The 57,671-nt window shown below is 62.8% G+C and carries 46 protein-coding genes, 1 tRNA gene and 4 pseudogenes (1 of these 51 running past the window's edge); 27 read left to right on the forward strand and 24 right to left on the reverse strand.

From position 1 onward, the window contains the following. Nucleotides 1-734: 734 nt before the first annotated feature. From QRN52_RS18840 to QRN52_RS18855, 4 genes and pseudogenes are all read left to right on the forward strand, one after another. Entirely contained in the window at nt 735-1,229 is a 495-nt protein-coding gene (locus QRN52_RS18840; protein WP_284754954.1) for an SRPBCC family protein, read from the forward strand. A 73-nt stretch (nt 1,230-1,302) separates the two neighbouring features. Then, nucleotides 1,303-1,668 (forward strand): annotated as a pseudogene (locus QRN52_RS18845) (GNAT family N-acetyltransferase); the annotation flags it as partial. A gap of 54 nt (nt 1,669-1,722) precedes the next feature. After that, nucleotides 1,723-3,141 carry an FAD-binding oxidoreductase gene (locus QRN52_RS18850; RefSeq protein ID WP_284755019.1) on the forward strand — a complete coding sequence of 473 codons (1,419 nt, stop codon included), beginning with the start codon at nt 1,723-1,725 and terminating at the stop codon, nt 3,139-3,141. 132 nt (nt 3,142-3,273) lie between these two features. Further along, on the forward strand, nt 3,274-4,584 hold the full coding sequence (locus QRN52_RS18855; protein ID WP_284754955.1) for an MFS transporter: 1,311 nt from the start codon (nt 3,274-3,276) through the stop codon (nt 4,582-4,584). 58 nt (nt 4,585-4,642) lie between these two features. Here QRN52_RS18855 and QRN52_RS18860 read toward each other — a convergent pair whose 3' ends face one another. From QRN52_RS18860 to QRN52_RS18885, 6 genes are all read right to left on the reverse strand, one after another. Then, entirely contained in the window at nt 4,643-5,872 is a 1,230-nt protein-coding gene (locus QRN52_RS18860; protein WP_284754956.1) for an amidohydrolase family protein, read from the reverse strand. Nucleotides 5,873-5,896: 24 nt separating this feature from the next. Beyond that, nucleotides 5,897-6,919, reverse strand: a complete 1,023-nt coding sequence (locus QRN52_RS18865) for an ABC transporter ATP-binding protein (protein ID WP_284754958.1) — start codon at nt 6,917-6,919, stop codon at nt 5,897-5,899. An 8-nt stretch (nt 6,920-6,927) separates the two neighbouring features. Then, nucleotides 6,928-7,995 (reverse strand): ABC transporter ATP-binding protein, encoded by a 1,068-nt coding sequence (locus QRN52_RS18870; RefSeq protein ID WP_284754961.1) that lies wholly within the window; start codon nt 7,993-7,995, stop codon nt 6,928-6,930. Continuing rightward, nucleotides 7,992-8,993 carry an ABC transporter permease gene (locus QRN52_RS18875; protein ID WP_284754963.1) on the reverse strand — a complete coding sequence of 334 codons (1,002 nt, stop codon included), beginning with the start codon at nt 8,991-8,993 and terminating at the stop codon, nt 7,992-7,994. The genes QRN52_RS18870 and QRN52_RS18875 overlap by 4 nt, the downstream gene beginning before the upstream one ends. Nucleotides 8,994-9,092: 99 nt before the next feature. Next, nucleotides 9,093-10,817 (reverse strand): ABC transporter substrate-binding protein, encoded by a 1,725-nt coding sequence (locus tag QRN52_RS18880; RefSeq protein ID WP_284754965.1) that lies wholly within the window; start codon nt 10,815-10,817, stop codon nt 9,093-9,095. A gap of 42 nt (nt 10,818-10,859) precedes the next feature. Further along, a complete protein-coding gene (locus QRN52_RS18885; protein WP_284754966.1) occupies nt 10,860-11,903 on the reverse strand; it encodes an ABC transporter permease in 1,044 nt (347 codons plus the stop codon). 173 nt (nt 11,904-12,076) lie between these two features. Between QRN52_RS18885 and QRN52_RS18890 the strand changes: the two genes are divergently transcribed. Beyond that, entirely contained in the window at nt 12,077-12,748 is a 672-nt protein-coding gene (locus tag QRN52_RS18890) for a GntR family transcriptional regulator (RefSeq protein WP_284754968.1), read from the forward strand. A gap of 9 nt (nt 12,749-12,757) precedes the next feature. On the opposite strand, the gene QRN52_RS18895 is transcribed toward QRN52_RS18890, so the two are convergent. From QRN52_RS18895 to QRN52_RS18910, 4 genes are all read right to left on the reverse strand, one after another. Then, complete coding sequence (locus tag QRN52_RS18895) at nt 12,758-14,167, reverse strand: DUF4032 domain-containing protein (protein WP_284754969.1); 1,410 nt, start codon at nt 14,165-14,167, stop codon at nt 12,758-12,760. Between the two features lie 208 nt (nt 14,168-14,375). Then, entirely contained in the window at nt 14,376-15,458 is a 1,083-nt protein-coding gene (locus tag QRN52_RS18900) for an ABC transporter ATP-binding protein (protein ID WP_059388327.1), read from the reverse strand. A 194-nt stretch (nt 15,459-15,652) separates the two neighbouring features. Beyond that, nucleotides 15,653-16,477, reverse strand: coding sequence for a trehalose-phosphatase (otsB, locus tag QRN52_RS18905; protein ID WP_284754970.1), 825 nt, complete (start codon nt 16,475-16,477; stop codon nt 15,653-15,655). Beyond that, nucleotides 16,467-17,957 carry an alpha,alpha-trehalose-phosphate synthase (UDP-forming) gene (locus tag QRN52_RS18910; protein WP_284754972.1) on the reverse strand — a complete coding sequence of 497 codons (1,491 nt, stop codon included), beginning with the start codon at nt 17,955-17,957 and terminating at the stop codon, nt 16,467-16,469. Before QRN52_RS18910 ends, otsB begins: the two co-directional genes overlap by 11 nt. A 180-nt stretch (nt 17,958-18,137) precedes the next feature. On the opposite strand from QRN52_RS18910, the gene QRN52_RS18915 reads away from it, so the two are divergent. The 3 genes and pseudogenes from QRN52_RS18915 to QRN52_RS18925 all read left to right on the forward strand — a co-directional run. After that, a complete protein-coding gene (locus QRN52_RS18915) occupies nt 18,138-19,016 on the forward strand; it encodes a DsbA family protein (protein WP_284754974.1) in 879 nt (292 codons plus the stop codon). Nucleotides 19,017-19,121: 105 nt separating this feature from the next. Continuing rightward, nucleotides 19,122-19,198: transfer RNA gene (locus QRN52_RS18920), tRNA-Thr, on the forward strand. Between the two features lie 372 nt (nt 19,199-19,570). Next, nucleotides 19,571-19,792: pseudogene (locus QRN52_RS18925) on the forward strand (IS3-like element ISAar46 family transposase); the annotation flags it as partial. A 242-nt stretch (nt 19,793-20,034) separates the two neighbouring features. Here QRN52_RS18925 and QRN52_RS18930 read toward each other — a convergent pair. After that, nucleotides 20,035-20,970: a LysR family transcriptional regulator gene (locus tag QRN52_RS18930; protein ID WP_284754975.1), complete on the reverse strand. Its 936-nt coding sequence runs from the start codon at nt 20,968-20,970 to the stop codon at nt 20,035-20,037. 127 nt (nt 20,971-21,097) lie between these two features. On the opposite strand from QRN52_RS18930, the gene QRN52_RS18935 reads away from it, so the two are divergent. The 3 genes from QRN52_RS18935 to QRN52_RS18945 all read left to right on the forward strand — a co-directional run bounded on the left by QRN52_RS18935 (nt 21,098) and on the right by QRN52_RS18945 (nt 24,167). Further along, complete coding sequence (locus QRN52_RS18935) at nt 21,098-22,237, forward strand: PrpF domain-containing protein (protein WP_284754977.1); 1,140 nt, start codon at nt 21,098-21,100, stop codon at nt 22,235-22,237. Between the two features lie 60 nt (nt 22,238-22,297). Further along, nucleotides 22,298-23,608 (forward strand): C4-dicarboxylate transporter DctA, encoded by a 1,311-nt coding sequence (gene dctA / locus QRN52_RS18940; protein ID WP_284754979.1) that lies wholly within the window; start codon nt 22,298-22,300, stop codon nt 23,606-23,608. A 247-nt stretch (nt 23,609-23,855) separates the two neighbouring features. Continuing rightward, nucleotides 23,856-24,167: a hypothetical protein gene (locus QRN52_RS18945; RefSeq protein ID WP_284754980.1), complete on the forward strand. Its 312-nt coding sequence runs from the start codon at nt 23,856-23,858 to the stop codon at nt 24,165-24,167. A gap of 371 nt (nt 24,168-24,538) precedes the next feature. Here QRN52_RS18945 and QRN52_RS18955 read toward each other — a convergent pair. From QRN52_RS18955 to QRN52_RS18990, 8 genes and pseudogenes are all read right to left on the reverse strand, one after another. Next, nucleotides 24,539-26,031, reverse strand: a pseudogene (locus QRN52_RS18955) (glycoside hydrolase family 32 protein). 204 nt (nt 26,032-26,235) lie between these two features. Continuing rightward, the gene (locus tag QRN52_RS18960) at nt 26,236-27,795 is read right to left on the reverse strand and encodes a glycoside hydrolase family 32 protein (protein ID WP_284754981.1); all 1,560 of its coding nucleotides are present in this window, start codon (nt 27,793-27,795) and stop codon (nt 26,236-26,238) included. Further along, nucleotides 27,792-28,862: an ATP-binding cassette domain-containing protein gene (locus tag QRN52_RS18965; RefSeq protein WP_284754982.1), complete on the reverse strand. Its 1,071-nt coding sequence runs from the start codon at nt 28,860-28,862 to the stop codon at nt 27,792-27,794. Before QRN52_RS18965 ends, QRN52_RS18960 begins: the two co-directional genes overlap by 4 nt. Continuing rightward, complete coding sequence (locus QRN52_RS18970) at nt 28,859-29,812, reverse strand: ABC transporter ATP-binding protein (RefSeq protein ID WP_265980144.1); 954 nt, start codon at nt 29,810-29,812, stop codon at nt 28,859-28,861. Before QRN52_RS18970 ends, QRN52_RS18965 begins: the two co-directional genes overlap by 4 nt. Then, on the reverse strand, nt 29,809-30,735 hold the full coding sequence (locus QRN52_RS18975; RefSeq protein ID WP_284754984.1) for an ABC transporter permease: 927 nt from the start codon (nt 30,733-30,735) through the stop codon (nt 29,809-29,811). The genes QRN52_RS18970 and QRN52_RS18975 overlap by 4 nt, the downstream gene beginning before the upstream one ends. 10 nt (nt 30,736-30,745) lie before the next feature. Continuing rightward, on the reverse strand, nt 30,746-31,723 hold the full coding sequence (locus QRN52_RS18980; protein WP_284754985.1) for an ABC transporter permease: 978 nt from the start codon (nt 31,721-31,723) through the stop codon (nt 30,746-30,748). 127 nt (nt 31,724-31,850) lie between these two features. Continuing rightward, nucleotides 31,851-33,527, reverse strand: coding sequence for an ABC transporter substrate-binding protein (locus tag QRN52_RS18985; protein WP_284754986.1), 1,677 nt, complete (start codon nt 33,525-33,527; stop codon nt 31,851-31,853). 79 nt (nt 33,528-33,606) lie between these two features. Then, nucleotides 33,607-34,677, reverse strand: a complete 1,071-nt coding sequence (locus QRN52_RS18990) for a LacI family DNA-binding transcriptional regulator (protein WP_059389026.1) — start codon at nt 34,675-34,677, stop codon at nt 33,607-33,609. Between the two features lie 460 nt (nt 34,678-35,137). Here QRN52_RS18990 and QRN52_RS18995 point away from each other — a divergent pair, with 460 nt between their 5' ends. Next, nucleotides 35,138-37,660, forward strand: coding sequence for a GH32 C-terminal domain-containing protein (locus tag QRN52_RS18995; RefSeq protein WP_284754989.1), 2,523 nt, complete (start codon nt 35,138-35,140; stop codon nt 37,658-37,660). A gap of 197 nt (nt 37,661-37,857) precedes the next feature. On the opposite strand, the gene QRN52_RS19000 is transcribed toward QRN52_RS18995, so the two are convergent. Next, nucleotides 37,858-38,151, reverse strand: a complete 294-nt coding sequence (locus QRN52_RS19000; RefSeq protein WP_284754990.1) for a putative quinol monooxygenase — start codon at nt 38,149-38,151, stop codon at nt 37,858-37,860. A 47-nt stretch (nt 38,152-38,198) separates the two neighbouring features. Continuing rightward, complete coding sequence (locus QRN52_RS19005) at nt 38,199-39,197, reverse strand: LacI family DNA-binding transcriptional regulator (protein WP_284754991.1); 999 nt, start codon at nt 39,195-39,197, stop codon at nt 38,199-38,201. Nucleotides 39,198-39,363: 166 nt separating this feature from the next. Between QRN52_RS19005 and QRN52_RS19010 the strand changes: the two genes are divergently transcribed. The 4 genes from QRN52_RS19010 to QRN52_RS19025 all read left to right on the forward strand — a co-directional run bounded on the left by QRN52_RS19010 (nt 39,364) and on the right by QRN52_RS19025 (nt 43,490). Further along, a complete protein-coding gene (locus QRN52_RS19010) occupies nt 39,364-40,479 on the forward strand; it encodes a substrate-binding domain-containing protein (protein ID WP_284754992.1) in 1,116 nt (371 codons plus the stop codon). Between the two features lie 96 nt (nt 40,480-40,575). After that, nucleotides 40,576-41,622: an ABC transporter permease gene (locus QRN52_RS19015; RefSeq protein WP_234750546.1), complete on the forward strand. Its 1,047-nt coding sequence runs from the start codon at nt 40,576-40,578 to the stop codon at nt 41,620-41,622. Then, complete coding sequence (locus tag QRN52_RS19020) at nt 41,619-42,413, forward strand: ATP-binding cassette domain-containing protein (protein WP_284754994.1); 795 nt, start codon at nt 41,619-41,621, stop codon at nt 42,411-42,413. The genes QRN52_RS19015 and QRN52_RS19020 overlap by 4 nt, the downstream gene beginning before the upstream one ends. A gap of 123 nt (nt 42,414-42,536) precedes the next feature. After that, nucleotides 42,537-43,490, forward strand: a complete 954-nt coding sequence (locus QRN52_RS19025) for a carbohydrate kinase family protein (protein WP_284754995.1) — start codon at nt 42,537-42,539, stop codon at nt 43,488-43,490. A gap of 528 nt (nt 43,491-44,018) precedes the next feature. Here QRN52_RS19025 and QRN52_RS19030 read toward each other — a convergent pair. Both QRN52_RS19030 and QRN52_RS24030 read right to left on the reverse strand, forming a co-directional pair. Next, nucleotides 44,019-44,201 (reverse strand): annotated as a pseudogene (locus tag QRN52_RS19030) (phenylacetaldoxime dehydratase family protein); the annotation flags it as partial. A gap of 309 nt (nt 44,202-44,510) precedes the next feature. Further along, nucleotides 44,511-44,663 (reverse strand): hypothetical protein, encoded by a 153-nt coding sequence (locus QRN52_RS24030; RefSeq protein ID WP_502869732.1) that lies wholly within the window; start codon nt 44,661-44,663, stop codon nt 44,511-44,513. 72 nt (nt 44,664-44,735) lie between these two features. On the opposite strand from QRN52_RS24030, the gene QRN52_RS19040 reads away from it, so the two are divergent. From QRN52_RS19040 to QRN52_RS19050, 3 genes are all read left to right on the forward strand, one after another. Next, nucleotides 44,736-45,803, forward strand: a complete 1,068-nt coding sequence (locus QRN52_RS19040; protein ID WP_284754997.1) for a LacI family DNA-binding transcriptional regulator — start codon at nt 44,736-44,738, stop codon at nt 45,801-45,803. 11 nt (nt 45,804-45,814) lie between these two features. Continuing rightward, nucleotides 45,815-46,810 carry an aldo/keto reductase family protein gene (locus QRN52_RS19045; protein ID WP_284754999.1) on the forward strand — a complete coding sequence of 332 codons (996 nt, stop codon included), beginning with the start codon at nt 45,815-45,817 and terminating at the stop codon, nt 46,808-46,810. A 431-nt stretch (nt 46,811-47,241) separates the two neighbouring features. Then, on the forward strand, nt 47,242-47,871 hold the full coding sequence (locus tag QRN52_RS19050; protein ID WP_284755021.1) for a glycoside hydrolase family protein: 630 nt from the start codon (nt 47,242-47,244) through the stop codon (nt 47,869-47,871). On the opposite strand, the gene QRN52_RS19055 is transcribed toward QRN52_RS19050, so the two are convergent. Beyond that, the gene (locus QRN52_RS19055) at nt 47,835-48,260 is read right to left on the reverse strand and encodes an RbsD/FucU family protein (RefSeq protein ID WP_284755001.1); all 426 of its coding nucleotides are present in this window, start codon (nt 48,258-48,260) and stop codon (nt 47,835-47,837) included. The two genes, QRN52_RS19050 and QRN52_RS19055, sit on opposite strands and share 37 nt — an antisense overlap. A 363-nt stretch (nt 48,261-48,623) precedes the next feature. Between QRN52_RS19055 and QRN52_RS19060 the strand changes: the two genes are divergently transcribed. The 8 genes from QRN52_RS19060 to QRN52_RS19095 all read left to right on the forward strand — a co-directional run. Further along, nucleotides 48,624-49,061 (forward strand): GlcG/HbpS family heme-binding protein, encoded by a 438-nt coding sequence (locus QRN52_RS19060; RefSeq protein ID WP_284755002.1) that lies wholly within the window; start codon nt 48,624-48,626, stop codon nt 49,059-49,061. 92 nt (nt 49,062-49,153) lie between these two features. Then, complete coding sequence (locus tag QRN52_RS19065; RefSeq protein WP_284755004.1) at nt 49,154-49,999, forward strand: aldo/keto reductase; 846 nt, start codon at nt 49,154-49,156, stop codon at nt 49,997-49,999. Nucleotides 50,000-50,367: 368 nt separating this feature from the next. Continuing rightward, entirely contained in the window at nt 50,368-51,315 is a 948-nt protein-coding gene (locus QRN52_RS19070) for a sugar ABC transporter substrate-binding protein (protein WP_284755006.1), read from the forward strand. A gap of 59 nt (nt 51,316-51,374) precedes the next feature. Next, nucleotides 51,375-52,970, forward strand: coding sequence for a sugar ABC transporter ATP-binding protein (locus QRN52_RS19075; protein WP_284755007.1), 1,596 nt, complete (start codon nt 51,375-51,377; stop codon nt 52,968-52,970). Between the two features lie 44 nt (nt 52,971-53,014). Continuing rightward, nucleotides 53,015-54,076, forward strand: a complete 1,062-nt coding sequence (locus QRN52_RS19080; protein WP_284755008.1) for an ABC transporter permease — start codon at nt 53,015-53,017, stop codon at nt 54,074-54,076. 72 nt (nt 54,077-54,148) lie between these two features. After that, nucleotides 54,149-55,801: a GMC family oxidoreductase gene (locus tag QRN52_RS19085; protein ID WP_284755010.1), complete on the forward strand. Its 1,653-nt coding sequence runs from the start codon at nt 54,149-54,151 to the stop codon at nt 55,799-55,801. Between the two features lie 44 nt (nt 55,802-55,845). Continuing rightward, on the forward strand, nt 55,846-56,571 hold the full coding sequence (locus tag QRN52_RS19090; protein ID WP_284755011.1) for a gluconate 2-dehydrogenase subunit 3 family protein: 726 nt from the start codon (nt 55,846-55,848) through the stop codon (nt 56,569-56,571). Between the two features lie 223 nt (nt 56,572-56,794). Further along, nucleotides 56,795-57,671, forward strand: the 5' portion of a protein-coding gene (locus tag QRN52_RS19095) for a nucleoside hydrolase (RefSeq protein WP_284755012.1). The gene runs 155 nt beyond the window's last position; only the first 877 of its 1,032 coding nucleotides appear in the window; the start codon lies at nt 56,795-56,797; its stop codon lies off the right edge, out of view.

A 57,671-nucleotide genomic window follows, 5' to 3' on the forward strand; every position in this document is an offset into this window, starting at 1 on the left:
ACGTTCAGGCCCCGACACACGTCGGGGCCTGAACCATTTAAACCCACCCGCACAGTGAGCCGGCGTCCCGAAACCCCCGCTCACGTATGGCCCGGTTTCCGACAAACCCCCGCTCACATATCAACGGTCGTGACCAAACCCCCGCTCACGTATGGCCCGGTTTCGATAAACCCCCGCTCACATATGGCCCGGTTTCCGGCAAACCCCCGCTCACATATGGCCCGGTTTCCGGCAAACCCCCGCTCACGTATGGCCCGGTTTCCGGCAAACCCCCGCTCAGATATGTGGGTTCCACGACCGACGCTCGCGGGCATGATGTGAGCGGGCGTCCCGCCGGGACCCGGCATACGTGAGCGAGCGTCCGGCCGGGACCCGGTATAAGTGAGCGAGCGTTTTGGTCACCCAACCCCCGCTCACATATCAACGGTCATGACCAGACCCCCGCTCACGTATGGCCCGGTTTCCGGCAAACCCCCGCTCACCCACGCGCCGCACCGGCGCGCAGCCACACCCGCAGCGTCCGGCAGCAGCCTTGAGCGAGCGTCCCGCCGGGAACCCCCCATAGGTGAGCGGGCGTCGGGCCGGGACCCGGTATAAGTGAGCGGGCGTCCGGCCGGGAGCCGGCATACGTGAGCGGGCGTCCGGCCGGGAGCCGGTATACGTGAGCGGGCGTTTGAGGGGGAGCGGGTTGGGTCCGGAGTAGGGGGCATCGCTGGGCGGTAAAGTTGGTGCACATGGAGAGCCTCTTTAGTCACCTCACGCCGGACTCCGAACCCCAGCCAGAGCAAGCCGGTGAGCTGGACCCAGTAGTGTGCACCGTCGTCGTACCTTCGCCGGTGGCGCATGCCTTCATGGGCTTCACCGATCACCCGCATCTCTGGTGGCCGATGGAGGACCACAGCGTCTACGGGGCGGGCTCGCACGTTGAGTTCGAGGAGAACTTGATCCTGGAGACGGCGGACGACGGACGTACCTCGATATGGGGGACCATCGACGATTGGCAGCCGCCCTTGTCCTTCCACGCGAGCTGGTATCCGGGCAGCACCGCAATGTGGTCCACTGAACTCCGACTGGCCTTCCGGGCTGTAGACGGGGGCACGGAGGTTCGCTTGGTGCACGACGGCTGGGAGGGTGCCGAACACCCCGCGCAGACCCGTGCGGACTACGCGGCTGACTGGCCTGGAGTTCTTGAGCGCTATGTCCGATTCATGGGTGGCGCAAGTGAATAGAATCCGTCGGCTCCAAGCGGCTGACTGGCGTTTGCTTCGCGACGTCCGCTTGGAGATGTTGTCGGACACACCGATGGCCTACGTGGAGAGCCTCGCGGCCGCTCGTCGCCAGACTGACACCCAATGGCAAGAGCGCGCAGCCACGATGTCGGGCGACTCGAGCATCACCCTGGTAGCGGATGACGGTACGGACGGCAGCCGGATCAGTGGGCTCATGCGCGTGGTCATCAAGCAGCCACAGGATTCTTCCCAGGCTCTACAAGCCATGCTGATCAGCGTCTACGTTGCACCCGAACACCGGGGCTTGGGCCTGGCTGACCAGTTGCTCGATGAGGCTTGTGCCGTAGCAGGCGCCGAGCTCGGTGCCGGACTGATCGAACTGGGTGTCCACGAGGAGAACGCCCGCGCCAAGGCGTTCTACACCCGGCACGGATTTGAATACACCGGTGCCAGCCGGCCGTATCCGCAGGACAGAACCAAGTTGGAGATCGTCATGGCCCGCCGGATTCCACTCGCAGCTCCGACTCGGCAAAGCAAAAGCCCCGGCGGGTTCATCGATGAGCTGGCCGCCGGCCTCTCTTCGGGGCAAGTCGCCGTCGACGAACAGACACGCACCGCCTATGCGGCAGACCTGGGACCAGTCCTGGACTTGCAGTTGCCCGTGGCAGTCGTGTTCGCCGAATCCGTTGAAGACGTGCAGCACGTGGTGCGCAGTTGCGCCAAGCACGGAGTTCCGATCGTCGCCCGCGGCGCCGGTACCGGGGTTTCCGGTGGCGCCCATGCCAGCCCTGGATGCATAGTGCTCAGCCTTGAACGCATGAACCGTATCCTGCAGTTCAACGCGGACGACGAGACCGCCGTCGTCGAACCGGGCGTGGTGAACGCTGACCTGAACGCCGCGGCGGCTGAACACGGCCTGATGTATGCGCCGGACCCCGCGAGCTACAAAATGTCCACGATCGGCGGCAACGTGGCCACGAACGCCGGCGGCTTGCGCTGTGCCAAGTATGGCGTGACCAGGGACTCGGTGCTGGCGCTCGACGTCGTCCTGGCGGACGGCTCGCTCATCCACACAGGCCACCAGACCTTCAAAGGCGTGGCCGGATACGATCTCACGGCACTGTTCGTGGGCTCCGAGGGCACCCTGGGGATCGTGGTGGGCGTGACGGTGCGCCTGCGCTACCTGCCCCGCGAGGTACAGACAGTTGCGGCCTTCTATCCGGATTTCCGCGGTGCCGCCGCGGGCGTCCTGGCGGTCGGAAAGGCACGCGTCCAGCCAGCCATCATGGAAATGCTCGACGCCGGAACGCTGGCCCAGCTCGACGAACTGTACGGCTCGGACCTCGGAGAACGCGGAAAGGCGCTCCTGCTGATCCAGACAGACGGTTTCGGAGCTGCTGCCGAGGCAGCGTTGGTGCGGGAAGTGCTTGCGGCCGGCGGCGCCACTGTGACGGCGGAATCGACTGCGGAAGCCGAGCGCCTCATCGACATGCGGCGCTCGAGTCGAGGCGACGAAGTGGATAACGAATACCGGGTAGGCGAGGACGTCGCCGTTCCGAGGTCGCGGCTTGTGGACTATGTGGCCGCGCTTGAGGCCATGGCCGTCACCCACGATGTCCAGCTCAAGGTGGTGGCCCATGCCGGCGACGGCAACTTGCACCCCACCTTCTGGGTGGACCGCGTGGACATGGAAGTGGACGCGGATGCCATGGCCCGCCTCAACAAGGCCTTGGACGACTCCATTGATGCCGCGCTCGAGATGGGCGGAACCATCACCGGCGAGCATGGGGTGGGGCAGTACAAGCTGCGCTGGCTCGGCCTTGAGCAGCCCAGGCCCATCCGCGAGTTGCAGCACCGCATCAAAGAGCTTTTCGACCCCACCGTAATCTTCAATCCCGGCAAAGCTATCTAGGGCCTTTGGTATTCCATATCTGATCGCAAAGATCTCACGTCACACTCATCCGCTATTTTTCTGCCGGTTTACTTTGCCCCCCGATGCGCCTAATCTAGTTTGGTATACCAAATTGGATTAGGGAGGCAATCAATGGGGCAAGCACGTCCGCCGCGCCGCGGTACGTCCGCGTATGCCGCTCGGAGGACCGCCTGGGTACTCGTCGCACTGGCGCTTGTCTCCATCAACCTCCGTCCGGCCATTACGACGATCGCCGGCACCATGGGGCAGCTGCAGGCAGGTTTCGGACTATCCCCGCATTTGCTGCCGCTGCTTGGCGCCCTCCCTGTACTAGCCTTTGGCGTCTCGGCCCCTTGCGGTCCTTGGCTGGCCCGTCGCCTGGGCACTGGACGGGCAGTGGCGGCGGCGCTTCTGGCACTTGCCGCCGCGCTGCTCGTCCGCGTACTCGTGCCGGGACTGTTGCTGCCCGGAACGCTCCTGGCAGGAGCATCCATCATGACCGCCAGCGTGCTCGTGCCACAGATCGTCAGAGCCAACCGCGGTACCGGGTGGTGGACGGGGCTGTGCACCATGGGCTTCGGACTGGGCGCGGCGCTCGGCGCGGGACTCGTCCAGCCGCTGCAGCAAGCGTTCGGCGGGAGCCTCGCTTGGGCACTGGCCGTCTGGGCCGTTCCCGCCTTGATAGGGGCCGCCTTGATCGACCGGACCGGCCAAACGGCCGGGCGCCCCGATGGAACCGATAGAACCGGCGGACCGGCGTCGGGCGCTGGCTTACAGGAGACGACGACGGCGGATGGCGCAACGGGGGAAACCGGCACCATTCCGCTGCGGAAGCAGCGGACGGCCTGGGCCGTGACTGCCTTCTTCGGGCTGCAAGCCATGCTGTATTTCGCGATCACTTCGTGGCTCGCGGTGTTCCTGGTGTCGAAGGGCCAGACCGTGGCGGAGGCGGCCGGGCTTTTGGCCTGGTTCAGCGTCGCAGGGCTGCCCGCGAGCCTGCTGGCCCCCGTTCTCGCGGGGCGTCGAGTGGTCCTGAAGTTTATGGCTCCGGGCTTGGGACTGCTTGTCGCGGCGGCTTTGATAGGAGTCTTGGCGGCGCCCGTTGCTTTGCAGTTCCTCATGGTCGGCCTGTTGGGGATCGTCCAGAGTGCCGGCTTCGGGCTGGGAATGGCGTTGGTTGTCATCCGCTCAACCGGACCACAGAGCGCCGGCAGCCTGTCCGCCATGAGCCAGGGCCTGGGCTTTGCGCTGGCCTCCTTGGGACCCTTGGGAGCGGGATTCCTGCATGAGTGGTCCGGCGGCTGGGACGTTCCCTTCTGGGCCCTGGCTGCCGAAGCGGTGCTGCTCGCGGTTGCGGGTTTCCTCGCCGTGCGCGGGCGCGCCGTGTCCGTGGAAGCCGTCGAGGCGGAGCACCTTGGCGAGCCCGCCGCCGTCGGGCGCTAAGTCCTAACGAAAGTGGCCGGTCTCTCAATGAGGGACCGGCCACTTTTTTTGTGCGGAATCAGACCAGCTCAAGCTGCTCTGCCACGACCTTGCCGCGGTGGATCACTGTGCGGTCGGTGCTGCGGTCCATGACTGCGGAGGCGACCGTTTCGCCGTCGAGCAGCAGGAGTTCCGCGGGATCGCCGACCTCGACGCCGGGGCGGTGTGCCGTGCCCTTCAGGCGGGTGGCGGACGGGTCAAGGATGCTGGCGCCGCCTACGGTGGCGATCGCGAGGCAGTGCTCGATGAGCTCGTCCTTGCGGAAGCCGTGGGTGAAAGCGAGCTGCCAGGTACGGTCGAGCATGTCCGTGTTGCCGTAAGGGGACCAGTAGTCGCGCTGACCGTCCTCTCCCAAGCCCATGCGGACGCCGGCTTCGGCGAGCAGCGGGATGGGCAGCTGGCCCGCCACGCCGGCGGATCCCGGCGCCACCGACGCCATGGAGATGTCCAGCTCGGCGAATTCGTCGATGAGGCGGCGCGTGGTGGCCTCGGAGACGCTGCCCAGCTGGTACGCGTGGGACATGGTGACCTTGCCCTGCATGCCCAAGGCGCGGGTGCGCTCGATCACCAGGTCCGTGCTGAAGACGCCGAGCTCGCCGGGTTCGTGGAGGTGGATATCAATGGGGACCTGGTACTTTTCGGCCAGCCCGAAGACGATGTCCAGATGCCGGGCGGGGTCGCGGTCCAGGCTGCACGGGTCGATGCCGCCCATGACATTTGCGCCGGCCTTGAGTGCCTGGTCCATGAGGGGGACAGTGCCGTCCTCGAGGAGGAGGCCCGCCTGCGGGAACGCGATGATGTCGACGTCGGCCTGCCCTTTGAACTGCTCCTTGGCGGCCATCACGGCGTCGAAACGCTCAAGCCGGCAGTCGACGTCGATCTGGGCATAGGAGCGGACACGCGTGGTGCCGCGCGCGATCATCCGGCCTAGGGTGTTGTTGACCCGTTCCTGAAGCGGAACCTCCGCGTTGCGCCAGTTCTGCCGATCGTTCATCATCATGGTCCACACGCCGGGGCCGCCTGTGTGTTCGCGGAACGGCAGGCCGATGCGGGTGGAGTCCAGGTGCACATGGACGTCCGAGAACGACGGCACGAGCAGGCGGCCGCGGCCCTCGACGACGGTGGTGTCGCCGGTCGCCGCAGCGCGCGTCGGGTCATGGGGTTCGACGCCGGTGATCTTGCCGTCCGTGATGAGGACGTCGCTCAATGCTTGTCCCCAGGGGCGGACGGCACGAATCAGGGTGTTCAATGTATTGCTCCTTTGATGTTGGATCTATTGCACACCAGCGGGGGCTGCTGATTCCAGACCTGCGTGGTGGCAGGCGGGGGCAGCCGCGCTGGCTGGTCGGGGGATTTCGCTGATGCAGCGTTGCTGCAGTTCCGCGCCCAAGGTGCCGAACAACGGACACCGGGTGCGGAAGACGCAGCCGCTGGGTGGGTTTGCCGGCGACGGGAGATCTCCCCGGAGCCGGATCTTTTGTTGCTGGCGGGCTGCCCGGGGATCCGGCAGGGGCACGGCGGACAAGAGAGCTTGCGTATAGGGATGCCGGGGCTCCCGGAACAATTCCTCCCGGGTTCCTTGCTCGACGACTTTGCCGAGGTACATCACCGCCACCTCGTGCGAGATATGCCGGACCACGGAAAGATCGTGCGCGATGAAGATGTATGCCACTCCGGTGTCCCGCTGGATCTCCTGCAGCAAGTTGACCACTTGCGCCTGCACCGAGACATCGAGGGCGGATACGGGTTCGTCGCACACAATCACGGAGGGGTTCAGAGAGATGGCGCGCGCGATTCCCACGCGCTGGCGCTGGCCGCCGGAGAACTCGTGCGGGAAACGGTTGTAGTGCTCGGGTTTGAGGCCCACTTGTTCGAGGAGTTCCTTGACCCGGTTCTTGAGGCCGCCGGCCGGGTTGATCTTTTGCGCCAGCATCGGCGCCGCGATGGCCGTGCCCACGGTTTGCCGTGGATTGAGCGAGGCGAAGGGGTCCTGGAAGATCATTTGGACTTTGCGGCGGAAGTTGTACAGATCGCGGCCGCCCAGCTGGCTGATGTCCACCCCGTCGATCAGGATCCTCCCACCGGTCGGATCCATGAGCCGCGCGATCATGCGTCCAGTGGTCGACTTGCCGCAACCGGACTCACCCACGAGCCCCAAAGTCTGGCCGCGCGCGAGACTGAAGGAGACGCCGTCGACCGCTTTGACTATCTTGGATCCCTTGGGGGAGAACAGCCCGCCTTTGATGGGGAAGTGTTTCTGGAGGTTCTCCACCTGGAGAATTGCCTGCGTGTCCATGACGGGTCCTAACGCGTATTCCGAATAGTGACGATCTGGGGGCCGCTCAGGTGGCAGCGCTTGCCGTGGCCGTCCTCGACCACGAGCTCCGGGCGCTGGCCCGCGCACACGCCGTCGCCGGCGAGGGCCGCGTACTCGCACCGGGCGCTGAAAATGCAGCCTTTCGGAAGGTCAAGGAGCGACGGCGGCTGGCCCGGAATGGGGTTGAGCCTGCCCGAGGAACTGCTCAGCGTGGGCATCGATTTGAGCAGGCCCAGGGTGTAGGGATGCTGCGTGTCGTAGAAGATCTCGTCCACCGGTCCCGATTCGACGCATTGCCCGCCGTACATGACCAGCACGGAATCGCACACTTCGGCCACCACTCCAAGATCATGGGTGATGAGGATCAGGGCCGAGTTGGTTTCCTGCTGGAGCTCGGACATGAGGTCAAGGATCTGTGCCTGCACGGTGACGTCCAGCGCGGTGGTTGGTTCGTCCGCGATGAGCAGCTCCGGCTCGCAGATCAATGCCATGGCGATCATGGCGCGTTGGCGCATGCCTCCGGAGAAATGGTGCGGGTATTCGTCGTAGCGCTGCTCTGGGCTGGGAATGCCCACCCTTCCGAGCATGTCGACGGCGGCTGCGCGGGCTTGCTTCTTGCTCGCCTTGTTGTGGACGAGGTAGGCCTCGGCAATTTGATGACCCACGGTGAAGAAGGGGTGCAGGGCCGAGAGCGGATCCTGGAAGATCATGCCGATGTTCCGGCCGCGAAGCTGCCGCATGCCGGACTCGGGCAGCGTCACAAGGTCCTTGCCCTGGAACAACGCCTGGCCGGTGACCCGGGCTGAGGTCCCCTTGAGGAGTCCCATGAGCGCCTGGCTGGTGACCGACTTGCCGGACCCGGACTCTCCTACGATGCCGAGGGTCTGCCCGCGCTCCAAGGAGAAATCCATCCCGTTGACGGCCGAAACAAGGCCGTCGTCGGTAGGGAACTTCACCGAAAGGTTGCGGACGTCCAGGAACGCGGCGGTTCCCGCGGCCTGATGCGCGGTTCGTGTGGCCGGTTGACCGCCCGGACTGGGCTGGAGCTGGGTCATTGGAGCCTCACTCGGGGATCGATGGCAGCGTAGGCGAGGTCGACAACGACATTCGCGACGATAACGAAGAAGGCGGCCAGCATGGTGATGGCCATGGTGACGGGGAGGTCGCCGGAAATGGCAGCCCGGACTGCCGTGAAACCGAGCCCCGGGACGGAGAAGATCTGCTCCGTGAGGACCGCGCCGCCGAGGAGGAGCCCGATGTCCATTCCGAGCATGGTCACGACCGGAGTGATGCCGGCCCGGACGCCGTGCTTGAACGTCACTGTTCGGGGCGCCAGGCCCTTGGCGCGGGCCGTGCGGATGAAGTCCTCGCTGAAGGTCTCGATCATGTTGGTCCGGGTGACCCGGATGTAGGCCGCGCTGAAAAGCACGGCGAGGGCCACCCAAGGCAGGAAGTAGTTGAGCACCCAGGCCCCCGGACCCTGCGGACCGAAGGGACTGTTGATCTCGTTCGTCGTGAAGGGCAGGAGGTGCAACTGGTTGACGAAAACCAGCAACAGGAACAGGCCGGTGACGGGGATGGGCAGCGAGACTCCAACGGACGCTGCGCCGACGATGAACTTGTCCGTGGCGGATCCCTTGCGAAGGGCGGCGAGCAAACCGAGCCCGACGCCGGAAACGGTCCAGAGCACGAGCGCGCCGACCGCCATTGAGAGCGTGTAGGGCAGGGAGCGGGCAATGATGTCCGAGACGTTTTCATTGGTTTGGAACGATTTGCCGAGGCATGGCCACTGGCAGATCGATTCGGCTCCGGGAGCACCGATCATCCGCGGCGAGACCAGCCCGCGCATGTAGTCGATGTACTGGATCAGGAAAGGGTGGTCCATGCCAAGGGCCACGCGGGCTTCCGCGATGCGTTCGGGAGTGCACTCCTGGCCGCAAGCGGCAGACGCTGGATCGGCAGGTCCGAGCTGGAAAAGCGTGAAGGTGATGAAGCTGACGGCTACGAGAAGCAGGATCAAGGAGCCTGTCCGGCGAAAGATGAATCTGATCATTGTGCTGGTTGCGGGCCGCCCGGTATTAACCGGACGGCCCGCCTCCCTTCTGGGCTGGCCTGATTGGTGGGAACAGGCCCGGTTGTGTATTTGGCCTGGTTAGTGCTCGACGCCGACGATCGAGAGGTCGATGCCGCCGAAGAAGTAGCCCACTTGGGCGTTGCGGATGTTGGAGCCCACCACACTGTTGGTGTGGCTGCGGACGAGCGGGATGATCGGGTAGGTCTTCAGTGCCTTGCCGAACTCCTCAGACCATTTCTTGCCGAGTTCCTCCGAGGTCCCGGCCGTGTTCCGAAGATCGAACATGGCCTTCGAAATCTGCGGATCGAAGTAGCGCGACGTGTTGGAGAAGCCGTAGCTCGTACCGTCGTTGTTCGGTCCGAGGATGGGATCGGCTGACGTACGCACTGACGCCGGGTCGGCGCCGCCACACCAGCCTGACCGTGCAATGTCCGGCAGTTGGTCGCTGGCCAGCACGGAGTAGTAGTTCGGGGCCGGGATCGGCACGAGCTGGACGTCGATGCCCAGGGCCTTGAGGTTCTGCTGGATCACGGTGCCCGTGTTCTTGTAGGCGTCCCGGTTGTTGGCATACCCATAGGTGAGGCTCTTGGGGTAGTTCTTGCCTTCGAGGAGCTTCTTGGCTTCCTCCAGCTTGGGCTTGCCGGTGGGGTCGATCTCCAGGTCCTGGGCTACGTAGCCGCGCATCTTGGCGTTGAGCGGGGTCTGGGTGAGTTCTCCGAAGCGACGTCCGCCGTACTGGACCAGGATGGACTGGCGGTCCAGGGCCAGGGCGATTGCCTTGCGGACATCGGGATCGGAGATCTTCTCGGTGTTGAGGCTGAGGACGTCGTTGCAGCCGAGTAGTCCCGAAGCAACACGGTCTTTGACCTGGGCATCAGCGAGCTTGGCGGAATCCGAGGTCTGCAGTGCGCCGTTGGAGTCCAAAGTGAGGGCATTGGGATCCGAGTTGGCAAGCAACTGCTGGCTGATGGTGGCTTGCGAAGTGGAGAGCGAGAAGCTGAACGTGTCCGGAAGTGCCGAGCGGTTGGGGTCGGTGGCCGGATCCCAGTTGGGGTTGCGCACCAGTTTGAGCGACTTTCCGCGGCTGTACGAATCGACCATGTACGGGCCCGAAGACACCGGGTGGTTGGTGTAGTCCAGCTTGGTGTCCTTGTCCTTCGGGACAGGGGAGGTGTTGGAACGGGAGGCCAGAGCCGGGAATTCGGCGAACGGCTTCTTCAAGTGAAAGACGATGGTGCGTTCGTCGGGCGTTTCAACAGCCTTGAGGTCAGCGGAAGGATCCTTGTATGGCCCTTTGTAGCCACCGGCGTCGAGCGCTGCGTTGAGCTCTTGCGGGGCCTGGGTGTAAACGTCCTGGGCGAAGGTGCGTTCGATGCCGTACTTGACGTCTGCCGAGGTGATGGGGCGGCCGTCCTCGAACTTGAGGCCCTTCTGGAGGGTGAACGTCCAGGTGAGTCCGTCTTTGGATACCTGGCCCGTGTCCGTGGCGAGGTCGGGAACGATGGTGGGCGGCTGGCCGGCCGTCTCCTTCGCCATGGTGAGGTTCCTGTAGTACAGCTGGCCGACGTTGGCCGTCTGGACGTAGTTGCTGTTGCCCGGGTCCAGGGTTTGGAAGTCCGAGGACATCAGGACGTTGATGTTGCCGCCCTTGGTGGTGAAACCGGGCTTGACCACTTCGGGAGCCTGCTCGGTGCTCGAAGCGCCGGAGACGGCAGTTCCGGGCTGGTTCTGTCCCGCCGCGCAGCCTGTGGCAGCGGTGGCGATCAGCACGGCAAGGGCCAGCGCTCTGGTGGGGGTGTTCATTGTGCTCCTCATAGGGGTGGGTGGAATGGATACGAAGGGGGATTAGTGGCGTGATGCCTTGGGATCCAGGGCATCGCGCACGGCGTCACCGAGGAGGTTGAACGCCAGGACGGTGACGATGAGCATGGCGCCGGGGACTGCCAGGAACCAGGGATCGCTGAGGTACCAGTTGCCGGATTGGGCGGCGTTGAGCATCTGGCCCCAGGACGGCGTGGGGTCCTTGACGCCGACGCCGAGGAAGGAAAGTGCTGCTTCCGCGGAGATATTCGTGGGGATGAGCATGGTGGCGTAGACCAGTACGACGCCCATCACGTTGGGAATGATCTGCCGGAACAACACGCTCAAATGCGATGCACCGAACGATCGCGCGGCCTCGACGAACTCGCGCTCGCGGAGGCTGAGCACTTGGCCGCGGACGATTCGGGCGAGGTATGCCCAGCCGAAGAAGCCCAGGATGATCACGAGCGAAGCCATGGGGAGGAAGCTTCCTTGACCCAGCGGGGTGTCCCGCAGCCGTGACTGCAGGATCGGCGTCAGCGAAAGGACCAGCAAGAGGTGCGGAAAGGCGAGGAAGAGATCCATGATCCGGCTGATGATCGCGTCCGTCTTGCCGCCGAAGTAGCCCGCGGCCGCACCGATCACGGTTCCCAGGACCACCGAGACCGCAGTGGACAGCAGGGCAATGGTGAGGGATACCTGGCCACCATAGGCGAGGCGGGCAAACAGGTCACGGCCCAGTCCGGGTTCCACGCCCAGCCAGTGGCTGGCCGAGGGGTACATGTATCCGGGGAGCGGCAACCCGGGAGTCTGGAGGTCGTCCAGGACATCGGGGCTGGTGTTGGACGTGAAGGGATCGTTTCCAGACACGGCACTGAGCAGCGGGCCGAGGATGGCGAACAACATGATCGCCACCACCACGCAGAGGCTCAACAAGGCAATCTTGCTCCGGCGGATCCGCAACCAGGCCGTGGCCAGAAGCGACCGCGCCTCGGCGGTGGATCTATTCGGGGACGGACTGGGGGATGGACTCGCAGCAGTTGGTTCGACGGTGGACTGTAGCTGGGTCAACGGGGGTGCTCGATTCATGATCCAAGGAGTAGGCTCCGGACTTTTTGTATACCAAAAATAGACTAGAGCAGGTTCGATGGGATGTAAATCACAAATATCGCACTATCTGGAATACCAAACAGCTGAGTTTCCGCCCGTGTATGCTCGGGTGGAACGCAAGACGATGGGGAAGGGAAGGGTGGCCGAAGCCGATGCCCGAAACGTTGACAGGCCGCGACGACGAAGCCCGGGCCGAACAGGTCTACCAGCTGGTCCTTGAGGGAATCGTGGCGGGGAGATACGAGCAGGGCGCGCGGCTGCGCGAGCGGGAGCTCTCCGAGCTCTACAACGTTTCACGAATCCCCGTGCGGGAGGCCATCCAACGCCTTGAGCAGGACGGCTTCGTTGAAACCTTCCCCCGCCGGGGCGCCGTGGTGCGCCAATTGACGCTCACCGACGTCAACGAACTCTTCGACGTGCGGCTTTGCCTGGAAACGTTCGCGGCCCGCATGGCGGCCGTCCGCGTCGCGGCGGGAGAGCCCGGCCTCCGTTTGAAGGAACTCCTCGACGACACGAGGCAAGCGATCGACGACGACCGCACCGACGACGTCGTACGCCTCAGTGCGGCGTTCCACGCCGAAATCGTGCGGCTGTCCGGCAACCGGCTGCTCATCGAGTCGGTCAAGCCGTTGTTTGGACGCATGCGCTGGATCTTCGGGCTCGCCCACAACCGCAGCAACGAACTCCAGCGCGACGAGCACATGGAACTGTGCAACGCCATCCTGGGCGGCAAGGCCGAGCTCGCCTACACCCTGGCGTACTCCCACATCGAGCTCGGGCGCGAACCCGTGCTTAAGGGACTCGCGGAGACGCTGGAGCCCTGAACCCCCGCGTTAGTCGTCAGAATCCGGGTATTCGTCCTCGTCGTACCGGGATTCCTCGGTTTCAGCTTCCAGGATCTTGAGCATCGCAGTGTCCGGGTTGAGCATGATGGCAGCCTCGTCACGCCGGTGGCGCAGGATGGTGTCCAGGTAGGACTGCACGGCTTCCGCCAAGGGGATGTGGCTGTCCTGCTTCTGGCTCATGTACCAGCGGTGTTCGAGGACTTCGTGGACCACTTCCGCCGGCTCAAGCTTGCCTGCGAGGTCGCGCGGGATGGATCGGACGATGGGCTCGAAGATCTGGCTGACCCAGGTATGGGCACTGATTTCTTCGTCCATGTCCGGGTTGTTGTCCGCCCGGAATGAATCCATGTCATTGAGCAGCCGGCGGGCCTGGTTCTCCTGGGCATCCAGGCCCGTGAGGCGAAGCAACCGCCGCTGGTGGTGGCCGGCGTCGACCACCTTGGGCTGAAGCTGGATAGTGGATCCGTCCGCGGTGGTCTTGATGGCGTATTCCTCGACGTCGAAGCCGAGTTCGTTGAGGCGGCGGATGCGCGCGCCCACGCGCCAGCGTTCGCCGAGCTCGAACGATTCCTTTTCAGTGAGTTCGGCCCATAGCCGGCGGTACGAGTCCATGATGAGCTCCGACGTCGCCACCGGGTCCACCTTTTCCTCGATCAGGCCGCCTTCGAGCAGGTCCATGAGCTCACCGGCGATGTTGACGCGGGCAATCTCCAGATCGTACTCGCGCTGGCCCACCGACAGATCGGGGTACAGCTCGCCGGTTTCCGCGTCCACGAGGTACGCGGCGAACGCGCCGGCGTCACGCCGGAACAAGGTGTTGGACAAGGAAACGTCGCCCCAATAGAAGCCGATCAGGTGCAGGCGCACCAGCAGCAGCGCTTGGGCATCGATAAGCCTTGTGAGGGTGTCCCTGCGCAGCATTTGGGAGAAGAGCGCACGGTACGGCATGGAGAACTTGAGGTGCCGGGTGACCAGGACGGGGTTCAGCGGCTTGCCGTCAACGGTGGTGCGGCCGGTGATGACTGCAACCGGCTCGACGCACGGCACATCCATCCGTGCCAGCTTGCGGAGCATGTGGTACTCGTGCCGGGCAACGTGTTCGGACGTTTCCTTGATGGCGATGACGGAGCCGCCCAGGTGCGCGAAACGCACGATGTGCCGGGAAATGCCGCGGGGCAGGGCGGCCAGGTTCGCCGCAGGCCAGTCCTCGAGAGCGATGTGCCACGGCAGGTCCAGGAGCTCGGGATCCGCTGATGCGGCAGTGATGTTGAGGGATCCGATGACCCCCGCCGGAGGTGCCGTGTCATTGGCGCTGGCAGCCTCGGTGCGCGGGAGTTTGCCGATCTGCGCGTAGTCGGTGGGTTCGTCATGCCACTTGGCACCGCTTTGCTCGGTCATGGGGTCAATTCTTCCGTATGGAGGCTGCTGTTAACGACGACGGCGGCCCGTCCACTCGGAAGGGCCGCCGTCGGTAATGCGGTAGTGCTCGGCCCACGCCGGCAGGGTTCCCTGACCGAAGCGGAGCGAGGTTAGGGGGCTGGTGAGTGGGCCCACGCCGGCAGGGTTCCCTGACCGAAGCGGAGCGAGGTTAGGGTGCCGGTGGGGACTAGTCGCCCAGGCGCAGGCCCGACTTGGTGTCGAACAAGTGCACGTGGCCCGACTGCGGACGAACGAAGATGGACTCGCCCTTCATCGGGGGGCGGCGGCCGTCGACGCGGGCCACGATGTCGTGGCTCTTGCCGTCAAGCGTGGTGTGGCCGTAGACGTAGGCGTCAGCGCCGAGTTCTTCGACGACGTCAACCTCAACTTCGAGACCTTCACCGGCGCCGACGGTTTCGAGGTCTTCCGGACGGGAACCGAGCGTCACGGTCTTGCCGTGTGCCTCTTCGAGGACATCGTGCGGTACCGGGTAAACCGTGCCACCGAACTGGACACCGCCGTCGACGACCGGCAGTTCGAGCAGGTTCATGGCGGGGGAGCCGATGAAGCCGGCAACGAAGACGTTCTTCGGGCGGTCGTAAAGGTTGCGCGGGGTGTCTACCTGCTGCAGCAGGCCATCCTTGAGAACGGCAACGCGGTCACCCATGGTCATGGCCTCGACCTGGTCGTGGGTCACGTAGACCGTGGTGACGCCGAGGCGCCGGGTCAGGGACGCGATTTGCGTACGCGTCTGGACACGGAGCTTGGCGTCCAAGTTGGAAAGGGGCTCATCCATGAGGAAGACCTGCGGGTTGCGGACGATTGCGCGGCCCATGGCAACGCGCTGACGCTGGCCACCGGAGAGTGCCTTCGGCTTGCGGTCCAGGTACTGCTCGAGGTCAAGAAGCTTGGCTGCTTCGCGGACACGCTCGGCGCGCTCTTCCTTGGAGACGCCGGCGATCTTGAGTGCGAAGCCCATGTTGTCCGCAACCGTCATGTGCGGGTACAGGGCGTAGTTCTGGAAGACCATTGCGATGTCGCGGTCCTTCGGCGGGACGTCCGTGACGTCGCGGTCGCCGATCAGAATGCGGCCGGAGTTCACATCCTCGAGGCCCGCGAGCATGCGCAGGGAGGTGGACTTACCGCAACCGGAGGGTCCAACGAGGACCAGGAATTCGCCATCGGCGATGTCGATGTTGAGCTTATCGACGGCGGGCTTATCTGTGCCCGGGTACAGACGCGTAGCGTTATCAAAAGTAACTGTTGCCACAGTTATCAATCCCTTCACCGGCAGGTACGTGCCGGACGATCCGTTGTGAATGGTTCATGTTTATTCAGTTGGACTCCCTGCCCCGGGCTGGGCCCGGGCAAGGGAGACTGAGTGACACCGCACGGTTGTTGTGCGTCACATCACAACCAAGAGTATGGCAGCAGCCCGGGTTATTCGCCCAAATGTTACGAACGTCACATGTGAGATGAGTCTCCCGAGACTTCGCGGCGGCGTTCGCGAAGGACCGCCTCCAGGAGTTCGGCGACGTGGACAGGGGCTTCGACCCGGAACTCGGCCTGGGTGAAATCCAGTCCAACCTTCACGCCGACGTCCCCGGTCCCAAGCCTGGCGATGGCGTCCTCGTCCGTCACGTCGTCGCCGGCAAAAAGGATCCCGGTAGCCGAGGTGGCCTGGCGCAGGAACTCGACGGCCTCGCCCTTGGAGGAATGCACCACCGAGGTCTCGAGGACCCGTTTGCCGTTCTTGAGGAACACTCCCGGCCGGCCTTCAAGGACCGTCCGGGCGGCCGCGACGGCGTCCTCCGCCACGTCATCGGCGGCACGCCGGGTGTGGAGTACGACGCCGGCGGGCTTGTCTTCGAGGACTGTCCCTGGAGCTTCCTGCGAGATTGCGGCCAACACCTCGCGGACTTCGGCAAGGAGGTCCCTTTGGGCGTTGTCGAGCTGGAGTTCCGCCGAACCGGGGCCCATCCAGGCCTCTGCGCCATGGCTGCCAATCAGCAGCGTGGCCTCGGGAGGCGAGGCGACCGCCCGCAGGCTGGCCAATGCCCGCCCGGAGATGAGCGCCGTCGTCGTCCTCGGAAGTTTGGCGAGTTCAGCGAAGGCCGCGGCTGAGCGCTCGAGCGGGCGCGCGGCGTCGGCGTGGTCCACGATCGGGGAAATGGTGCCGTCAAAGTCCATCGCCACCAAAAGGTGCTCGGTGCCCGCGATTCTGCGGACGGCGTCGAGCAGTTCGGGCGGCAGGCTCAGCGGGGGAGTGGCTGCTGTCTCAGGAGTCATCGCGCACCACGATTTCTGCCAGGGCCGAGAGGAATTCGGCTGACCAATGATCGACGTCGTGGTCGAGGATTTGCTTGCGCATGGACTTCATCCGGCGGCGGGATTCGTTCGAAGGCAGGTTCACGGCCCTCATGATGGTGTTCTTGAGCCCGTCGATGTCGTGCGGATTCATGAGGAGTGCTTGCTTGAGTTGATCGGCCGCGCCCGTGAATTCACTCAGGACCAAGGCGCCTGTGTTGTTGGTCCGGGCTGTGACATATTCCTTGGCCACGAGGTTCATACCGTCACGCAATGCTGTCACCAGCATGACGTCGGCCGCGAGGTACAAAGCCACCATTTCCTCGACCGGGTAGCTGTGGTGGAGGTAGCGAACGGCGGTGTTCTGCATGGTGTCGTAGCTGCCGTTGATGTGGCCGACGGTGCCCTCAATTTCCTCACGCAGGAGCCGGTACTGCCGCACGCGTTCGCGGCTGGGGCTCGCCACCTGGATCAGTGTGGCGTCCTCCACGGTGAGCCGGCCTTCCTTGAGGAGTTCTTCGAAGGCCTTCAAACGGTGGGGGATGCCCTTGGTGTAGTCGAGGCGGTCTACGCCCAGGAGGATGGTTTTGGGGTTTCCGAGGTCCTGGCGGATCTGCCGGGCACGTTCGATGATGTCCGGGCGCTCCGCGAGTTCGCTGATCTGGTCTACGGCAATGGAGATCGGGAAGGCCTGTGCGCGGGCAATATGGGTGATCTGCCCGTCCGGTCCCTTGACGTGGACCTGCTGCTGTTTGACGCTGGCGCCAATGAATCGGCGTGCCGAGCGCATGAAGTTCGCCGCGTCGCTGGGGCGCTGGAAACCCACCAGATCGGCGCCGAGCAGGCCTTCGATGATGGCCTGGCGCCACGGCAATTGGGCGAAGATCTCCGGCGGCGGGAACGGGATGTGGTTGAAGAAACCGATGCGCAGGTCCGGGCGCGCCTGCCGGAGCATGCTCGGCACGAGCTGGAGTTGGTAATCCTGCACCCAGACGGTGGCTCCGTCGTCTGCGTATTGGATGACGGCGTCGGCGAAGCGCCGGTTGACCCGGCGGTAGCTGTCCCACCAAGTTCGGTGGAACTCCGGTGGGGCAATGACGTCGTGGTAAAGCGGCCAGAGAGTGGCGTTGGAGAACCCTTCGTAATAGAGCTCAACATCGTGCGTGCTGAGTTCCACGGGAATCAGGTCCATCCCGCCGTGGCTGAAGGGTTCCAACGCTTCGTCCGGGGCGCCGTGCCAGCCCACCCAGGCGCCGTCGCTCTTGGTCATCATCGGCGCGAGGGCAGTCACTAGGCCCCCAGGAGAGCGGCGCCAACCTTCCTCGCCGCTTTCCCCGTCATCGCTCGGGTAACGGTCAACCGGAAGGCGGTTGGAGACCACCATGAAGTCGTGTTTCCGGGCCTTTGGAGCCTGATTGCCTTCGGGTGCGCTGTCGATTTTTTCGCTTGCCGTTTCTTGCATTGCTGCCCCCTGGGGTTGCTTGTGACTCATCTCCCACCCTACCGGCGGGAATCATCAAGGACACTTGCTCGTTCCTCAGACTGGAGTCGATGACCCCAGCAAAGCTGCCACTCTTCTCCCGTAAACTGGCCCCGTTGCCAAAGCTAAAAACTAACGCCGTCGATCAATCACGAGGAACTGATGAGCCCCGCAAACGAACCACGCCTGTCCAAGGCAGAGCGCACCGCCCAGGCCCGCGAAAAGGCCCGCGAGATCCGCGAAGCTCAGCTGAAGAAAGACAAGCGCAATAAGTTGCTCATCGGATGGGGCATCGTGGTTGCCGTCGTGGCGATCCTCGCGGTCATTGCCCTCGTGGTCACCCAGAACATTGCGAACAACGCCCCGATCGCCGACCAGGGTCCGACGCCGGCGAACGCCAACGTGCACGGCGGCGTGACGCTGCTGAAGGGCACCGACGTGACGAAGGTGGCCGCCGGAACTGTTAACCTGGCGGACCTGCCGGCAGCTCCGGCCACCAAGCCAGCCACGGTGACCGCTCCGGGTGCCGAGGCTGAAGCTGGCAAGCCGGTCAAGGTTGTGGCTTACATCGACTTCATCTGCCCCATCTGCAAGAACTTCGAGAGCACGTACAACCAGCAGCTGACCCAGTTGCGCGACGACGGCAAGATCACCCTGGAGTACCGTCCCTTCGGCTTCCTGGACGCCAGCTCCAGCACCAACTACTCCTCTCGCGCCGCCAACGCCGCCGCGTGCGTGGCGAACACCTCACCGGACAAGTACTCGGCACTCGTGGATCTGCTGTACGCACAGCAGCCTGCCGAGGGCAGTGCGGGCATTTCGGACAACGACCTCAAGAAGTTGGCCACCCAAGCGGGATCGGCCAACATTGACTCCTGCATTGACAACAAGACCTACCGCCCGTTCATCAAGGTGGTCACCCAGGAGGCCAAGAATATCGGGATCTCCGGCACGCCCACGGTCTTCGTCGACGGCCAGCAGTGGGACAACAAGACGGACTTCATGACCGTCCTGAATGCGGCTATCGCAGCGAAGAAGTAGTTCTCCCCGCCTAGGCCTTCCGTCCGCTGCAATTTCCGTGGGCGGGAGGTCTTGGGCTACCCTTATCTAGCGCTCGCGCGCACCAGCTCCGGTCCGCCGGGGCGCGCCTCCTTAGCTCAGTTGGCCAGAGCACCGCTCTTGTAAAGCGGGGGTCGTCGGTTCGAATCCGACAGGGGGCTCCAGTTTTGGGTTTGAGCTGCGGGTTTGTTTTCGATGACTGGCGGCCGGGGATGTATTCCTGCCGGTTTCCTCGGTCCGGATCCAACAGTATCGGCCCTGACCTGCGGGTTTAGTGACCAAAACGGCGGGCCGTGGGGGCTGTGGCTGGCCGGCGTTCTTCGGTTCAAATTCAACGGTGGTTTCAATGTGGCCCCGACCTGCGGCTTTGGTCGCGCGGTTACCTGTTTCTTGAATTTTCATGTGCCGGACTCACCTTTATCTCACCTAATGGGCTCCAAACGTGTCTTACCGGAGGCAGTCCCGAGCTCGGAGCTTCACGGTTGAGATGGGCAAGATGCTCAAGGGCACGAGCCAAGTTATCCGCAACCGATACGCTGGACCAGGGAATCTACCGGGGGTCCTTGTCCAGCGTTTATCGGGTGCTGGAGGAAAACAAACAGGTCAAGGAACGCCGCCGCCCAGCCAAGCACCCGTCCCGGGCCGTTCCTGAACTGGTCGCCACGGCCCCGGGGCAGGTGTTCACGTGGGATATCACCAAGCTTGCCGGCATGGTCATGGGCAAGTATTTCGACTGCTACGTGATGGTCGACAAATACGGTCCGGAATTCCCCGAACGCTTCACCACCACCAGAGACCCCAAATTCTCGCGCTCCCAGGACCCGCGTGGATCAACCAGCCCAGGGAAAACACCGAACAGCTAGCCGCCTAACTCCCCTTGGTACCGTTCAGCTTGATAAATTCCGCGGAGACGTTGCCCGGCAGTGAGGCATCAAGGCAGCACACTGCGGCCATTTCGCGCTGGGGAAAGACGGCCATAATCCGCTGCGATTCATAGGACTCAGGAACTGGGGTTGCTTGCGGCGAGTGTTGGGGTTTGCAAATGCTTCGCCGTTGACAGGAATACGGACGCGGCCTGTTGTCCGGCCGGGCTGAGCCTGCGGTTTGCAAGGTGGGCGAGGAGGATCCTCCTCGTCGGGGAGCCGGTGAGCGGAACGGCGATGATGTCGGGGCGGAGGGCACTCAGGGCGAGCTGCGGGGCGAGGGCGATGCCGATGCCCGCGGCGACCATGCCTTGGGTTTCCTGGTAGTCGTTGGCGGCGAAGGCGATGCGCGGTTCGAAGCCGGCATCGCGGCAGACCCGCCGGAGGACGTCGGCCACGGGGTGTTCGTCCCGGACGATCCATTCCTGGTCGCTGAGCGCGTCGATCCGAACCGAGCGGCGTGCGGCGACGGGGTGGTCCCTTGGTACGAGCAGCATGGTGGGGTCATTCATGAGCGGGACGAGGTTCAGGTCCTCGTCCTCGATGCGCTCCCACGGGTAGTCCCAGAGCAGCGTTAGCTCGATGTCCCTGCGCCGCAGCCGTTCGAGGAGACCGTCGCGGCGTGCGCTGACCACCGTGACCGCGACGTCAGGGTGGCGGGCTCGGAAGGCGAGCACGACGTCGGGCATCAGGGAGGCTCCGACGGTGGGGAACGTCCCCATGCGCAGTTGGCCTCGCCGTAGGCCGGCGAACTCGCCCATCTCGGCCCGGGCGGCCTCGATTGTCCGGTCGATGTCTTCCGCGTAGCGCAGGAGTGCCTGACCGGCATCGGTGAGCACGACGCCCCGCGGATGCCGGTCGATCAGGGCGACGCCCACTTCGTGTTCCAGCTTGGCGATCTGCTGGGAGACGGCCGATGTCGTGAAGGACAGGGCCGCCGCGGCCGAGGTCAGGGAGCCGAAACGGCTGACTTCCCGGAGTAGGTGGAGGCGGTGCAGATCGAGGTCGGCCATGATCTGAGTTTAGCAAAAGTAGAGGCCAGTGGAGAATCCTGTGATTGTGCTCAACTCGCGATGCGTGGATCGTAGAAGGAGCAGGCGCCGTGAGGCGCGACACAACAACACGTGAAGGAAGAAGACCATGCAACTCCGCGGTCACTGGTACCGGGGCGGCACGAGCAAGTGTTGGCTCTTCGACGCCGAAGACATGGCCCAGCATGCGACCGGCCGCGAGGAGATCCGCAGCCTGCTGGCCGACGCCTTCGGTGCCGCAGATGCCCGCCAGCTCGACGGCGTCGGCGGCGGCACTTCGACGACGTCGAAGGCTGCCGTCGTCCGGGCCACTCCCGACGGCCCGGCCGACCTCGACTACCTCTTCGCCCAGGTCGGGATCGGGGACGCCACGGTGGAACTCGGCTCCAATTGCGGCAACTGCGCCACCGCGATCGCACTGTATGCCGTCCAGTCAGGTGTCGTTCCTCCAAAGGAGGGCACGACGCGGGTCAGCATGCGCAACCTCAACACCGGAGCCGTGCTGAGCGGCACGATCGCGACGCCGGGCGGCAATGTCCCGGCGTCGGGCCTGGCCCGGGTTCCCGGCAGCAGCGCACTCGGTGTTCCCGTCAGCTTGTCGTTCCACGCTCCGTGGGGGCAGACCACGGGTGCGGTTCTGCCGACGGGGAGCGTCGCTGACCAGATCGCGGCCGCCGGGACCACACTTACGGCGACTCTGGTTGACGCCGGTGCGCCGGCGGTGCTGATTCCGGCGGACGAGGCAGGCATCGACCTGTCGTCGATGACCGGCAACCTCTCCGAGCAGCTGCCCCTGCTCGTGGCGGCCCGGGCGTCGGCCGGTCTGATGATGGGGCTGCGAAAGCCCGAAGATCCTCCGCAGAATGCCGTGCCGAAGGTCGGCGTCGTCGCGGGGCCGGGCGACTATGTCGCGGCCGACGGAACGAGGATCGCGGCGGACACCCATGATCTGCGGGTGCGGATGCTCTCGATGCTCGCACCCCACCCGGCCATCGGGCTGACCTCGGCCGTTGCAGTCTCCCTCGCAGCCGCCTTGCCGGGATCGGTGGTGGCGAAGGTGCTGCCTCCGGCGGACAGCGCTCACCGAGGATCCCGGCTTCTGCGCATCGGCACACCTGCCGGTGTCATCAGCACCGAGGTCGTCACGGACGAGTTCGGCAACGTCATCGAGGTCGCCCTCCACCGGGCGGCCCGCCATCTCGCCGTCGCCGACATTGACGTCGCGCAGCCTGTGGCACTGACGGCCTAGCCCCTTTATTCCGCCCCTGCCATCATGGATGGAACGGGCACTCACCCAGGAAGTTGTTCAATGAAGATCAAATCCATCCTCGGACACTTGTATGTCCAGGTACTCATCGGCGTCGGGCTCGGCATCCTCGTCGGCGCGCTGTGGCCGGACCTCGGGTCCTCACTCAAACCGCTGGGCGACGGCTTCGTGAAGCTCGTGAAATTCATGATCGCGCCGATCGTCTTCTGCACCATTGTCAGCGGCATCACCTCACTGACCGACACCAAGAAGGTCGGCCCGACCCTGCTGCGGTCGCTGGGCTTGTTCTACGTGCTCACAGGGGCGGCACTGACCATCGGCCTGGGTGCGGTCATGCTCTTCCAGCCGGGTGCAGGCATGCACATCAACCCAGCCCACCTCGATACCTCTGTCGCATCGAAGTACACAAGCCAGCTGCCCAGCAGCAACCCCGTGGACTTCGTCATGAGCATCATCCCCACCAGCTTCATCGGGGCCTTCGCCGACGGCGAAGTCCTGCCCGTGCTCGTGATCGCGCTGCTTTGCGGCTTCGCCTTCAGCAAGCTCGGCACACCCGGCCAGCTGGCCCTCAACATGGTCAACAGCTTCAACAAGCTGCTGTTCGTCGTGTTCGGCTTCCTCATGAAAGTCGCACCCATCGGGGCGTTCGGCGCCATGGCGTTCACGGTCGGTAAGTACGGAGCCCATTCGATCGGCAACCTCGGGATGCTGATCCTCGCCTTCTACGCCGCGTGCATCGTCTTCGTGGTCCTCGTCCTCGGAATCCTGGCGAAGCTCACCGGTTTCAGTCTCTGGCGGATCCTGCGCTACTTCCGCGACGAGTTCCTCATCGTCCTCGCCACATCCTCAAGCGAACCCGTCCTTCCGCGCCTGCTCTCCAAGCTCGAACGCATCGGCTGCGACCGCGGAGTCGTCGGCCTCGTCGTCCCGACGGGCTACTCCTTCAACCTCACCGGCACCGCGGTCTACCTGACGCTCTCCTCGATGTTCATAGCCCAGGCCTGCGACATCCACCTGGGCTGGGACCAGATCCTCCTCATGCTCGGAATGATGCTCCTGACCTCCAAGGGCGCCGCGGGCGTGACAGGCAGCGGCTTCGTCGCCCTCGTCGCGACCCTGACAGTCATGCCCACGCTGCCCGTTGCCGGAGTGGCACTCATCGTCGGCATCGACCGCTTCATGAGCGAAGCCCGCGCCCTTACCAGCACCGTCTGTAACATCGTCTCCTGCGTCGCCATCGCCAAGTGGCAGCGTGCGCTCGACACCGAGAAACTCCAATCCGAGCTCAAGACGGGCTACGTGCCCACCGAAGCCGAAAAGCTCCAGCTCACTGAACCGGCACTGGCACACTGACGGTGCCCTTCACGAGTCAGGCTCCAGCCCTCGGCAATAACCTGACCCGCCCACCCGGCGACCTCCGCCGGGTCCACACAAGGCTGCATCGGACACCCGGCCCTGCATATCCATCGCAACAGGTAACCCGACAGTCGGGCGCAGGAACCGGGTCCGGTGCCAACGTGGCGGGAAGCAGACACGCTGCTCCCCGCCACGTCCCCACCCGGACCGGATCAAACGGAACCAAAAACAAACCAGGGAACCCATGACACCCCCCTTGCAGCAGACCACTCCGGACGAACTCACACAGGCACCGAGCGGCGCTCCGACGACAGAAATGGAGCGCATACCGGACTGGAACAAACTCACCCGCGCAGACGAAGTCGCAATCCGCCGCCACGATGGATCACTTTCCTCGGGACGGATCGACATGCTCTCCATGGACCGAAAGGTCTTCTGGATCATCCAGAATAACGGCAAAGGGCGCACGATGATCGAGAAGGACGAAGACACCACCGTATTCCGTCGCACATCGGGCCGCCGTAACGAAGGGCACACAGGGTCTTACCGGATATGAAGATTCATCAGTTCAGCTTGGCACGATGCAGCAGCAGTATCTCGTGCGGCATAACCCAAGCTGCCCGGTGCGGCAGCACCTAGCTCCTGGAGATGACTTTCAGACCGTCCGGGCGCATCTTCCTCGTGGGTGAGACATGCCGATACAAGGTCTGGCGTATGATGCCGAGTTCTTTGCAGAGCTCGCTGATTTTGGTGCCTGGCTACCCATGGACGCTGCGGCAACCCGCCCTCGGCCTTGAGCCGAACCCACGCGCGCCAGGGGACTCTCTATTTCAGGCGCGTCCCCTGGCAGGCAAGCTGGGTCGCAGTCGTCCACCCGTTGCGTTGATTGGGTGGGTCTGAAACCATCCGGCGGTTGGGTAGCCATGGTCAGGCGAGGGTGGTGAGCCTGAGCGAAGCGACCTTTGCGGTTCCGCCGGTGGTGTACAGCGACACGCCGGTGCTGGAGGGGTCTGGGAAGACCAGTTCGGTGAGGGTGACTTCTCCGTCTTGGGCGAAGATCTCCACAGAACAGTGATCAACGAAAATGCGCAGGTTATACGCTCCATCCACGGCACGCAGGGGCGCGGTGTCGATCGATGCAAAGGCGCTGTGGAACGCCGTGTTGCCCGAGACCGTTCGATCCACGAGCAGTCTGCCGTCACCCGGACAGATGCCGATCCTTATACCTTCGTTGCCGTTGCCGCGGATCACGAGGCCAAATTCATCTGCGGAACCGGGCACAAACGTTACCTCGATGAGTTGCACGGCGCCCCCGCCTGCCACGGAACGGATGCCATCGACGTCGAGCTCTGTGTAGGCAACTGTGCGGGTAAGCGCTGCGGGGTCAATCACTGCCTGCTGGGTGGGTGCGGTGCCCCTTCAGAAGTTACCAGCGAGACCTCGCGTACAAGCGACATGGGGCTTCGCCACGGGGAGGTTGGAATGTCGTTGCCGTACTGCCAGTTGTTCATCCAGGCCATCATGAGCCGGCGACCGTCCGGAACGTTGCTGAAGGACACAGCCGCGTAGTAGTCCCGGCCCCAGTCGAGCCAAAGATACTCGGCCATGTGCGCCGGATCCTGGTCGCCTTCAGTGACCGTGGTTTCGGACCTGAACGTCACGCCGTCGAAGTCTCCCACGAAGTACTGTCCCGCAGATCCTCCGTTCGGCCCGCCGGGATTGAGGTTAACCGTCAGCACCCATCTGATCAGGTCCTCGTTCCCGTCAAGTGGCAGAGGAAACAGGTCAGGACATTCCCAGACTCCGCCAGTAGCGTTGGCGGGCCCGAAACTGCTGAGGTAGTCCCAGCTCTTCAGGTCATCGGAACGGTACATCACGACCGTGAAATCCAGTGCCTCGACAGCGACCATTACCCAATAGGCGCCGGCCGGGCCGTTGTAGCGGAACACCTTCGGGTCGCGGAAGTTCGCGGAATTGCGGTTCAGGACCGGGTTTCCGTGGTACTTGGACCAGGTGTAGCCGCCGTCCGTGCTCCAAGCGAGTGACTGGGCCTGGATCCCAGCGTGCTGTGAGTTCTCCTTGTAGGCACTTGTGTAGATGGCGACCAGGGGTGCAGCAGTTCCGTCGCCGAGTCCGCTGGTGTTGTGCTGGTCGTAAACGACGCTGCCGGAGAAGATGTCCTCGTATTCGTCGCAGGCAATAGCGACGGGTTGCTCTGTCCACGTGATGAGGTTCGTGGAGGTGGCGTGCCCCCACGACATGTTTCCCCAGACATTCCCAAAGGGGTTGTTCTGGTAGTAGAGGTGGTAATTACCCTCGTAGTAGATGAGGCCGTTGGGGTCATTGAGCCAGGTGTCTTTGCTGGCGTAATGCATCGCCGGCCGGAAAGCCTCACGTGTGGGCGCGGTTACCGCGGTCATGAATCAAAGTCTCATTTCATTTCGTCTTCCTGAGGAAGGGTGGGTGCGGCCATCCAGCCGGCGAACGGCGCTGGGCGCTGTTCGGCCGCTGGTCGGATGCTGGTGTTAGCAGTTGCTCTTGTATAGGTCGTACGTCCGCTTCGCGGCGGGATGCCCCGGCCATGAGCTGGATGACTCCAAAGGCGGGAGAGCTCGGATCCTGAGTTAGGGGAAGAGGTTCCGAGCTCCTCCAAAGATCTCAGCCATGGTCCAGGCATCGAAGGAGAGCAGACTCACGGTACCCTCGGCGGCCAGGCTCACGTGCTCGCCGGCCAGGGTCGGGTAAACGCGGGCGGTGAGCGGCTTACCGTTGGCGAAAATTTCGACGGCGGATCGGTCCACCAGGACGCGCAGGTGCACCCGGCCGTCGGGCATCGGGAGCGGTCCGGACTTGTCGTCGACATCAACGGTTGGATCGAGGCTGCTCTGAGTCCGGTCGAGGCGGAGTGTGCCTTGGCCGTCGCCTTCAGTGGTCCGGCACAGCTCGATCACTGTTTCCTCCTTGGATTTACCGGAGACGCCACCGTCAGCCGATCCCAGCAAGCCCAGTCGCAGCACAGCACCAGGCTCGAGCTGCACATCCAGTTCGAGGTCCAGTTGGTTGCCGGACACACCGGTAGCCACAGGTGCCCCGGTACCCACCAGCTCCTGTCCGGGCAGGCCCACATGGTCCCGGCGCAGCTTCTCGATTTCAGGCACGGGCGCGAACACCAGGGTTCCGTCGTCGGCCACGGTTGTGACGCGCGGCAAACTCATGACGCCCGACCACCCGGCCTCGATCATCGCGGCGTCGCTGCGGCCCTCCTGAAGCCAACCAAACATGATGCGTCGGCCGGACTCATCCTGGAATGACTGCGGCGCATAGAAGAACCGTCCACCGTAGTCGAGCCGATGCAGCCCGGTGGGCTCGAAGGAGTTTTCCGAATAGCGGCCGGTCCAGTACAGCGGGTGGCGGGTGTCGCCGTTGTCCCATGCGGAAAAGACCAGCACGTCGGGCGCGTCGCCAGAAGTAGGAACCGTGCCCAACGAGGCCCCGCTTGCCCGGAACAGGTCCACGCATTCCCACATGGTCCCGGTCCAGTCGGTATCGGCAGGATCGCCCTGGGAGGCGTCACCGATGAACAGCGGCCCCACGTATTCCCAGGAGCGCAGATCCTCCGACTCGTACAGGAACGCCGTGCCGCCGCGCCCACGAATGCCCGAACCTACCAGTTGCCGCCACTTTTTGCCCTCGCGCCAGACGCAGTGATCGCGATACGCCGTGATCTCCACCCCGGCCGGCGGGGCTGCGATCACCGGGTTCTGAGGAATTTTGCTCCAGCTCAGGAGGTCTGCGGATCCGACGGCAACGCAGGGCAACTCGTGCTCGCCCAGCCGTCCCGAGTACACCAAGGTGGGTGTTCCGCCGTCGTTCACCAACACCCCCGACCAGCAGCCGTCGGCGTCCGGACCTGCGGAAGGTTCCAGCGCCACCGGCTGGTCCGTCCAGTGGACGAGGTCGGTGCTGGTCGCATGGCCCCACTGGATGCGGTGGTGGAAGGCGCCTTCGGGGTTGTACTGGTAGAAGAGGTGATAGGTGCCGTTCCATTGGCTCACGCCGTTGGGGTCGTTCAGCCAACCGGCCGGGGACACGAAATGGAAGCGCGGCCGAAGGGGGTCCGCATCGGCGCGGGCAATCAGTTCGTCCTGGGGGACGGTGCCGAGCGGGTGCGTCGATTCTGTCATGCGGAAGCCTTGTTGTCGGTAGGTTCAGTTGCCAGCGCGTGGCCGCCGGCTCCAGCCTGCGGGCGGTAGAGGTGGCAGCGCACCCAGTGGCGGTTTTCGGGGTCGCCCACACCGTGGCGAACGGGTTCCTCGGCCGAGCAGGCCTGGTTTGGGTCGCTGTCGAAAGCGCAGCTGGTCGAAGCCATCACAGCCTGCCGCAGCTCGGCCCGGCGGACGGGATCGTAGGAGCCCGCCCTGGCGGGATCCGGGACGGCTGAGACCAGCAGTTGCGTATACGGGTGGGCCGGGCTGGCCAGGAGGTCCAAGGACTCGCCCTCTTCAACGAGCTCACCGGCGAACATGACCGCCGTCCGGTCCGCGAGGTATCGGGCCGAAGCGAGGTCGTGTGTGATGTAGAGCATGGAGATTCCCTGCTCATCGCGGAGTTTGCGCATCAGGTTCAGCACGCCGATCCGGACCGAAACATCCAGCATGGAGGTGGGTTCGTCGGCGAGGATGACCCGTGGTTCCACGGCAAGGGCCCGGGCGATCGCGACTCGCTGGCGCTGCCCGCCGGAGAGCTCGTGAGGGTAGGAGTTCAACATGTCGGCCTGCAGGCCCACGGTGGTCATAAGCTCCTCGAGTCGCTGCTGTGTCTCTGTCTCGGAGCTGCCGCCCTTCCGGTGGATCACTAGCGACCTCCGCAGGAAATGCTCCACTCTGTGGGCAGGATTCAGCGAGCCGAAGGGATCCTGGAAGACCATCTGCAGTTGGGAGCGGAAGGCGCGCGATGCCTGGAAGCGGTCACGCTTGAGGACGTCGACGCCGTCAAGCAGGATCTCGCCGGAGCTCGGACGTTCCAGCCGGGCAACGCAGCGGGCCAGGGTGCTCTTACCCGACCCAGACTCTCCCACGAGGGCCACGATTTCTCCGCGGCCAATGGTCAGGTCTACGCCGTGCAGGGCCCGGACGGACTCCCGGGAGAACAAGCCACCTATAGCGAAAGACTTTCCTAGTCCGCGGACCTCGAGGGCCGTAGCTTCTGTGTCGGCGGAGGGGCGCTGGGATGACAGCACAGCGTGGCTCATCGTGCGGCTCCTTCCAGGACGGCTGCTTCAGCGTCGGCACCAAACGGAGCCACGAAATGGCCGGGTGCTGCTTCGGTGAGGTCGGGGATGTTCCGGAACTTCACGCCGTCGGGCAGTCCGGTCAGCGGAACCCGCGGACCGGTCAGCGGCGGGAACGCACCCATCAGCGCCTGCGTGTAGGGGTGGCGAGGGTTGGCGTAGACGTCCTGGGCTTTCGCGGTCTCCACGATCCGGCCTCCGTACATCACGGCCATGCGGTGCGACAGCTCCACCATGAGGGACATGTCGTGGGTGATGAAGAGGACGGAGAATCCCAGTTCGCGTTGGAGTTCCTTGATTTGGGCCATGATTTCCTGCTGCACCACCACGTCCAGGGCGGTGGTGGGTTCGTCGAGGATCAAGAGGGACGGCTTGAGCGCCACGGCCATCGCGATCACCGCACGCTGGCGCATGCCGCCCGAAAGCTGGTGCGGGTAGGACTTGAGGCGAGCGGGGTCGATCCTGACAAGTTCCAGCAGCTGGCCCGCGCGTCGGAGGGATTCCTTGCGGGAGTAGCCGGCGTGTGTGGTGAAGATGTCCACGATCTGCTCGCCGATGGTGAGCACCGGATTCAGCGAGTTCATGGCCGATTGGAAGACCATAGCCACATCCTGCCAGCGGAAACGCCGCAGTTCCTCAGGGCTCATGGCCAGGACGTCCTTGCCGCCGAAGGAGATGCTGCCGGCGGCGATTTTTGCGGGGTCCTTGAGCAGCCGCATGATCGAGTTGGCGATGGTCGACTTGCCGCAGCCGGACTCGCCCGCCAGCCCGAAGACCTCACCGGTGCCGATGCTGAAGGAAACACGGTCGACGGCGGTGGTGGAGCGGGTGTCGCCGATGTACTTGACGGTGAGGTTCTTGACGTCGAGAACGGGCTCGTGGGAGCCGAAGGAAACTTGGGAGACTGTCACTTGGCGGCGCTCCTTTCGGTATTTTTTGGGGTTTTGATCTTCCGCAGCCGCGGATTAGTGACCTCGTCCACGGCGTAGTTGATGAGCGCCAGTGCGAACGCGACCAGCGCGATGCAGACACCCGAGGGAACAAAGACCCACCAGCTGCCGGTCAGTAGGGCGCCCTCGTTGCCGGCCCAGAAGAGGTTGTTGCCCCAGGAAACGGTGCTCACGTCACCCAGGCCAAGGAACTCCAGGCCTGCCTGGGCGCCGATGCCGTAAATCACGCAGGCAAGTAGCGTGCTCATCACGTTCGATGCCATGTTGGGCAGGATTTCGCGGAACATGATCCGGCCGGCCCGTTCGCCGGACACCACGGCCGCGGCCACAAAATCTTTTGAACGGATGGACAACGCCTGGGATCGCAATACACGTGCCGACCCAGCCCAGCCGGTGACCACGAGCACCAGGATCACGGTTCCCAAACCCGGCGGCAGGAAAGCTGCCAGGATGACAAGGAGCGGGAGTCCAGGCAGGAGCAGGAAGACGTTGGTCACCAGGGACAGTGCTTCGTCAATGAACTTGCCAAAGTACGCCGATGCCAGGCCCACCAAAATGCCGATGAAGGTGGATGCGAAGCCCACAGTCAACCCGACGAACAGGGAACTGCGGGAACCATGGACAGTCAGGGCAAGCACGTCCTGACCTTTGGCTGTGGTGCCGAGCCAGTGCTCGGGAGACGGTTCCAGCGAGGCCATCGCGGTGATCCGCGACGGCTCTCCGGGGAACAGAACGGGGGCCAGTAACGCAAGCGCGATGAACACGAGCATCACGATCATGCCCACCAGGGCCTTCTTGTTGGTGATAAGTCCGTGGACGAAACTGCGGTTGGGCTTGCGGGCAGCTGTGGGCTCAATGGGCTGCTTGAGAATTGCGGTTGTCATGATGGGTCCCTCAGTTGCTGCGCACACGCGGGTCGAGGCGGACGTAGAGGATGTCCACCAGGAAGTTCGCCAGCAGCACGGCGGCGGTGATGGTCAGGAACAGGCCCTGCATAAGCGGGTAGTCGAGGCCTTGGACGGCGTTGAGGAGTTGGTAGCCGACGCCGGGATACGCGAACACCACCTCGGTGAGCATTGCACCACCCACCACGAAGCCCAGGCTCATGCCGAAGCTCGTGACCGAAGGGAGCATGGCGTTCCTTGCCGCGTAGCGGAGCATGATGCGGCCCGGACGGAGACCCTTGGCCTGGGCCATGGTGATGTAGTCCTCCGAGTTCGTGGCGATCATGGTGTTCCGCATGCCCAGCATCCAGCCACCGATGGACACCAGGACGATCGTCAACGCCGGGAGCAAAAGGTGAGCACCGACGTCTCCGATGAACTCCCAGGTGAACGCGGGCTCCAAGCCGTCCGTGAAAGCGTGGCGGATCGGGAACCAGCCCAACACCACGCCGAACAGGTACAGGGCTCCCATGGCCAGCCAGAAGTACGGGAAGGATCCAATGAAGATCAGGAGCGGCGGCAGGGCGGAGTCGATCGCGCCGCCGCGCCGCCAGGCGGCCAGGATGCCGAGGAGATTGCCGATGATGGCGGCGAACACCAGGGCGGTTCCGCCCAGCAAAAGGGTCCAGCCGATCTGGCTGGCGATGACTTCGGTGACCGGGGTGGGGAAACGCGAGATGGAGACACCCATCTGGCCGGTCAGGATGTTGTGCATGTAGTCGACGTACTGTTCCCAGAGCGGCCGCGTATCCACGCCGAGCATCTTGCGCAGGGCTTCGATCTGTTCGGGCTGCATCTTGCCCTGGGTACGGGCGAACATGCGTGAGACGGGGTCTCCCGGCATGAAACGCGGGAGCAGGAAGTTCAGGGTGATGGAGGCCCAGAAGGCGATCAGGTAAAAACCCAGGCGGCGCAGGATGAAGCGCACGGTTGCTCCGTTCGGGAAAGGCGGGGTCCGGGACGACAGTGGTCCCGGGCGGGAAAGATGAAAAGGTTCTCGGCCGGTGGGAACCGGAATATGGCAACTGCAGCCACCGGCCGAGAAGTGGCGCCGGCTACTTGCGCGGTTCCAGAGTGGTCAGGACAAGGACCGTGGTGGGGGAGCGGTCAGAGAGCGTTGCGTAGGGGTTGTCCTGAGTGGGCCATCCCGTGAAGTGAACGTCCGTGTAGTCGCCCCATTCGGGGCCGGAGAACAGCGGAACCGTCGGGGCCACCGCGTTGTATTCCGCCTGAAGCTGGTTCGCGATCTGCTTCTGTGCGGCTTCGTCGCCAGCAGCAGCGAACTGCTGCAGGAGATCATCGGCCTTTGGATCGCCGAAACGGTGGTAGTTCTCCGTGGCCTTGGCGCCCACCGGCTTGACGGTGGATGTGCCCATGGTGGAGCTGAAGTACTTGAACGGGCTGGGGTCGTTCGCGCTCCAGACGATGCCGGTGTCGAACGTTCCCTGCTCGTAGCCGGAGACGACGGAGGCCCAGTCAGGGGAGTCCACCTTGGCGGTCACGCCGATGGCCTGGAGGTTCTGGGAGATCACGTTGGCCACGGAGAGCCAGTCGGAGGAGCTGGCGCCCACGGAGATCTTGAACTCGAAAGGCTTGCCGTCCTTGAGGGTGCGCTTGCCGTCCGCGCCCTTGGGGTAACCGGCGCCGTCGAGCATCTTGTTCGCTTCGTCGACATTCAGCTTGGTCCAAGTGCAGTTGTTCGCCACATCGGCGTTCTTCCAGCTCGCGTAGTTGCCGGAGAGGCCTGTGCAGTCGGCCGGAGTGGCGTACCCGCTCATGCCGATCTTGGTGACCTGGTCACGGTCAACCGCCATGCTCAGGGCCTTGCGCACCGTCGCGTCATTGAACGGCGCCTTGCTGGTGTTCAACTGCCAGTTGATCATGGCGCCGGTCGGCGGGAACCAGAAGTGGCGGTGGTCCTTGTCCTTGGCGATGAAGGTCTTCTCGATGTTCGGGATGAACTGGGTGGACCAGTCCACATCGCCGTTGACGCTGGCCAGGTTGGCGGCATCGTTTCCGGACATCGCCAGCATCTTGATGCCGGCGATCTTCTGCTTGTCAGGCTGCCAGTAGTTCGGGTTCTTCTTCAGCACGAAGGACTGGGACTGGAAGCTGTCCACCTGGGTGTAGGGGCCGGTTCCCACGGGGTTGGCGTTGGTGTCCTTCGCCGGATCGGCGATGGATGACCAGATGTGCTTGGGGAGGATGGGGAGCTGCCCGATCTCATAGAGCGCGGGGGACCAGGGCTTGTTGAAGGTGAATGTCACCTTGTCGGTGCCCGCCGGAGTGACGGAATCCAGGTACTCGAAGCCGCCCTTGAGCTTCTTCTGCAGCTGGAAGGTGTAGGCCACGTCATCGGCGACGAAAGGCTGCCCGTCGGACCACTTCACGCCGTCACGCAGGGTGAATGTGACGGACTTGCCGTCCTTGGCAGCGTCCCAGGAGGCGCCCAGCCAGGGGACGGTGTTGCCTTTGGCCGGGTTGAAGACCAGTAGGGGTTCGTAGATGGCCTGCTGGACCATGGGGTTCACAGTGGGGGCGAAGGGGTTGAAGTTACGGTCGAAGGTGCTCATGTCCTCACGCGGGATGGTCAGGAAGGCGTTCGCGTTGGCTCCGGCGTCGGTGCCGGCGGACTTGTTGACGGTGGCAGCGCAGCCGGTCAGCAGCATTGCACCCACAGCCAGTCCGGCCGCTGCAATGCGGGCAGACCTCAAGAGTCGGGGTTGTGTCATGATGGGTATCTCTTTCCTATCTTCATCAGCAAGGTGAAGGGGTGGGTAAGGGTTTGCTCTTCGAAACTTGATTTCGCGGTCAGACCGAAGAGCGTTCTAGCAGCGGACAGTCGACCAATTGCTGGTCGGCAGTGATCGGCTGTCCTGCTGTGAGAGCTGCGAGCGTCTGGACTCCCAGTGCGCCCATTTTTTCGAAGGGCAACGCAACCGTGGTCAGTTTTGGCCTGAGGTAGGCCGCAATCAGTTCCTGGTTGTCGAAGCCGATCACGGCGATGTCCCCGGGGATGGTCAGTCCCCGTTCCTTGATGGCGTCATAAGCGCCCATCGCCATGCGGTCATTGAGGCAGAACAGTGCGGTCGGCCTGTCCTGCTGGGGGTAACGATCCAGGATTTGGCACGCCGCCTCGTAGCCTCCATCCGCCGTCGCATGCCCGGACACCACCAGCTCCGGATCCAGTTCGAGCCCGGCGCCGGCGAGTGCTTCGCGGGCACCCTCCAAACGCCCGACGGCCGCGGGAATGTGCGGGTCCAGGTTGATGACTCCGATCCTGCTGTGGCCGGCCCGGAGCAAACGATCGACGGCAACCCTGCCGCCACCGCGCTCGTCCGGGACGATCGAGGGCAGCTTCCCGTCCGCGTCGAAACAATTGATCAGGACAGTGGGAACCTCGTGGGCGCTTTCCGGAACATGTACCCCGCGGTGGTATGTTGCCGCGTACAAAAGTCCTTCCACTCGTTGTTCCAGCAGCTTTTCCGTTGCTGCATCTTCCAGGCCTTGGTTGGGTCCTACGGCATCGGCCTGGTCGGAAGGCGCGATGAGCAGGAACCGGTGGTCAAGCCATGCTTGATCCTGGGCGCCCTTGATGATGTCCACCGCAAACGGGGCCGTCACGATCTCGGTGACGAGTCCGTACCAATCACTGCGTTGGGAAGCCAGTGCGCGCGCTCCGGCATTCGGGCGGTAACCCAATGCCTGGACGGCGTCGTTGATGCGGATGCGCGTTTCCTCAGAAATGCTGGCGTTTTCGCGGTTGTTCAGCACGAACGAGACCGCCGTCCGGGAGACACCGGCGTGCTGGGCGACATCACTCATGGTGACACCCCGCTGCCGCACAGCCGCGGCTTTCTGGGGGGTGGTGGTTTTCGCCATTGAATGCTCCGTGTCTTCGTTGATCCTGCGCGCAGTACCAAGGGTTCGGTCTGAGGTCGTATCGCAACTGTTGGCAAGTAACGCGAGTTACCTTCAGCGGTGTGATTGAGGTTACACGCGTTACCTCGTAGCTGTCAACGGCTTCGACCGGCATGCGGGCAGTTGGTTCACGATCACTTGAGCCAGGCCGGGCGTCGGAGGATTTGACTGTTGACTTGTCCGGTGGACAAGCCGTAGGTTCCCTTTTTGACAACGTTGTCTTCGTTCGGTGGATCTGACGCAAGTGCAGCATTTGAGTCGATCAATGCCCCCACACAACTAGCCGAGCGACAACCGGCATTACCTGCCTGTCACTGTCGACACGAAAGGTGAATACGTGCGCCGCACACATTCCGGTCCCGGTCTGACATCCGGACCAAAATCAAAAAAACGTCTCAACGCCCTGATCCTCGCCGCCGCTATGACCGCTGGCAGCGCCCTTCCGCTGTCCGCCCCGGCCCTGGCCGCGGACACCTCCGGGGCGGCCGCTACGGCTTCCGGCGCGGTCGGAACTTCCGCGCCCTACTCCGAGACATACCGACCCCAGTTCCACTTCAGCCCGGCGACGAACTGGATGAACGACCCGAACGGCCTGGTCTACTACCAAGGCGAATACCACATGTTCTTCCAGTACAACCCCTCGGGGGACACCTGGGGCAACATGTCCTGGGGCCACGCCGTCAGCACGGACTTGGTGCACTGGACGCAGCTCCGGCTCGCCATTCCGCAGGACGACAAAAACATGATCTTCTCGGGCAGTGCTGTCATCGATAAAGACAACACGACGGGCTTTGGCCAGCCGGGCAACCCCGCCATGGTGGCAATCTATACTGCCGCCGACAAGGCTACCGGGAAGCAGTCCCAAGCACTCGCCTACAGCACGGACAAAGGCCGGACGTTCACCAAATACAATTCCGGGAACCCGGTGCTGGACATCGGGTCAAACAATTTCAGGGACCCGAAAGTTTTCTGGTACGAGGCCGGACACGAGTGGCTGATGTCAGCCGTGTTGTCCGACCAGCACAAGGTGACTTTTTACAGTTCTCCAGACCTGAAAACCTGGAAGCATCTGAGCGATTTCGGGCCTGCAGGCGCCACAGGCGGCGCCTGGGAATGTCCTGACCTGTTCCCCCTGCCGGATCCCGCCAACCCCGGCAAACAGAAGTGGGTACTGACGGTCAACCTCAACCCGGGCGGGATCGCCGGAGGTTCGGGCGTCCAATATTTCACGGGAAGTTTCGACGGCACCAAGTTCACCTCGGATGACAAACCCTATGTCCCCCCGGCCGGGACATCTTTGGGAAACTTCGATAATGGTACTTACGATGGCTGGCAAACCACCGGGACAGCCTTCGGCACTGTCCCGGCCACAGGAAGCCTGCCGGGCCAGTCCAGCGTTACAGGCTTTGAAGGAACCGGCTTCGTCAACAGCTTCAACGGCGGTGACGGCCCCACCGGAACACTCAGTTCCCAGACCTTCACCGTCAACAAATCCCACCTGAACTTCCTCGTCGGCGGCGGCAACCACCCTTACGCCGCCGACACCGTCCCGTTCGGCACCCTGCCGGCCGGGACCGTGTTCAACGACTTCTCCGGGGCCACCTACGGGGCCGGCTGGACCGCCACCGGTTCCTTCGCCAGCTCCGGGCCCTCGACCGAGAGCCTGCCCAACCAGCTCGGCCCGAAGGTGCTGGACACCTACGCGCCCCAAGGCGAGATCGGCACCGGCACCATCACCTCCCCGACGTTCACGGTCAACAGCCCGTATATCGACCTGCAGGTCGCTGGCGGCAACCACCCCTGGGGCCAGTCGAACCCGACCGCGGTCAACCTGATCGTCGGCGGCAAGGTCGTCGCCACCACCACGGGCCCCAACAGCGCTGACCTGACGTGGACGAATTGGGACATGAGCAAGTACCAGGGCCAGCAGGCCCAGATCCAGGTCGTGGACCAGAACGACGGATCCACCGGCTGGGGCCATCTCATGGTGGGCGACATAGTCTTCGCCAACGCCCCGGCCAAGCCCTGGGACACGCAGACCTCCGTCAATCTCGTCGTCGACGGCAAGGTGGTGCGCTCCGCCACGGGCGCAAACAGCGAGAACCTGGACTGGACGTCGTGGGACCTGAGCGACCTGATCGGCAAGCAGGCGCAGATCCAGGTCGTCGACCACAACACCGGCGGCTGGGGACACATCCTGGCCGACGACTTCACCCTCTCAGACACGGCGGCACAATCCGCAGTCCAACGCGCTCACTGGGTCGACTACGGCAAGGACAACTACGCCGGTGTCACCTTCAATGATGCCCCTGGCGGCAAGCGGATCATGATCGGGTGGATGAACAACTGGGACTACGGAGGATCCATTCCCACCTCACCGTGGCGCAGCGCCATGACCGTCCCGCGGGAGCTGTCCCTCCAAACCGTCGACGGCGCACCCCGCCTGGTGCAGACACCGGTCAATCAGCTCAACCAGCTCACTACGGGGCCGTCTGCCCACGAGGAGAACATGTCCGTCCCTGCCGGAAGCTCCGTCCTGCCGGCCACAGGGAAGGCGCTGGACATCTCGGCGTCCTTCACCGCCGGTACTGCAAGCTCCTACGGACTGAAAGTCCGCACCGGGTCCGGCCAGGAAACACTCATCGGCTATGACAACAAGTCCGGACAGGTCTACATCGACCGGACCAAGTCCGGCGCCGTGGGATTCAACCCCAGCTTCCCCGGAGTCCAGACCGCGCCGCTCACGACAAGCGGAGGAACGGTCAAACTCCGGATCCTGGTTGACTGGTCCTCGGTCGAAGTCTTCGCGGACGACGGGAAAATCGTCCTGACAGACCAGATCTTCCCGGACCCGTCCAGCCAAGGCATCGAAGCTTTCGCCAACGGAGGAAATGCTGTTCTCACTTCTCTGGACGTCAAGCAGATGAAGTCGGCCTGGCAATAACCGGACGCCCCATCGCATTGATCAGACCGCGGCGCCCGCAACTTTCACCGTTGCGGGCGCCGTACCCATCCGACCTTGAATCATGCACGTACCGGGGCAAGCATGCTGGGCCAGGAGAGCAGCCAGCTGACCGTCATCCTGAGGAGCCAGGCTCTGTTCGTTCCGGCCTGTGCGCGCTTTTCGGCCTTGGCCAGGCCCTAAGCCATTGGATGGAGCCAGGTCAGGACCGAGCCGTCGCCTTCGATGTGCCCGGCAAGTTCAGCGTTGAATTTCCGGCCGTATTCCGCCCCGATGTGTTCCTCGAATGCCGCTTCGTCGCGGTAGACCTCGAACACGAAGTATTCCCGCGGGTTGGTTTCGCGGGTGTAGGGCAGGAACATGACGTTCCCTGGTTCCCGGCGGACGTGGCCGGTGAGCTCTGCCATCATTTCGGCCACCCTGGCTTCGCTGCCTTCCCTGACGGTGAATTCCGCGTACAGTGTTTTGGTCATGTCCGGTCCTTTGCTTGGTGGGTTCGGCTGTCTTGCAGAGTTGGTTGTTAGTTCAGCGGCCGGATCTCACCGGAGCCTCTGGGGATCAGTTCCGACGGGACGATGTAGGTTTTCGGGGCGCCGTCGTAACCATCGATTCTGGCAAGGATCCGCTCCGCCGCGGTCTTGCCGATGCGCTCGGGGTGCTGGGCAATGACGGTGATCCCGGGCTCCATCATGTCGGCCAGGGTGAAGTCGTCAAATCCGATCAGTGCAACGCTGTGGTGCAACCCGAGGGACTTCAGCGCGCGCATGGCACCGAAGGTGACCAGGTTCTGGCTGGAGAAGATCGCCGTGGGAGGATTCTCCGAGGTGAGCAACTCGATCGCCGCCCGAAGGGCGGTCTCCTCGTCGTGAAGTCCGTTGCGCACCGGGATGGTCGAGGTCGCAATCCCGGACCTGCCGATTTCCTCCAGGAACCCCGTGCGGCGTCTCGTTGCCGTCTGGATGTCCGTCCGGTCGCCGAGGTAGGCCAGTCTGGTGTGGCCGTGCCGGATGAGGTGCGCGGCCGCCTTCGCGGCGCCCACCTCGTTGTCCGTGACTACCGCGTCAGCGTCGATGCCCACCGGCTCGCGGTCGATGAACACCATGGGCAGGGACCGTGAGTGCTCCGGGATGACGTAGGCCTGGCTTCTGGCGATCGGGGTCAGGACAAGTCCGTCCACCCGGCGGCCCAGGAAAGCGGAAATCAGCTTTTTCTCCCGCTCCGGATCGTCATCCAGGCTTGAGGCGAAAACGGCGATTCCCCGTTCAGCCAGTGCGTCTTCCAGCGCCCGGTGGATCTCCCCGCTGAAGGGGTTGGACACACTGGGCAGCAACAACCCGATGGACTGGGTCTTGCGACCGGACCGTTTCAGGCTGCCCGCGGTCATATCGAGGTGATACTGCAGCTGTTCCGTGGCCCTGAGCACCCGCTGACGGGTCTCCTCCGAAACCCCGGGCTCGTTGTTCACGACTCTCGAGACCGTCTTGATCCCCACTCCTGCGAGATCCGCGACGTTTTTCATCGTCGGAGGCCTCCGACCGGAATCGGATTGGTAACGATTAGACACCGTTGTCAACGAACTGCTCCTCATCATCGATTAACACTTGACTCCACAGTGTGAGCTTGGTTACATGATACATGACATCGTTGTCTAGCGCCGGAAGGGCGCCACAAACACAGGAGTTTCAATGTTGAGTTCCAAAGCCCCGAGGTCGGCCGCGACCCGCCTTCTTGCCGCCGGCGCAGTCCTGACCCTCGGCGCACTTAGCTTGACCGCCTGCGGAGGCAGTTCCTCCAGCTCGTCGTCCAGCGGAGGCGCCGCAGGAAAGATCGGCGTCTCGCTGATCGTCAAGACCACCTCCAACCCGTACTTCGTCGCCATGGAAGACGGTGCGAAGAAAGCCGCCGAGGGCGGAAACATTGACCTGAAGCTTGCGGCCGGCAAGTCCGACGGCGACGAGGACACCCAGATCCAGGCCATCGAAAACGCCATCTCCAAGGGCGACAAGGGCATCCTGATTACCCCGAACGGTCCGGCCGTCGTCGATGCGATCAAGAAGGCCCGCGACGCGGGGTTGTATGTGATCGCCCTGGACACCCCGCCGGACCCGGCCAGTGCCGTAGACATCACCTTCGCGACTGACAACTTCGCCGCGGGCAAGCAGATCGGTCAGTGGACCGCGGCGCAGCTCGATGGCAAGAAGGCCACCATCGCTCTGGTCGACCTGTTCAGCGACAAGGTCGTCTCGGTCGACTACAACCGCGACCAGGGGTTCCTGACCGGCCTGGGTATCGACACCGCCGACAAGACCAAGAACGGCGACGAGGCCAAGACCGGCAAGTACACCGGCGGCAAGGGCGGGGACTACGAGATCGTCGGCAACCAGGCATCCCAGGGCGCCGAAGACGGCGGCCGCACGGCGATGGAAACCCTGTTGTCGAAGAACCCGAACATCAACGTCGTCTACACGATCAATGAGCCGGCCGCAGCCGGAGCCTATGAGGCGCTGAAGGCCGCAGGCAAGGAAAAGGGCGTGCTGGTCGTCTCCATCGACGGCGGCTGCACCGGCGTGAACAACGTCAAGGCCGGCATCATCGGCGCCACCGCCCAGCAGTACCCCGTGAAGATGGCCCAGCTGGGCGTTCAGGCCATCCAGGACTTGGCCACCTCAGGCAAGAAGCCCACGGTCTCCGCGGGCCTGGACTTCTTCAACACCGGTTCCGCACTCGTCACGGACAAGGCAGTTTCGGGACTGCAGAGCATCGATACCACGGCTGCTTCCCAGATCTGCTGGGGCAAGTAAAGCCTCCCCTCTGCGGGGAGCCGTGCCAGAAGCGTCTCCCCGCAGCACACCCAGCACGACAACAGTTATAGAACATTGAAGTTCAGGAGCTATCAAGTGACCCAGCAACAGACCGCCGGCCCGCCGAGCGCAGGGCATGCTGACCTGGCCGAGGAATTCCTCGACCGCCAGACCCCTCTCAGCAGAATCCGCAACATTCTCCACCGCTACCCGGCCCTCAGCCCCGCCATTGTCCTGCTGATCGCGGTGGTAGTCTTCGGGATCCTCAATGAGCGCTTCCTGCGGGTGGAGAACCTGTCTCTCATCACGCAGCAGGTCGCTGTGGTGGGCACCCTCGCGATCGCCCAGACCCTGATCATCCTGACCGCCGGCATTGACCTCTCGGTCGGGGCGGTCATGATCCTGTCCTCGATGGTGATCGCCCAGCTTGCTGTCAGCAACGGCATCCCCGGGCCGCTCGCCCTCATTGCAGGTCTCGCCGTCGGTCTGGCTGCCGGGGCTCTCAACGGCTTCCTGGTGACCAGGTTCCGGCTCCCGCCGTTCATCGTCACCCTCGGAACGCTGAACATTTTCGTCGCCCTGACGCTCCTTTACTCCGGCGGCAGCACGGTGCGCGGATCCGCAATGCCGCCGGTGCTCACCTGGCTGGGAAGCACCTTCCCGATCGGACCCGTCCGCATCTCCACCGGAGTCGTGATGATGATCCTGCTCTACGTCGTCGTCGCCTTCATCCTGGGCAAGACAGCCTGGGGACGGCACGTCTACGCCGTCGGCGATGACAAGGAAGCGGCACGCCTTGCCGGCATCCCTGTCAGCCGCGTCCTCATGAGCGTCTACCTTGCCGCGGGCGCAGTTCTCGCCGTGGGCGCCTGGATCCAGATCGGCCGCACCAACGCCGCCAGCCCGAACGCCGGGGTCGATCTGAACCTTGACTCCATCACCGCCGTCGTGATCGGCGGAACCAGCCTCTTCGGCGGACGCGGCTCCATCTGGGGTTCACTGCTTGGCGCATTGATCGTCGGCATCTTCCGCAACGGCCTCTCACTCGCAGGCTTGGACGTCCTCTACCAGACCCTCGCCGTAGGCATCCTGATCATCGTTGCCGTGTCTATCGACCAGTGGATCCGAAAGGTCAAGTCATGACCATGACAGAATTTGCAGCCCCGCACACCAACACCCGCGAACCCATCCTCAAAGCCAGGAACCTCGTCAAGACCTTCGGCCGCGTCGTCGGCCTGGACGGTGTCAGCCTGGACCTGTACCCGGGCGAAGTGCTGGCCGTCATCGGCGACAACGGCGCCGGCAAGTCCACGCTCATCAAATGCCTGACAGGCGCCGAAATCCCCGACACCGGGGAACTCTACGTCTCGGGACAGCAGGTGCACTTCAAACGGCCGCAGGACGCCCGGGTCCACGGCATCGAAACCGTGTACCAGAACCTCGCAGTTTCACCGGCCCTCGATGTCGCCTCGAACCTGTTCCTCGGCCGTGAAGAGCGCCTCCCCGGCCTACTGGGAAGCGTGTTCCGGATGCTCGACACCAAAGGCATGCGCAGGAAGGCCAAGGAAGAGCTGACCCGCCTGGGCATCTCCACCCTGCAAGACGTCACAGTGCCGGTCGAGAACCTTTCCGGTGGCCAGCGCCAGGCCGTCGCCGTTGCCCGCGCAGCGGCCTTTGGGTCAAAGGTGGTGGTTCTTGACGAGCCCACCGCGGCCCTGGGCGTGCGCGAATCGAACCAAGTCCTCCAGCTCGTCCGCGACCTGCGCGACCGCGGCCTGCCGGTCATCCTGATCAGCCACAACATGCCACACGTGTTCGATGTGGCAGACCGGATCCACATCCAGCGCCTGGGCAAGTGCGCGGCCACCATCACCCCGCAGTCCCACAGCATGACCGACGCCGTCGCGATCATGACAGGTGCCGCCAAGGCCTGACAGGGCCGATCGGCGCTTCCCGCTCCCTCGGAGTCCCTTCTCCGTCCGCGGACCTGCCAGCAGGTCCGCGGACGGATCCATCCCGGGGCTCCCCACCAACGGCAATCCGAAGAAAGAACCACGATGCACAAGCTCCAACCGGCCGCTCCCGCCCACGACCAGATGGACGTCATCGTCATCGGCGAAGCCCTGATCGACATCGTCAACGGCCCCGAAGGATCCATCAGCTATCCAGGCGGGTCCCCGGCAAATGTCGCCTACGGCCTTGGCCGGCTCGGCATCCCGACCGGGCTGCTCACGGCGATCGGCGACGACGAACACGGCACCGCGATCACCAACCACCTCCACAGCGCAGGCGTCCGGCTTCTTCCCGGATCCACTTCCCTTGAACGGACCGCCACCGCGACCGCGACATTGGCTGCAGATGGCTCAGCCAGCTACGAGTTCGACATCGCCTGGCGGCTGGCACCTGTGGCGCCGGCCATGATCCCGAAAGTTCTCCACACGGGCTCGATCGCCACGTTCCTGGCGCCGGGAGCCGGCACCGTCCGCACCCTCCTCGAGCAATGCCACCAATCATGCCTGGTCACCTACGACCCCAACATCCGACCGGATCTCCTCGGCAGCCACTCCGAGGCACAGTCAGTCTTCGAGGACCTGCTCCCGCTCACGGACGTCGTCAAACTCAGCGACGAAGATGCACACTGGCTGTACCCCGCATCCTCCCCGGACGACGTCCTCTCGCGTCTGCTGCAACATGGCGCGCGCCTGGCCGTCATCACCAAGGGCGCCGACGGTGCCCTGCTCGCCACACCCGGCGCCCGGTTCAGCATCCCATCTGTGAAAACCGAGGTCGCCGACACCATCGGGGCAGGCGACGCCTACATGGCCGCACTCATCTTCGGACTACTGACCCGGGGCGACGAAGCATTCGGGCCGGCCGCACTCCAAAACGTCGGACAAACAGCGTCAATGGCCGCAGCAATCACAGTCAGCCGCCCGGGCGCCAACCCGCCGACCTCCAAAGAGCTTCTTACAAGGCTGGCCGAGCCTCTACGACCCTATGCCACCATCTAGTCCGGGTAACCGTCCCCGCCAAACCACGCCCGCCCCGCGAACTTAGGAAGAGTGGAAAGGATCCTCTTCCTGCTGGAAGGCTCCAAGACCCCGATCTGAGGCCGCTCCACGGGACGACGAGGCATACGCAGTCCACCGGCTCGATGTCCAATATTGAGGCGGCCGGGGACGCTGGTTCGGATGGTGGTCAGTAGCCGCAGGGAGCGCTTGTGGCTGCCGATTCCGAACGGGCTTTGGCCGTGCCAGTTTTAAGCGACCCGCGGCATGGCCAACAGGAACGGCCAATCGGACGGCGAAAAATCATCGGTTCCGCTACAAAGCAGCGGCCCGGTCCAGAAGACGGGCCTCGCTGCACGGTCACGGGGCTCCGGAGTCACCGGACTCACGTGTCCTTGTGCAGGAAACGATCTACGACGAGGTCGTACAGAAGTTGGCCGACAAGGTAAACCAGATCCGTCTTGGGGATCCTCTGGACCAACCCCAGTACCCGCGTTCCTGGATTTCACCGCTGTATCCTCCGGTGGCCACCCGCGCGGCCCCCTCTGGGAAGGTGTTGGAGGAGTACAGCGCCTCAAACCCGCGTGCTTCCGGGTTGACTGCTTCGATCCAGCGGCCGTGCTCCGCGGGCTCCAAACCAGCCCCGATCAGTGCGTCGCGGTGCTTCTTGAACCAGCGCCGATAGGCCTCGGCGTCGTCCCAATTGGCAATGATGACCTGGTTATGAAGCCCTGTTTGTCCGTGTGGACGGAGTGCTCACGGGATATCGGTCCGTCTTCTTGTGCACATAGCTCCCACATTCCAGCGGAAGCTACTTTCGCCTCACTGAGGAGGACTAAAGAAGACGGTCGTTTTATAACACGGGGCTGGGCTGTCCGCTAATGTCGCATAGGTCGAAAGGAACCTCCCGCGTACCACCCGTATAGAGATGCCTTGGAGATAAGGGAAGTCGGCCTTTCACCGCCGCCCGGCCGGAGTGAACCTTGCTTGGTACCAAATCTCAGCAGCGTTGAGTCAGTAGCGTTAAGACGGTTGTTTAGCCATGGTGTGGGCGAGGCGGTAGGAGTCGGTGCCGGTTTCGATAATGGTGCCGTTGAAAGTCCGCCCGTCCACATCCTGAATCACCAGAACGGCAGCTGAACCGGGCATCGCGGACCGGCCCTCGTCGTCAGGCAAGCAGGACTCGATGGATATGACGCGCTTTGCAAGCGCTTGCGTTAATTGTTGAAATCGCCCTAGTATGGACGCATGACAGTAAGCGTGGAATCGGTCGCGGAAATGGCTGGAGTTTCTGTATCGACGGTCTCTCGTGCCCTGCGCTCCGTCCCTGGCGTGTCCGCCGCGACTCGCAAGCGCGTGCAAGAGGCTGCCGACGAACTAGGCTATTCGGCGTCTCCGGCTGCTTCGCGGCTGGCGACGGGCCGGACCATGACAGTAGGCATCGTGGTACCCATCCTGGCGAAGTGGTTCTTCGGAAAGGTCATCGGTGAAGCCACACATACGCTCAGGGAAGGCGGATTCGATGTGCTCCTTTTCGAACTGGCCACACCTGGGCAGCGGGAGCGGTTCTTTGGTGGCGCGCATCTGCATGGTCGGACTGACGGTGTCATCATCATGGCGCTGCAGCCCACGAAGGACGAGTTGGAATCGCTCACTTCGCAGGGTCAGGCAGTGGCGCTGCTGGGTGCGGAAGCGCAGGGCATCGGTTCGGTATCCGTGGACAACGTCGGCGCCGGGCGGGCTGCCGTGAGGCATCTGCTCAATCTCGGCCACGAACGGATCGCGTTCATCGGCATCCGTGATGAGGAAGGCAGCAACCTCGGCGGTGTACCTCCCTTGCAACGGCTGGTGGGCTATCGGGAGGCCCTCTCCGAAGTCGGACTGCCCCGGGACAGCAAGCTTGAACAGTTGGATGAGAACAGCGTCGCGGGGGGTGCCGCTGCCATGTCGCGGCTGCTTGTCGCGGAACAGGTCCCGACAGCGGCTTTTGTCGCCTCCGATGAGATGGCCTTCGGTGTTCTCAAGGTCCTCCGCAAGGCCGGCTTGGACGTTCCACGGGATTTCTCCGTGCTGGGGTTCGACAATCATGAGCTCTGTGACGTCGTGGACCTGACAACCATGGACCACGAAGTAGCCGAACAAGGACAGGACGCCGCCCGGATCCTCCTGGACATCCTGAATGGACGGCCCCCTGCCACCCTCGTGTTTCCGGCACGCCTGGTTGTGCGGGAGACCACCGCACCTCCCCGTGCCCTGCGCTCAACTGCCAGGATCCCGGATTCTCCTCATTCCGCCGGACGCTCCGGCACCCCCTGAAAGGAAACTTCATGCAATACCGCAAACTCGGCACAAGCGGCATGTACGTCAGCGCCATAGCACTGGGCAACTGGGCTACGCATGGCGAAACCGTGGACCAGGACCTCGCCACCGAATGCGTCCGCAAGGCGCTGGATCTGGGCATCACCACTTTCGACACCGCGGACGCCTATGCAGGCACCAAGGCCGAATCCATGCTCGGCGAAGCCCTGAAGGGAGTCCGGCGCGAAGGCGTGGAGCTCATGACCAAGGCGTTCTTCCCCACGGGACCGGGCAAGAACGACCGCGGCCTGTCCCGCAAGCACGTAATGGAATCCATCAACGGTTCGCTGAGGCGTCTGCAGACGGACTACGTGGACGTTTACCAGGCTCACCGCTATGACTACGAAACCCCGCTGGAAGAAACCATGGGGGCCTTCGCGGACATCGTCCGCGCCGGTAAAGCCCACTACATCGGCGTGTCCGAATGGACCGTTGAAGAGATCCGGGCCGGCGCAGCGCTGGCGGCCCAACTGGGCATCGGGCTCGTGTCGAACCAACCGCAGTACAACATGCTGTGGCGCGTGATCGAGCCTGAGGTAGTGCCGGTCTGCGAAGAGCTCGGGATCACCCAGGTGTGCTGGTCACCGCTGGGCCAAGGGGTGTTGAGCGGCAAATACGGCGCTTCCACGGTTCCAGCCGGCAGCCGTTTCAGCGACGATGACGGCGGACTGAAGACCGAGCACAAGTTCATGCAGCCGGAGGTGCTCGAACGCGTGGAGAAGCTCAAGCCGATAGCCCAAGATCTAGGCGTGCCGTTAGCCACCCTGGCCGTGGCCTGGGTGTTGGCCAACCCGAACGTTTCCGCAGCGATTGTCGGCGCCAGCCGCCCCGAACAGCTCGACGACACAGTCAAAGCTGCCGAGCTGGTTCTAGGGCGCGAAACGCTTGAACTGATCGACGATACTCTTGGCGACGTCGTGGAGCGCGACCCTGCGAAGGTTGAGTCTTTCCCGGAGCGGGTTTAGGCCGGAACTGCCACAACTCATAGAGCCGCGCTGCTAAGGCAGGTTTTTGATGGGGTCCCGGCTGACGGGTCCTTGGGACTGCTCGGAACCTGTTGCCCTGCCATAGGGCCTCTTTGGACAGATTATCAGAAACCACTTATGTGGCAGCACCGATGCCGCCCGAAAAGAAAGTGAAACTCATGGAAGCATCACCATCGGTCTCGCGCCGTGTACTACTCACTGGAGCCAGTGCGGTCGCGCTCGGCGGGTCGATTGCGCTGTCGGGACAGGTCGGGTCCGCCGCGGCAGCTACGACCCACCACCACCGATCACGTCACGTTCCGTGACTGCGGTGTAGCGATCAAGAAGTTCAGCAACAGCAACGGCGACTGCTGGTCAGGGTGCCTCGTGGTTGACGAGCGAAACACTGCGGGATACGGAGCGGGGCGGTAATAGCCCTTGTCACCCAAGCGCCGGACGGCCGCCAGGCCCAGTACCTTTGGTATTCCACAGACCGCGGGCGGTCGTTTCAGGCCGGCGGCCCGGCCCCTGTGCTGCCCAACCCGGGAGTGAATGATTTCCGCGATCCCAAAGTGATCTGGGACGCTGACTGTGACCGGTGGTTCATGGTCAACGCCGAAGCGCAAAAGCTCGGTTTCTACGCCTCACCGGACCTGCGGTCCTGGCAGCGCGTCGGCGAGTTCCAGCGTAACTACTTGGGGGTGCTCGAGTGCCCCGACATCTTTTGTATTACAGCCGACGACGGTACCTCGCACTGGGTCCTCGGTACAAGTGCGAACGGCAAGGGTCGCGGACTGCCCGCGACGTACGCCTACTGGACTGGAGCCTTCGACGGCAGTTCCTTCACGCCCTACCGTCCCGAGCCGGAATGGCTCGATTATGGCTTTGACTTCTACGGAGCAGTGACCTACCCGGTCTTCTTCACCACGGCTCGGCTGGCTTTGTCCGTCGATGGCCGCCATCCACCAGTGCCTGAGCGAATCTTGTTATCGTCAACCGAAATTGGAGGGTTCAGGCGGCTTCTTCAAACGACGCCTTTCTGGAGCATGAAGCACGCATAGGGCTGATCTTCCGCGGTCTGCACCACGACGAACGAATCCCGTACCCGCCTGTAAAAGTCGTGTCGCTCCACGGCCCCGTAGACCAGTTCTAGGCCGGTGGACTCGGAAGCCATGCGAAGAAATCGGGTCTGGATTTCAGTCACCGTCGCCGGGTCTCCGTCCGGATGCATGCGCTCAAGCGGATGCTCGACAAAGCTGTCCAACGGAAGAACACTGAGGATCGCCTGTGCTGCCTGCAGCAGACGAGTTCCTCGAATTTGTATCACGGGGCAGCCGCTCGAATAGGCAGGATAGTTTCTGTCGACCAGGGCAAGCCGATCGCCGTGCCCCATTTCATCGAGCATCTTCAAGAGCTCTCCGCTGAGCAGCGGGTTGATGTTTCTTAGCATGGATCTTCTTTCGATCTACGAACACGTTGACGACGGCGCTGAACCCTTTTATGCCCGAAAAGCAACTGCGTCATGGGCGGGTCCCCAGGAAATCCGGCCGATATTGGCCCTGGGGCCTGACTCACTGCCGAGCGAAGCGAACGTAACCCGGCAGACCAGCGGGCCTTCTCAGGTAGCGCCTCCCTCCCTCCTCGGCGAACAACATCCCGAAGCTGCCTAAAGTTGCGCCCCGACTTCGGAACGGCGGAGGTTTGGAAAATTGCTGACTATAGACAACAGCGCCGGAAGGCCTCTACGCTATCGATATTGTAAATATTCACTCTATCTAACATTCATTTTGAGTGGAACACAAGGAGGACGTGCGTGAATAAACTCGTCAGGTCACGGAATATTACTCGGGTGTTGGCGCGCGTTGCCGTCGACGCCGCAGTCGGAAAGTCCACGGAGATGGGTGTGTGCGTCAGCATCGCAGTGGTCGACAGCGCCGGACACCTTGTGTGTTTCGAACGAATGGACAGTGCGCCCTTTCAGACGGCGAAAATCGTAGTTGACAAGGCGTACTCTGTCGCCGGTAACGGCATGGCCACGCACGAGTTCTGGGAAGTTGTCCGTCAGGAGGAAGCCCTGCTGCATGGCGTGGCCACGATCGAAGGGGCAACCATTATCGGCGGAGGACTACCTGTCCTGCACGACGGCGAACTGATCGGTGCCGTTGGAATCTCCGGAAAGAGCTCCATGAACCAGGACCGTGAGATCGCCGAAGCTGCCATCAAGGCTGCTGCAGCTTGCCTGGCGCCCTGAAGCTTCGATTTCGCGTAGCTCGAGCACACCTTTCCTCGCAGAACCCCTGCCTCAATGTCCCAATGTAGATGTCCAGCCCCAAGGAGCACTTTATGTCAATTCAGCCAATTCCCGACTTTGCCCTCAACGACGGATCTACAATTCCCCAGATCGGCCTGGGCATCTTCGGCCCAAACGACGCCTCTGCCGCCGACACCGTGGCTACGGCACTCAAGCTTGGATACAGGTCATTGGATACGGCCGAGCAGTACCAAAATGAAACCGGCGTGGGCGAAGGAATCCGCCGCTCCGGTGTCCCTCGGGGCGAAATATACGTCACCACCAAGTTGGGCAATGAAAGCCACGGCTATGACGCGGCGCGCCGCGGATTCGAAGGCAGCCTTAAGCGGCTCGGCCTCGACTATGTCGATCTCTTCCTGATCCATTGGCCGATGACGAAGATTGGCAAATACGTCGAGAGCTGGCGGGCACTTGAGCGTCTGCAAGAGGAAGGCCTCGCAAAATCCATCGGCGTCGCAAATTTTCAGATCCACCACCTTGACCGCCTGATGGCTGAATCAAACGTGGTTCCCGCCGTCAACCAAATCGAGCTCCATCCCGGCCTGCACCAAGCGGAGTTGAAGGCATTCAACACCTCGCATTCCATTGCGACGATGGCCTGGTCCCCCTTGGCCGGGAACCCGTTTGCTAACCGCAAGCTGACTGACAGTCCCGTCCTCCGGAAGATCGGCGCGAAATACGGGAAGACCGCGGCCCAAGTGATTATCAGATGGCACCTCGACCAAGGAAATGTGGTCATCCCGAAGACCGTGAGTCCCGACCGAATGATCGAGAACACGCAAGTCTTCGACTTCCAGCTCGAGGAAACCGATCTTGCGGAGATCGCCGCACTTGAGGTGGGGATCCGGAACCCCTACGACCCCGACCTTATGGACTGAGTGCGCCATAACCACTTTGCGTTGGCTCCTGTAGTTTGCAACATCAAATAACAGATTTGATCCGAAGGCTTCCGCTTTCAACAATGTGGAGATAGTGTTACTAACCACATCATGTAACACTCAAAGATGAGGATACAAAAATGATTCAGCGTTCATTGACTGCCAAGCAGTCGAACCGCAAGTGGACCTCCGTTCGAGCAGCGGCCGTCCTGAGTGCAGGTGTGCTTGCACTCTCCGCGTGCGCCGGAGCCCCAGGAAACGCCGGAGGCTCGAAAGAAAATTATTACCTTCCCGAGAACGTCGCCCTTTATGCGCCCGACAATGCGACAGTACTCAAACAGGCTCCGGGGAACCCTGTCACAGGACCCGTGACCAAGCAGACGCTGACCCTCCCCTATGCAGGAGCGTTGCCCGTCGCCGACGGACCCATTGGAGACCCAGCCAAAACCTACACCTTCTGCTTCTCTCAAGGGCTGGCCAACAACCCCTGGTCTACTGCACAAAAGGAAAGCCTCATGATCGAGGCCGCCAAGCATCCCAATGTCCAGATCAAGTACACAGAAACGAATGATCCGAGCGAACAAGTCGCTGACCTTCAGTCCTGCGTGAGCCAGAAGGTCAGCGGCATCCTGGTATTTCCCCAGTCGGTGGGTCCGTTGACTCCCGCCATCGATGCAGTCTGCAAAGCCGGCATTTTCGTCATCGGCATGGAACGGACGGTCGACACCGACTGCCCTGATTCTTGGGTCTACCTTGACTACAAGCAAGGTGCTATCCAGATTGCCAATACCATCGGCGAGTCGCTGAAGGGTAAAGGCACCGTGGTGGAGACGCAAGGAACGATGGGGTCCTCGCCCCAGATTCTGCGCCACGAAGGTTTCATAGCCACCCTGAAGTCCAAGTATCCGGACATCACGGTGAATGAAACTTCTCCCGGCGACTTCGATCGCACGAAGGCCTATCAGGCTGCACTCAGCTTCCTCCAGTCACCTCAGGGGAAGAAGATCGACGCCTGGTACACCCAATACAGCGAAATGGCGCTGGGTGTTTACGCCGCGATGCAACAGACGGGCCGGACAGACATTCCTCTCTATACGTGGGGGGACGACAAGTCCACCACTGCGGCCATCCAGCGCGGAGAAGTCTCGGCCGCTGTTCCCGCGACGCCCCTGCACGCGGATCTGGCCCTTCGAGTAGCCATTCAGGCCATTGAGAAAAAGGATTACCCCAAGCGCATCATGCTTGAGCAGCCGCTTCTCCTGACCAAAGACAACGCCCCAGCGTACGACAAGACCACCTGGGGATCCGCGGGCTAAGCGCGGTCTGACCGACCTTTCGCCGTCCAGCAACCGCCGATGCAGGAAAGACAACTCTCATGAAGAAATCATGGCTTCCAATTCACGGATCAGCTCCGCTCGGAAAGCATCCCGATTCCGAGGCACGCAACGGCACCTTCGACGGGACAGTCGTGGCCTTGCGCGGAATATCGAAGACCTACCCGGGGGTGCAAGCCCTCACCTCCGTGGACCTGGACATCTTTCCTGGAACCGTCCATGCGATAAGCGGTGAAAACGGGGCCGGCAAGTCAACTCTGTCGAAGGTCATCTGCGGTCTCGAGCAGCCGGACGCGGGGGAGGTATACATCGATAACAAGAGGGTGCATCTCACCTCCCCCCAAGACGCCCGGCTGCTCGGAGTCAGCGCCGTCCCGCAGGAGCTCTCCCTTGTCCCCCACATGTCTGTAGCGGAGAACCTATGCGTTGCTGCCTTCCCGGCGCGCTCCGGGATGGTCTCACGCAACGCTCTGAGGGCCAAGGCGCAGCCTGTGCTGGATTCCCTCGGCCTCTCCATCGATCCGTTCTCAGAGCTGAGCGAGCATTCCCCCGGCATCCAGCAACTAGTCATGATCGGCAGGAGTTTTGTTGGCAAAGCCAGGATCATCATCCTGGACGAGCCAACCGCCGCTCTGACGGAGCCGGAAGTCGCCCACCTTTTCGAGGTTGTGGAAAAGGCCAAGGACGCCGGCACAGCCTTCATCCTGGTCAGCCACCGTCTCCAGGATCTGTCCCGGATTGCCGACACTGTCACGGTGCTTCGGGACGGAGTCAAGATCGTCACCAAGCCGATGAGCGAGATGAGCCACGACGATATTGTCAAGGCCATGGTAGGACGCCCGGTTGAACGGTTCACGCACGAGATTCAAAACCGGGCAGGCATTGATTTCGAGGTCAAATCCGGGCAGATCAAGATGCCCCCGAGACTTTCGGTGAAGAACCTGTCGAGTCCCGGCAAATTCGAGGACATCAGCTTTGAGTTGAACCCCGGTGAAATCGTGGGCATGGGAGGGCTGCTGGGTGCGGGCCGCAGCGAAGTTGCACGGGCGATCTTCGGCGTTGACAACTACGATTCCGGCACCGTCGAGGTGAATGGGGTGCCGCATCGGATACGTAATCCCCGGGAAGCCTTCCGCGCGGGCATCGTGATGGTTCCTGAAGAAAGGAAAAGCCAGGGGCTGGTACTGGACATGACCATCGAAGAGAACTTCGCGCTGTCGCAACCGGAGGTCATCTCCAAAGGCGGGTGGCTCAGCAGGACGCGGTCTGCGCAGCTGGCGCGGGACCTGATCGGCAAGCTCAGCGTGAAGGCGGCCGGAGCCGGCGTGCCTGTAGGGACATTGAGTGGGGGAAACCAGCAAAAAGTGGTCATCGCCAGGTGCTTTCTCAACGACTTTCCGGTCTACATCTTCGACGAACCCACACGGGGGGTCGACGTGAACGCCAAGTTCCAGATTTACCGACTCATCAACGGACTCGCAAAGGGTGGAGCCGGGGTACTCGTTATCTCCTCGGAGCTGTCTGAGCTGCTGGCGATTGCGGACCGGATCCTTGTCATGCGGGACGGCCGTCTTGTGGATGACATCCCGGCCATGGGGGCCACAGAAGAACGCATCCTCTCCTCCGCGATGGTCTAAGTCAGATCCCGGAACCATTCTGATTCTCTGAGAAGGAAACGCACATGAGCACTGAAGTCGCAACGCCGACTCCCCAAAAGCAGAACTTACGTCGGGAATGGACTCCGGCGGCCCTACGCAAAGCCGGAGCGCTCCCGGCACTCGTTGTCGTCTTGATCCTGGGATCGGCCCTTTCACCGTTCTTTATGACCATCGACAACATCCGAAACGTCCTGGGTCTCGCCTCGATAATCGGTCTACTGGCAGTGGGGCAGGGATTCGTGATAATCGCTGGGGGTGCCGGCATTGACCTTTCGATCGGAGCCACCTTGGCCCTGGCGGCCATTGTCGGTGCGAAGATGGCGCCTTACGGCCCGGTCGGAGTCATCCTGGGCGCATTGTTTACAGGGCTGTTCGTGGGCACAATTAATGGGCTCGGAATCGCCTTCGGTCGGTTACAGCCCTTCATCATCACCCTGGGAACCATGACGATCGCCACTGGCGCCGCGTTTTTCCTCTCGGGTTCGAACCCGATCCGGCTGCGGGGCGACAACGCGCTGAAATGGCTCAGCACTGAGGTATTCGGCATACCTGTTCCGGTGATCGTTTTCGTCCTGACCGTTGCGATCGCTCAGATTGTGCTGTCAAAGACTGTTTTCGGGCGTCAAATCTACGTCCTGGGCGGCAACGAGGAAGCGGCCCATTTCGCCGGCATCCCGGTCGTTCGGCACCGCATGACGGTTTACATGATTTCAGGCCTCTGTGCCGGCATGGGAGCCCTTGTCCTGATGTCACGACTGCAGACCGCGGACCCGGCTTACGGCCACGGCTATGAACTTGCAGCCATCGCGGCCGTCGTCGTCGGCGGCGCCCCGCTCACAGGCGGAGTCGGAACCATCCGGGGCGTTGCAGTCGGCGTCCTGATCATCCAGTTCATCACCAACATCCTGGATCTACTCAACGTCAATCCCTACATCCAGGCCATGGTTCAGGGACTCATCCTGATCGCGGTCGTCGCACTCAACAGGCGCGGTTCGGCAACCTCAGTCCAAGCGCTGAAACGGTCTGTGCCGCTGATTTGCGGCCTGGCACTGGGCGCAATCCTCCTCTTCGGGTTACAGCACTGACGCGTTCAGTTCGGCACCCGTTCATTCCAAAAAGGTCACCGCTTCAGAGGTGGCAAGAAAGGTTAGGTAGTCATGATTCCCAGGAAGAAACCTGAGCCGGTCGAAGTATTGATCATCGGTGCAGGCGCCTCCGGCGGCACGGCCGCCAAGGTGTTTACAGAGGCCGGGATCCGTGTGGTCGCACTTGACCGGGGCCCATTCTTGCGAAATGAACAATTCTCCGGTGATGAACTCAAATACCTGAACCGGAACTACGTCTGGCCGGATCCTCAGCTGAAGCCACGCACGTACCGGCCGGACGAGGAAAGCCCGGAGGAAGAAGTCCAGTTCTCCCCGACCCCCCAAGGCGTCGGGGGCGGAACGATTCATTGGGGCGGCATCGTTCCCCGGATGACGGAGGACGACTTCCGCCTCCGTTCGCTGCACGGTGATATTCCCGGCGCGAGTCTGGTCGACTGGCCGATCGAATACGGTGACCTCGAGCCGTACTACACGCGCGTTGAATGGGAGCTCGGCACTTCGGGACTTGCCGGCGCCAACCGATGGGAAGGACCTCGTTCTAAGGGATACCCCACGAAGCCGGTCGAGCTGACGCACTATGGGCGTGTTTTTGCGCAGGCCATGAAAAAGATGGGCCAGAGCACGTTCCCGATTCCGCAGGCAATGGTCACCGAGCCGTATCGAGGCCGCAACCCGCACGTGAATTCGGGCTTCTGGCAGCAGTATGGCGACCCCGTAGGGGCCAAATCTTCAACGGCGAATACGTTCATTCCGGACGCACTTGCCACGGGGTTGCTTGATCTCAGGCCGGACTGCTATGTCCGGGAGATCGTCCTTCACCCGGACGGAACAGCCAAGGGCGTCATTTACACCGACGCCGATGGCAATGAGGTTGAGCAGCTTGCCGACATCGTGATCTGCTGCGCCGGGGCAATTGAAACCACGCGCCTGCTTCAACTATCGAAGTCAGCGACTCATGCCAACGGGCTCGCCAACAGCAGTGGTCTGCTTGGAGCAAACGCCACTTTCCACGAGTACCTCTTCGCGATCGGACTGTTCGACAAGGAGGTGGTTGATCCCCTGTATCCCTGGGCCGGCCACTACATGAACACCATGTCGTTCGATTACTACCAGACTGACTATGGCCGCGGTCACATGCTGGGAACGCTCATCTTCGCCTCTATGCTTGGCCATCCCGTCAACTGGACCTTCCCCGGGCGACCCACTTGGGGACAGGCCTCTAAGGACACTGATCGCGATCTGTTCAACCACAGCATGAAGCTCGGTGTCATGGTCCAGGATCTACCCGTCGAATCCAACAGGGTAGACCTTGACCCAAACGTCGTCGATGCCTGGGGGCTGCCAGTCGCCCGGATTACCCACACCCCTCATGCCAACGACTTCGCCCAGGCCAAGTGGCAGGTTGCCAAGAACATGGAAATTCTTGAGGTGGCGGGCGCCAGCAAGATCATCCCCGTTAACCTCGAAAAGATCACAGGAAACTGCTGCCACGAGATGGGTACGGCAAGGATGGGCAACGACCCGTCAAAGTCCGTCGTCGACAAATGGTGCCAGACCCATGACGTGCCGAACCTTTACATCTTCGACGGCAGCTTCTTCCCAACCTCGACCGGCGTTAATCCGACGCTTACCATCATGGCCAACGCCTGGCGGTGCACTGAACGCATCATCCATGTCCGTGGCAAAGGCCGCACAGCGGACTGACGCCACTTTCCCTGATTCAACAGACAACAAGGAGGGTTTCTCCCATGGTCAGCCAATCCCAGGCCCACTGGCCCACAGTGCCAATTTCGGCTCGAGACGTAGACGGGCCCCTGTTTTTTACGGACGATGAGTGGACCCTCGTCCGGGCCGCGACGGCCAGAATCATCCCCACGGATTACGATCCCGGGGCGGCGGAAGCCGACGTCGTACGATTTCTGGACCGATTTCTGTCTGGTGACTTCGTGTATGCCAGCGCCACTGGTGACGGATTCCTGGAAATACGCGGGAAGGAAGCCGAAGCCTGGCAAGCGCGAATCAGGCACAGGCAGTCCGTCTACCGCGAAGGACTAGCGGCCCTGAAGGCGCTCAGTCTGGACAAATACGCCAAGGACTTCCACGAGCTGTCGGATGACGAGCAGGACGCGCTGCTCGTTGAAACCTCCGGGCGGCCAAAGCCGCGGCACGTTCAGTTGCACGATGACGAAATTTTCAACTCAGGGGAGGGCGGCCCGCCCCCGACCAACCAACCGGTCAGCGACGCCGGCCTCGGATTCTTCGACATGCTCGTCGCGCATACGCGTCAGGGCTTCTATGCCGATCCCGTGTATGGAGGGAACAAAAATTTTGTCGGGTGGCGAGTCATCGGGTTCGACGGGCCGAAATCATTGGCGGACACGGTAGCCGGCCGTTACACGACGACTGACTACATGATCATGGGAGCCACCTGGCCGTACCCGCAAAGTCCCAGGGTTCAGCGCTTCGGCCGCTAGGGCGGGCTGAGGCCGGCAAGTTTTCGTTACCGAGCCCAACACAACCATCGCATTTGTTATTTTCTGTTACCAGAATCATCAAGGCTCGGAAACTTCCTGGGTGCATCGAAAAAATGGGGCTATAAACCCTTGACGGGCTCCCAAGTACGTGTGACATAATGATAAATGTCACAAGATGTTAGACATAACTGTTTATCCAGCCAACGAAGATTGGAGTAAGAAAGTGGAAAAGACCCGCATCATTCTCGATACGGATATCGGAACCTACTACGACGACGCCTTTGCGGTGATGTTCGCGGCTCAGTCGCCGGAGCTGATCGTCGAAGGCGTCACCACCTGCTACGGAGACACGCACCTGCGGGCTCAGATCGCAGTCAAGGTCCTGGAAGCGGCCGGCCGCAGCGACATCCCGGTGTTCAAGGGCATCGGTATGCCGATGCGCGGCCATGCACTGATGTTCGGTTTCGAGGGCGAGGGCATCCTCGAAGAGGGCGAAGAGCCCCAGTACGAAGACCAGCACGCGGTTGATTTCATCATCGAAACGATCATGAACAACCCGGGTGAAATCAAGGTCGTCACCCTGGGTACGGTGTCAAACGTCGCCCACGCCATCCTTCGCGAACCGCGGGTCGTGGAGAACATCAAGGAACTCATCATCATGGCGGGCGTTGTTATCCCGATTGTGGATGAGAAGGGCGTCCGTCGCTCGCCTCGCGAGGAGTACAACTTCAACAACGATGCCATCGCTGCTGAAATCGTTCTGAACTCCGGCATGCCGATCACATACGTTCCGTGTGATGTGACGCTCTACACGCCACTGTTGAAAGAGGACGAAGACCGCATCAGGAAAGCCGACACTCCGATTACGGAAATGGCCACCCGGATTCTCGACCTGTGGCCCCCGCAGGAAAAGCTGATCTACACCGCCGTGGGAATTGCAACCGAACACACGGCCCTGTGGCTGCATGATCCGCTCGTGGTCATGCATGCCTTCGATCAGACCTTGCTGAAGCTGTTCCCGCTGCACATCGCCACGGAGTACAACCTGACGCCGATCGAACGTGACATGTACGTTGCGAACGCGAACGGACAGCAGGATC

It is taken from the genome of Arthrobacter sp. efr-133-R2A-120 (assembly GCF_030209835.1).
Taxonomy (GTDB): domain Bacteria; phylum Actinomycetota; class Actinomycetes; order Actinomycetales; family Micrococcaceae; genus Arthrobacter.

Excerpts from the sequence above, each read along its gene's own strand:
- QRN52_RS18840 (WP_284754954.1), top strand. The coding sequence starts at position 735 with ATGGAGAGCCTCTTTAGTCACCTCACGCCGGACTCCGAACCCCAGCCA.
- QRN52_RS18850 (WP_284755019.1), top strand. The coding sequence starts at position 1,723 with ATGGCCCGCCGGATTCCACTCGCAGCTCCGACTCGGCAAAGCAAAAGC.
- QRN52_RS18855 (WP_284754955.1), top strand. The coding sequence starts at position 3,274 with ATGGGGCAAGCACGTCCGCCGCGCCGCGGTACGTCCGCGTATGCCGCT.
- QRN52_RS18865 (WP_284754958.1), bottom strand. The coding sequence starts at position 6,919 with ATGGACACGCAGGCAATTCTCCAGGTGGAGAACCTCCAGAAACACTTC.
- QRN52_RS18870 (WP_284754961.1), bottom strand. The coding sequence starts at position 7,995 with ATGACCCAGCTCCAGCCCAGTCCGGGCGGTCAACCGGCCACACGAACC.
- QRN52_RS18875 (WP_284754963.1), bottom strand. The coding sequence starts at position 8,993 with ATGATCAGATTCATCTTTCGCCGGACAGGCTCCTTGATCCTGCTTCTC.
- QRN52_RS18880 (WP_284754965.1), bottom strand. The coding sequence starts at position 10,817 with ATGAACACCCCCACCAGAGCGCTGGCCCTTGCCGTGCTGATCGCCACC.
- QRN52_RS18885 (WP_284754966.1), bottom strand. The coding sequence starts at position 11,903 with ATGAATCGAGCACCCCCGTTGACCCAGCTACAGTCCACCGTCGAACCA.
- QRN52_RS18890 (WP_284754968.1), top strand. The coding sequence starts at position 12,077 with ATGCCCGAAACGTTGACAGGCCGCGACGACGAAGCCCGGGCCGAACAG.
- QRN52_RS18895 (WP_284754969.1), bottom strand. The coding sequence starts at position 14,167 with ATGACCGAGCAAAGCGGTGCCAAGTGGCATGACGAACCCACCGACTAC.
- otsB (WP_284754970.1), bottom strand. The coding sequence starts at position 16,477 with ATGACTCCTGAGACAGCAGCCACTCCCCCGCTGAGCCTGCCGCCCGAA.
- QRN52_RS18910 (WP_284754972.1), bottom strand. The coding sequence starts at position 17,957 with ATGCAAGAAACGGCAAGCGAAAAAATCGACAGCGCACCCGAAGGCAAT.
- QRN52_RS18915 (WP_284754974.1), top strand. The coding sequence starts at position 18,138 with ATGAGCCCCGCAAACGAACCACGCCTGTCCAAGGCAGAGCGCACCGCC.
- QRN52_RS18930 (WP_284754975.1), bottom strand. The coding sequence starts at position 20,970 with ATGGCCGACCTCGATCTGCACCGCCTCCACCTACTCCGGGAAGTCAGC.
- QRN52_RS18935 (WP_284754977.1), top strand. The coding sequence starts at position 21,098 with ATGCAACTCCGCGGTCACTGGTACCGGGGCGGCACGAGCAAGTGTTGG.
- dctA (WP_284754979.1), top strand. The coding sequence starts at position 22,298 with ATGAAGATCAAATCCATCCTCGGACACTTGTATGTCCAGGTACTCATC.
- QRN52_RS18945 (WP_284754980.1), top strand. The coding sequence starts at position 23,856 with ATGACACCCCCCTTGCAGCAGACCACTCCGGACGAACTCACACAGGCA.
- QRN52_RS18960 (WP_284754981.1), bottom strand. The coding sequence starts at position 27,795 with ATGACAGAATCGACGCACCCGCTCGGCACCGTCCCCCAGGACGAACTG.
- QRN52_RS18965 (WP_284754982.1), bottom strand. The coding sequence starts at position 28,862 with ATGAGCCACGCTGTGCTGTCATCCCAGCGCCCCTCCGCCGACACAGAA.
- QRN52_RS18975 (WP_284754984.1), bottom strand. The coding sequence starts at position 30,735 with ATGACAACCGCAATTCTCAAGCAGCCCATTGAGCCCACAGCTGCCCGC.
- QRN52_RS18985 (WP_284754986.1), bottom strand. The coding sequence starts at position 33,527 with ATGACACAACCCCGACTCTTGAGGTCTGCCCGCATTGCAGCGGCCGGA.
- QRN52_RS18990 (WP_059389026.1), bottom strand. The coding sequence starts at position 34,677 with ATGGCGAAAACCACCACCCCCCAGAAAGCCGCGGCTGTGCGGCAGCGG.
- QRN52_RS18995 (WP_284754989.1), top strand. The coding sequence starts at position 35,138 with ATGACCGCTGGCAGCGCCCTTCCGCTGTCCGCCCCGGCCCTGGCCGCG.
- QRN52_RS19000 (WP_284754990.1), bottom strand. The coding sequence starts at position 38,151 with ATGACCAAAACACTGTACGCGGAATTCACCGTCAGGGAAGGCAGCGAA.
- QRN52_RS19005 (WP_284754991.1), bottom strand. The coding sequence starts at position 39,197 with ATGAAAAACGTCGCGGATCTCGCAGGAGTGGGGATCAAGACGGTCTCG.
- QRN52_RS19010 (WP_284754992.1), top strand. The coding sequence starts at position 39,364 with ATGTTGAGTTCCAAAGCCCCGAGGTCGGCCGCGACCCGCCTTCTTGCC.
- QRN52_RS19020 (WP_284754994.1), top strand. The coding sequence starts at position 41,619 with ATGACCATGACAGAATTTGCAGCCCCGCACACCAACACCCGCGAACCC.
- QRN52_RS19025 (WP_284754995.1), top strand. The coding sequence starts at position 42,537 with ATGCACAAGCTCCAACCGGCCGCTCCCGCCCACGACCAGATGGACGTC.
- QRN52_RS19040 (WP_284754997.1), top strand. The coding sequence starts at position 44,736 with ATGACAGTAAGCGTGGAATCGGTCGCGGAAATGGCTGGAGTTTCTGTA.
- QRN52_RS19045 (WP_284754999.1), top strand. The coding sequence starts at position 45,815 with ATGCAATACCGCAAACTCGGCACAAGCGGCATGTACGTCAGCGCCATA.
- QRN52_RS19055 (WP_284755001.1), bottom strand. The coding sequence starts at position 48,260 with ATGCTAAGAAACATCAACCCGCTGCTCAGCGGAGAGCTCTTGAAGATG.
- QRN52_RS19065 (WP_284755004.1), top strand. The coding sequence starts at position 49,154 with ATGTCAATTCAGCCAATTCCCGACTTTGCCCTCAACGACGGATCTACA.
- QRN52_RS19075 (WP_284755007.1), top strand. The coding sequence starts at position 51,375 with ATGAAGAAATCATGGCTTCCAATTCACGGATCAGCTCCGCTCGGAAAG.
- QRN52_RS19080 (WP_284755008.1), top strand. The coding sequence starts at position 53,015 with ATGAGCACTGAAGTCGCAACGCCGACTCCCCAAAAGCAGAACTTACGT.
- QRN52_RS19085 (WP_284755010.1), top strand. The coding sequence starts at position 54,149 with ATGATTCCCAGGAAGAAACCTGAGCCGGTCGAAGTATTGATCATCGGT.
- QRN52_RS19090 (WP_284755011.1), top strand. The coding sequence starts at position 55,846 with ATGGTCAGCCAATCCCAGGCCCACTGGCCCACAGTGCCAATTTCGGCT.